The sequence below is a fragment of the Streptomyces sp. NPDC086777 genome, assembly GCF_040702065.1.
Lineage (GTDB): Bacteria > Actinomycetota > Actinomycetes > Streptomycetales > Streptomycetaceae > Streptomyces.
In genome coordinates, this window is record NZ_JBFBJI010000035.1 from 1 (window position 1) to 56,862 (window position 56,862).

The following is a 56,862-nucleotide window of genomic DNA, read 5'->3' on the forward strand; positions in this document are numbered from 1 at the left end:
GGGTCGGTGTTGCCGATCGGTCGGCCGTTGGACAACACCCGTGTCTACGTCCTGGACGGTGGCTTGTCGCCTGTTCCGCCTGGGGTGGCGGGGCGCCGCAGTGGAACGACGGCGGTGCATCGCGGCGATTCCGGCGGAGCGCCTAGCCGACGTCCTTGCCCAGCAGCGTCTCCGCCTCCGCGAGGATCTCGGTGACCCGCAGGCCGAAGGCCGCGTCGCACGGGTGCCCCCGCCCCGTGCGCGCGGCCGTGACCAGCGCGTCGGCGGCCCGGGTCAGCGCGGGAACCGCCCCCTCCGCACTCCTCGGAAGGAGCGTGACCCCCGCTTCGCCCCGCAGCTCCACATCGGCGCCGGCCGCGGCCGGCGGCGCGGTCAGGCTCAGCGTCACCGTGCTCGACGCCCCGCCCGCGTGGTCGAGGACGAGATGAACGGTGTCGGCGGGACCGTGCACGGCGGCCGCCACCCGCCGTACGTCGCCCAGCACCGGCAGCAGCACGGACAGGGCGTGCGGCCCCACGTCCCACAGCGCACCCTTCTCCCGCCGCCACGGCGAGTCGGCGAACGGGCTCTCACCGGTGAAGACCGAACCCAGCCACTGCGCCCGGGCCGTGAACCAGCCCGCCGCGGCGGCCTGTTCCCCGATCCACGCCTCCGGCGCCTGCTGGAACCGGGTGGTGAAGAACACCACGGAGGCGACCCGGGCCCGCTGGGCGGCCTCCACCACCGCCCGTCCCTCGGCGACACCGAGCGCGAGTGGCTTGTCCAGCAGCAGGTGCCGGCCGGCCGTCGCGGCCCGTACGGCCAGCTCCGCCTGGACCAGCGGCGGCAGCGCCACGGCCACCGCGTCCACGTCGCCGAGCAGCTCGTCCACGTCCTCGTACGCCCGGACGCCGTGCTCCCCGGCTAGTTCGGCGGCGGCCTCGGGGCGGCGGCCCCACACCCCGGTGAAGTCCAGCGAACCGTGCCCCGCCAGCGCGGGGGCGTACGCCGCCCGCGCCCAGGGCCCGGTGCCCAGCAGTCCGATGCGCATCTCGCGTTCCTTTCTCCGTACCCGGTTCCACATCGTCGCCCAGCCGGTCAAGCCGTCGTGCTCCGCCCCCGGTCGGCGTAGGACCGGCACCGGTCGCTGCCATGTGCCAGCCACCCGGCGATGGTCTCGGCGATCGGCTGGCCGGTGTCCATCTCGACGAACCCGAACTGGCCCGACTGGTTGCACTCCAGGAACCACCAGATGCCGTCGGCGTCCTCCGCGAAGTCGAAGGCGCCGTAGGCCAGCTCGGCGTCCTTCATATACGTGTGGACGGCCTCGGCGACTCGCGGCGGGACCTGCGTCTCCTGCCAGGGGGCTTCGGACGGCGCGAACCGGACGTCCACGTCGTCGGGGTGGGCGTCCGGGCTCACCGGCTTGCGGGCGGCCAGCAGCCGGTCGCCGACCACCGTGAGCCGGATGTCGGCCCGCTTGGCGACCCGCCGCTGCAGCAGTGTCGGGCCGAAGGCCACCGCCGCGAAGTCGGCGTCCGGCGCCACCCGGCTGGTGGGCACGGCCCGCGGCGGCTCCTGCGGATGCGCACCCGACACCGGCTTCACCACGAGGTCCGGGAACCGCTCCGCGAACTCCCGCGCCGCCTGCGGGAACGTGGTGATCAGCGTCGCGGGCACGGCGAGCCCGCTCTGCTGCGCCAGCCGCAGCTGCCACGGCTTGTGGCGGGCCCGGCGGGCCGCGTCCGGATGGTTCATCCAGCGCGCGTCGGTCCCGCGCAGCATGCCGTACAGCGCCTGCGCGGACTCCTCGGTCAGCCACGCCGACGGCTGCGCCGCGCGGGCGGCCGCCGCCCCCGGCCTGCGCACCCAGATGGAGCGCAGGCCGTTCATGCTCACCAGGCGCCCGTTCACGGACAGATGCCCGCGGCTGACGCCCTGCACGAACTCGCCCGACAGGGCCACACCACTGGTCAGATCGGCAGGATCGAGACGGACGACGGGCACTCCGGCCTCGTGCAGCCGCAGGACCACCATGTCCGCCGTCACGTCCTCGTCACTGGTCAGGATGAGCACGGTCATCGTGAGGTTCCGCGATCAGTCGTCGAAGTGCGTCTTGGAACCCGCGGTGGAGGTAGTGGTCCCCAGGGCTCTGAGCGTTGCGTGATCGGTGGCTGCGATCCGGCCATCGAGGAGAACGTTCAACTGCAGTCCGGAGTCATACGCGTACGGAGTGGTGACGTCCAACTGCACTGCGGGGCGTGCGTAGTTGAGCGCGAACGGTTGCATGGTCTCTCCCTGTTTCGTTCTTCCATGCACTTATACGATTCGAACGCGTGGTTGGTTTCCTTACTCTGCGTAATCTCAGGCCGAATTAAGAGCTTGTTAAGGGGGAACCGGCGATTCGCCCCCGCACGTGGCCGATTTCACATCCCGTCCGGCACATGACGGGGTCACATGTCCGTGAAATTCCGGGATGTCGCCAAAGCCTGTTCGGCATAGCTCCGTCCGAAGAGCACCGCGTGCACCAGTAGCGGGAACAGCTGATGCAGACCGACCCGCCGGGCCCAGCCGTCGGACAGCGGGGCCGTTTCCTGATAACTCGCCAGGATCCGGTCCAGGTACGGGCAGCCGAAGAGGTGGAGCATCGCGAGGTCGGTCTCGCGGTGCCCGCCGTGCGCGGCCGGGTCGATCAGCCGGACCCGGCCGTCGGCGCCCCACAGGACGTTGCCGCTCCACAGGTCGCCGTGCAGCCGGGCCGGCGGCTCGGGCGCCCCCGCGAGCTCCGGCAGCCGCTCGCAGACCCGCTCGATCACGGTGGCCTCGCCCGTCCGCAGGACCCCTCGGTCGGCGGCCTCGCGCAGGTACGGCAGCACCCGATGCTCGGCGTACCACTGCGGCCAGTCGGTGCCGGGCTCGTTGCGCATCGGGGCGAGACCGATCCGGGCGTCGCGCGGACCGCCCGGCGGGGCCGCCCCGAAGGCCGGGGCGCCCGCCGCGTGCAGGGCGGCCAGTGCCCGGCCGAACCGCGTCGCCGCCCCGGCGTCCGGACGTCCGGTGCGCACCAGCTCGGTCACCAGCCACCGCTCGTCGTGCCCGAGCACCTCGGGTACCGGCACCGCCCGGGCCGCGGCCAGCCAGCGCAGTCCGGCCACCTCGGCCGCCACCGCCCCGGGGCCGTCACCGGCCTTGACCACGACCGTGGGGCCGCCCGCGAGCGTCACCTCCGCCAGGCCGCCCGGCCCCGTCCGTACCCCCGAGACCGGCCGCCCGGTGAGCCGGGCGGCCACCGCGCCCGGACCCTCGCCGCCGTCGACCACGGCCACCAGGGTACGGTCCGGGCGGCATCACGAGCCCCAGGTGCCCTGGTCGACGGCGCAGTTCCACCCCGAGCCGCGCAGCGTGGACCGCACCGTGCGGGTGTGGGTGCTCAGAAGGTGCGTCCGCACCTTCACCCCGAGCGAGCCCTTCTTCCTGAGCGTCGTCGCGTACACCGACACCGTCTTCGACGTCCGATGGCCGACCTTGCCGCCCTTGGCGGTGGCGCCGCCGAAGCGGATGTTCCTGACGTCCGGCACGGTGGACGTGACCTTCTTGAAGCTCTTGGCCGTGCTCCTGTTCCCGACCCCGAAGTACAGGCCGCCGTCGGGCACCCAGCCGCTCGCGTTCACGGCGAAGCGGCTCGGACAGACGATGTCGACCGGGCAGCCGGTGCTCCTCGCCGTCTCCGCGCCGGTCCCCGCCCGCGCCGACGCGCCGGTGGCGAGCGCGAGTTGGGCGGCGGTGAGGGCGTCGGTGACGGCCAGGACCCGGAAAGACGTACGCATACGGTTCACTGCGGTGATTCCTCCCCCTGCGGTACTCATCGGACCATGGAGAAGATTCCCATCCCTCTCGCCCGGAAGCAGGCGAATTTCGAGGAGGCTGCACACAGTGAATTCCCAGTAACTCCCTTGTTGCACAAGCATTGACGCGCTCCACGCCCCCCTCTAGTTTCTGATCGGTCTTCCGAACCGTGTCCGAAATCCCGGACATCCCCCCTCGTCTGGAGCGCACATGAACGGCACCCCCCTGTCGCGCCGTCACTTCCTCGGTGCGGCCGTCACCGTCCCCCTCGCCGCCACCGGCGCTCTCGCCCTCGGCGCCGGAGCCGCCCGGGCGGCGACCGACTCGGCCTACGTGATGTGCTACTTCACCGAGTCCCCGGACATGCTGGCCGCCGACTACGGCCTGCACCTCGCCGTCAGCACCGACGGCCTCCAGTGGACCCCGCTCAACCAGAACGACCCCGTCGCCACCCCCACCGCGGGCTCCCTCGGCCTGCGCGACCCGTTCGTCCTGCGCAAGCAGGACGGCACCTTCGTGGTCCTCGCCACCGACCTCTACGGCACCGACTGGTCCTACGTCAGCCAGTACATCCACGTCTGGGACTCCACCGACCTGCGCACCTTCACCGGCTACCGGCGGATGAAGCTGCACGACATGGACACCCACGCCTGGGCCCCCGAGGCCTTCTGGGACGCGGGACGCGACACGTACGGCGTCATCTACTCCGCCGTCAACGACAGCGGCCACAACGTCATCATGATCAACTACACCGGTGACTTCGTGACCGCCGGCGACCCGCAGGTCTTCTTCGACCCCGGCTACGACGTCATCGACGGCGACCTCGCCGTCGGCGTGGGCGGCGTGAACTACCTGTACTTCAAGAAGAACTCGACGCTCGTCGGCGCCCGCTCCGCCTCACTGGACCCGGGCAGCTTCACCGAGTTCTCCACGGCCGTCTCGCACCACGGCACCGAGGCCCCGACCCTGGTCAAGTCCCTCACATCGAGCTCCACCTGGTACCTCTGGGGAGACACCTGGGACCCCAACGGCGTCTTCTACGCCTGGCAGACCAGCACCCTGTCCGCCGGCACCTGGACCGCCCTCGACCAGAAGACGTACACCCAGCCGCTCAACTCCAAGCACTGCGGTATCCAGCCCATCACCACGACGGAGTACGACAACCTCGTCGCGAAGTGGGGCACCCCCACCTGGAACCGGCTGAAGTCCTACAACTACCCGGCCAGATACGTCCGGCACAGCGACTTCGTCGGGCGGATCGACGAGTACGCCTTCGACCCGTACGCCGACGGCATGTGGACGCTGGTCCCCGGCCTCGCGGACAGCGGCGGCGTGTCCTTCCGGTCCGTGAACTACCCGGCCCGGTACCTGCGCCACTACGACTACCAGCTGCGGCTCGACGAGAACGACGGCACCACGACGTTCGCCCAGGACGCCACGTTCTACCGGACGGCAGGCCTGGCCGACGCCTCCTGGTCCTCGTTCCGCTCGTACAACTACCCGACGCGCTACCTCCGCCACTCCGACTTCGTGCTGCGCATCGACCCCGTCTCCACGAGCACGGACCGGGCCGACGCCACCTTCCACGTCGGCTACTGACACCGGGACGGGCCCGTCATGCGGCGACACGCCGACGACGGGCCCACCACCGCCCGAATGGCGGTGTGGCCGGAGGGGGGATTGGCCCAGCCGGGCGGTGTTGGGCGTGTCGTGACCACGGATGGGCCGCCTGGATGGTGCGCGCCGCGGGGCTGACTGACGGTGGTTCATGTCGGGGCCGGGTCGTTACAGCTGATGGAGTATCGGCGCCCGGCCACGGCGGAAGGACATCGAGATGCGTTCTGCCCGCATGATCCTCGCGACCACGGCCGCCACCGCGGCCCTCGCGCTCTCCGCCCCGGCGGCTCAGGCCGCGGGCTCGGGCGACCGGGACGACGGAAGCCGCGACGACTCTTCCTACAGCAGCAACGACAGCAGGTTCGACCCCGATTCCTACAAGGGCCAGGGCGACGAGGACGAGGGAGGCAAGCAGGACCAGGGAGGCAAGCAGAACCAGGGGGGCAAGCAGGACCAGGGCGGCAAGGGGAAGGACCAGGGCGGTTCGTCCTGGGGCGACGACGAGGAGAGCGACCGGCCGCACGGCGGTATGCACACCGGCGGCGGCGCCCTCGCCTCGCCCGGTGTCACGGCCGGCGGGCTGGCCGTGCTCGGCGTAGCGGCCAGCGGTGCCTACGCGCTGCGGCGCAGGAGAGTCCCCGGATCCGCGTCCTGATGGGCCCACGCCCGCGGGGGCCGTGGTGCCGTCGGCGCTCCACACTCCGACGGCACCGCGACCCCTGTGTCCCGCCCTCCCGCTGCCGTGCCCCGGAAAGGTGAACGTCGATGGCAGCTGGCTCCGCCACCCAGACCCCCGAAGCCCCCACCGCCCCCGACGGCCCCGACGACCGGAACGGTGCGGGCAGCTCCCCGCCCGGCGGACGGTTCCCCGTGTGGTGCCTCGCCGCCCTGCTCGTCGCTGTGGCGGTGATCGGCGGACACACGAGCGGCTCCGACGCGACGGGCCCCACCAGGGCCGGGAGCACGGACGCCATGCCGTCGGCCGATCCCCGCCGGACCGGCGAGGCGCTGCCCCGGTCCACGCCGATCCGCCTGCTCATCCCGAAGATCTCCGTCGACGCCCCCTTCACCGCCCTCACCATCGGTTCCACGGGCCAGCTCGAGCCCCCGCCGGCCGCCAACACCAACCTCGTCGGCTGGTACTCCAGGGGCGCGGCACCCGGTGAGGCGGGCACCTCGATCATCGCCGGGCACGTCGACACCGTGACCTCGGCGGCCGTCTTCGCCAGGCTGGACGAACTGGAGCGCGGCGACCGCTTCAGCGTGGACCGGGCCGACGGCTCGGAGGCGGACTTCGTGGTCGACGACGCCGAGACCTTCGCGAAGGACGACTTCCCCAGCGACCGCGTCTACGCGGACACCCGCCGTCCCGAGGTGCGCCTGATCACCTGCGCCGGCGACTACGACCACGACGTCAGGGACTACACGGAGAACCTGGTGGTCTTCGCCCACCTGGTCTGACCCCTGATCGGACGCCTCGTCCGACGCTGCCCCGGTACCGCTGGGTCAGCCGCCCGTGGACTCCCGCACCACCACCCGGAACGGACCGGCGAACTCCTCCCCGCCCGGCGCCGGGCCGCCCCGGTCGATGCGGGCCGCCAGCAGGGCGACCGCGCGCTCGGCCATCAGGTCGTGGTCGGGGTCGACGGTGGACAGGGAAGGGACGAGGTACGCGCTCTCGTCGACGTTGTCGAAGCCGATGACCTTGACCTGCTCCGGCACCCGGATCCCGGCGTCGGCGAGCGCGCGCAGCACGCCCATGGCGACCGTGTCCGTCACGCAGAACACCCCGTCGAAGCCGATGCCCCGCGCCGTCCGCTCGCGGACACTGCGAGCGGCCTCCCGCATGGTCAGCGACTCGGCGGTCACCACCAGTTCCGGGTCCGCCGGCAGCCCCGCGGCCGCCAGGGCCCGCAGATACCCGGCGTGCCGCAGGCTCGACACGTCGGCCTCCTCGCCCAGCCGCCCGCACACGAGGGCGATCCGACGGCAGCCCCGCTCGACGAGATGGCGGGTCGCGGCCTCGGCGGCGGCCTCGTTCGGCATCGCGACGTGGTCGACGGGCCCGCCGAAGATCCGCTCGCCGAGGATCACCACCGGGTGGTCGACGTCGAGCGCCCCGACATCTGCCGGGCCCATGCCGACCGTGCTCAGGATGAGACCGTCGTAGAGCCGGTTGCGGGACTGCGAGAGAGCGGCCAGCTCGCTCTCCCGGCGGGCGCCGGTCTGCTCGATGCTCACCCGCAGGCCGTGCCGGCCGGCCGCCGCGATGATGGAGGCGGCCAGCCGGCCGTAGTAGGGGCGGTCGATCTCGGGGACGGCCAGGCCGATGGTCCCGGTACGGCCCTTGCGCAGATTGCGGGCGGCCACGTTGACCCGGTAGCCGAGCCGGTCCATCGCCTCCAGGACCCGCTCCCGGGTGGCGGGGCGGACGTTGGGGTGCCCGTTCATCACGTTGGAGACGGTCATCGCCGACACCCCGGCCGCCTTCGCCACGTCCTGGATCGTCGCCACACTCACTCCCGCCGGCTGTCCTCGGCAAGACGATAGAGGGCGGCACCGTGGGCGGGCAGCACCGCGGTCAGGCACCGGCCGTCGTGGACGGTCCCGGTGCCGGTCCACAGCTCCCGGACGTGGTCGCGGGCGGTGGCACCGACCGACCCCAGCGGCACCTCGACGCGCCGCTCCTCGGCGGCGAGCGAGAAGACCGCGGCGTAGCGGGTGCGCCCGTCGGTGTCCCGGGCGGTCCACAGCACCAGGTCCCGCTCCCGCAGCACCTCCTGGTTGCCGGTGCTGTGCCACAGGACGTCGAGGGCCTCGTCGTTGGTGAGCAGCGCGATGGTCTCGGGTGAGGAGGTGGGCAGGTCACCGCCCATCATCAGCGGGGAGCGGGAGATCAGCCAGAGGGTGAGCAGGCTGATCTGCTCGGGGTGGGTGAGGGCGGACTGGCGGTCCGCGCCGCGCTCGGCGCGGATCCCGATGTGGCCGAGCGGCAGCATGTCGGCGTCCGCCCAGCCCCCCGCGGCAGGGCCGCATGTCGATGCTGCGCCCTGCCAGGGAGCCCAGCGGGCCATCCGCGCGAACTGCGCCTCCACGTCCTCCCAGCGGTCCCACAGGTCGTCGCAGACCCGCCACATCGTGGCGTGCTCCCGGAGGTGGTCCAGGCGGGCGAGGGACATGTCGGTGCCGGGGGAGAGGCTCAGCTCGATGGGCCGCCCGCTGCGTTCGACGGCCCGCGCGTAGGCGGCGATCTCCCGCTCGTGGTACGGGAAGAGCATGTCGTCGGCCTTGACGAAGTCCACCCCCCAGGCGGCGAACTGGGCGACCTGGGAGTCGTAGTAGGCCTGGGCGCCGGGGTGGTCGTGATCCAGGCCGTAGTTGTCGGAGTTCCAGGGGCACACGGAGTCGGTGTCGGCCACCTCCGCGGCCGTGAACTCCGTGCCGAGGACGGGCAGTTCCGCCTCGACCGCGTGCCGCGGGATGCCTCGCATGATGTGCAGCCCGAACCGCAGGCCCATGTCGTGCACCCGCGCGGCCAGCGGCCCGAACCCCGCCCCGCCCGCCGCGGAGGGGAACCTGTTGGGGGCGGGGAGCTGGCGGCCGTGCCCGTCGAGGACGAGCGGGGCGTCCGGGTTGTAGCCGTGGGCGCGGGCGGTGGGCTCGTACCACTGGATGTCGACGACGACGGTGTCCCAGCCGTGCGGGAGCAGGTGCTCGCGCAGGAACGCGGCGTTGGCGAGGACCTCCTCCTCGGTGACGGTGGTGCCGTAGCAGTCCCAGCTGTTCCAGCCCATGGGCGGCCGCAGGTGCCGGGCGGGCAGCGGGCGTGCGGGTCGGGTCATGTGCGCGCTCCTGCGGGTCAGTACCGGTCGAGGGGGGCCTGGACGGTCACGAACGAGTGGGGCGGGAGGGTGAGCCGCAGTCCGCCGGCGGTCACGGACACGCCGTCGAACGCCCGCGGGGAGACGGCCGTCGACGCCTCGGGGGTGTTGTGGGCCTGGAGCTTGTCGGCCGTGAGGATCCGGGCGGCGGGCTCGCCGAGGGTGCCGCCGCGCAGGTCGAGCGTGACCTCGGCCGGCTCCTCGGCGTCCAGGTTGCTCAGCGAGATCAGGACGGCGCCGTCCTTGACGCTGGCCGAGGCGGACACCGTCTCCAGCTCCGCGGCCCCGACCGCGCGCCGGATGCCCTCGCCGCGCAGGTGCACCGGGAGCGACGTGGCGTCCTGGTGGCCCTTGTTCATCTCGAAGACGTGGTACGTCGGGGTCAGGACCAGGGCGTCGCCGTCGGTGAGGAGCATGGCCTGGAGGACGTTGACCGTCTGGGCGATGTTGGCCATGTGCAGGCGGGCCGCGTGCCGGTGGAAGATGTCGAAGTGGGTGCTCGCCACCAGCGCGTCGCGCAGGGTGTTCTGCTGGAAGAGGAAGCCCGGGTTGGTGCCCGGTTCCACGTCCCACCAGGTGCCCCACTCGTCCAGGACCAGGCCGACGGTACGCCCCGGGTCGTAGACGTCCATGACGGTGGAGTGGCCGGCGAGGATGCGGTCGACGCGCTGGGCCGACAGCATCGTGCGGTAGTGGTCCTCGACGGTGAACCCGGTGGCGCTGCCCTTGGCCTCCCAGGGGCCGGAGAGCGTGTAGTAGTGGACGGAGAGGCCCTGGAAGAAGTTCTTCGGGGTGGCCTCGCAGCCGAAGCAGCTGATCTGCTGCATCAGGGTCTCGGTCCACTTATAGTCGGCGTCGGAGGCACCGGAGGCGATCCGGTAGAGCTTGTTGTCGCCGTGGTCGCGGCAGTAGGTGGCGTACTGGCGGGCCAGGTCGGCGGAGTACTCGGCACGCATGTTGCCGCCGCAGCCCCAGGTCTCGTTGCCGATGCCCCAGTACGTCACCCGCCAGGGCTCCTCGCGGCCGTTCTCCTTGCGCAGCCGCACCATCGGGCTGTCGCCGTCCCGGGTGAGGTACTCCACCCACTCGCTCATCTCACGGACGGTGCCGGAGCCGACGTTGCCGCTGATGTAGGGCTCGGCGCCGAGGAGCTCGCACAGGGCCATGAACTCGTGGGTGCCGAAGTGGTTGTTCTCCTCGACGTCGCCCCAGTGCGTGTTGACCATCCGGGGCCGCTGCGCGCGCGGTCCCACGCCGTCCCGCCAGTGGTACTCGTCGGCGAAACAGCCGCCCGGCCAGCGCAGGTTGGGGATGTCCAGGGCGCGCAGGGCGGCCACCACGTCGAGACGGATGCCGCCCTCGTTGGGGACGGGGGAGTCCTCGCCGACCCAGAAGCCGCCGTAGACGCAGCGGCCGAGGTGTTCGGCGAAGTGGCCGTAGAGGTGGCGGCTGATCGTCGGGCCCTCGATGTCGAGGTTGATGATCGCGGTCACGGTCGCGGTGGGCACGCGGGCACTCCTGTCCGAGTGGTTTGTCCGAGGGGCTGTTCAGGGGGGTCTGTTGAAGAAGTCTGTTCGAGATCTGGAACATGGTCCGTGAAGTCGGTTGTATCGATAAAAAGCTGCCATCGGGCCGTGATCGCGTCAAGAGCGCGGACAGCCCGGCTCCCCGTGGGCAGGGGGGCCGGGCTGCCGGAGGGCGCGAAGGGCGTCAGACCGCCGGGGACGGGAACGTCGGGTACTCCACGCCCGAGACGTGCTGCACGACCCGGACCACCTGGCAGGAGTAGCCGAACTCGTTGTCGTACCAGAGGTAGAGGATCGCGTTGTCGCCCTCCACCTTCAGCGCGCCGGCGTCCACGATCGACGCGTGGCGCGAGCCGATGAAGTCGCTGGAGACCGCGTCCGGGGCGGTGATGAAGTCGATCTGGCGCTTCAGCGGCGAGGTCAGCGACACCTCGCGGAGGTAGTCCAGGACCTCCTCACGGGAGGCCTCGCGGGCCAGCTGGAGGTTGAGGATCGCGATCGACACGTCCGGTACCGGGACCCGGATCGAGCTGCCGGTGATGCGCGCCTCGAGGTCGGGCAGCGCCTTCGCCACGGCGGAGGCGGCGCCCGTCTCGGTGATGACCATGTTCAGCGGCGCGGACCGGCCGCGGCGCTCGGACTTGTGGTAGTTGTCCAGCAGGTTCTGGTCGTTGGTGAACGAGTGCACCGTCTCCACGTGGCCGCGCAGCACCCCGTACTCGTCGGCCATGGCCTTCAGCGGCGGCACGATCGCGTTGGTGGTGCAGGAGGCGCAGGACAGGATCTGCTCGTCCGGCTTGATGGTGTCGTGGTTGACGCCGTGCACGATGTTCGGGACGTCGCCCTTGCCCGGCGCGGTCAGCACGACCTTCTCGATCCCAGGGCGCAGGTGGTTCGACAGGCCCTCGCGGTCCCGCCACTTGCCGGTGTTGTCGATGAGGATCGCGTCCCGGATGCCGTACTCCGTGTAGTCCACGGCGCTCGGGTCGTCGGCGTAGATCACCTTGATCTCGTTGCCGTTGGCGAGGATCGTGCTGCTCTCCTCGTCCACGGTGATCGTGCCCTGGAACTGGCCGTGGATGGAGTCGCGGCGCAGCAGCGAGGCGCGCTTGACGATGTCCTCGCCACCCGCGCCGCGCACCACGATGGCCCGCAGCCGCAGCCCGTTGCCCGAGCCGGCCTTCTCGATGAGGAGCCGGGCGACCAGGCGGCCGATGCGTCCGAAGCCGTACAGGACGACGTCCCGCGGCTCCCGCTGTTCGATCTTGTTGGCGCCGGTGGCCCCGGCGACCGCCTCCGCGGTGAACGCCTCGACGCTCAGGCCCCGGTCGTCGGCCTTGTGGGTCGCGGCGAGCATCCCGATGTCGATCTGGGAGGGGCCGAGGTCGAGCGCGGTGAGCGCCCGCAGGAACGGCATCGTCTCGGTGACCGACAGCTCGGCGCCGTCGATCTGACGGGCGAAGCGGTGGGTCTTGAGGATGCTGACCACCGACTTGTTCACCAGGGAGCGGCTGTGGAGGAGGACCGTCACGTCCCGCTCCCGGTGCAGCTTCCCGATGAGCGGGATCATCGACTCCGCGATCTCCTCGCGGTTCTTCCAGTTGGTGAACGAGTCGTCGTTGACAGTCACAGACCTGAATCTCTCGATCGAGCTGGGTGGCGCTCATATGCTAAACCGGCCGGTGAATGATCGATCAAGGGGGTCCGGGTGTGATGCCGGTCGCGACGTTCTGAACCCGGGGGGAAGACCGTGAGAAGCCTCCGTGCCGTGTTGCGCGGTCGCCGGCCGCTGCCGAAGGTCGGAGCGTGAGCACGTCCTCCGTCCCGCGGCCCGGGTCCGCTGCGCAGACCGGCCCCGCCCATCCCGCACCCGGCCGCAGCGCCCCGTCCGGCCCGCTGCCCGCCCTCGCCCTGTTCGCGGCCGTCCGGCTCGCCGGAGTCGCCGCCGTCGCCGTGGCGAACCACGTCATGGGGCGCCCCCTGACCGGGGACCTGGCCCATGCCTGGGACGCCCGCTGGTACCTGCACATCGCCACCCACGGCTACGGCGACCTCATCCTGATCACCCACAGGGGAGCCGTCCAGACCGACTGGGCGTTCTTCCCGCTCTACCCCGGGCTCGTCCGCGCCGTGACGACGGTCCTGCCCCTCACCCCCGGCAAGGCCGCGCTGGCCGTCGCCTGGACCGCCGCCGTGGCCGCCGCGTGGGGCATCCACCGGATCGGCGACCACCTGTACGGCCGAGCCGTCGCCGCCGCGCTCGTCGTCCTGTGGGCCGTACTGCCCCAGTCGGTCGAACTGACCATCGCGTACACCGAGTCCCTCTTCTCGGCCCTCGCGGCCTGGTCCCTGTACGGCGTCCTCAGGGGCCGCTGGCTGTGGGCCGGCTGGCTGGCCGCGCTGGCCGGGCTCGCCCGCCCCACCGGGTTCGCGGTTGCCGCCGCCGTCCTGGCCGCGGGCGCCCACGAGGCGGTGCGGCGCCGTGGCCGCGTCCCGATCGCCCTGTGGGCCGGCTGTCTGCTCGCCCCGCTCGGCTGGCTCGGCTACGTCCTGTGGGTCGGCCGGCGCACCGGCAGCCTCCTGCACGGCTACTTCCAGGTGCAGGACGCCTGGAGCTCCCGCTTCGACTTCGGCGCCGGCTCACTGCGCTTCCTCAAGGGCCTGCTGCTGCACGGCGGCGGCTTCGTCTACGCGGCGGACCTGGTGATCGTCGCCGCCGGACTGCTGCTCTTCGGGCTGCTCTGCCTGGAGCGGGCCCCACTGGCCCTGGTGGTCTTCGCGGGTGTCCTGGTGCTGGTGGTCGTGGGCGGCTCGGGCTCCTTCTCCTCCAAGCCCCGCTTCCTGCTCCCCGCCTTCCCCCTCCTGATCCCGCTCGCCCGCGCCCTGGTCGCCGGCCGGCGCGTCCGCCCCGTCCAGGCGGCTCTCGTCGTAGGCGCCCTCGCCGCGGTCTCGCTGCTGTTCGGGGCCTACGTGATGGCGGTCGCCCGCGCGCCCCTGTGACGCCCGCACACAGACCGGTGGCGCCGGTCACCAGACGTGACCGGCGCCACCGGGGAGTGCAACGGGCCGCGGCCTAGCGGGGGTCGAAGACCACGCTGGCGAAGCGGACGCTGCCGGAGGCCGAGTGGCCGGGGGCGACCCGGTGGGTGGTCCCCTTGCACTTCGCCTTGCTGTAGACGACCAGAGCCTTCTTCGTGGCGTTCTGCGGCCCGCGCGCCTCCTGCGCCATGTCGAGGCACCTGCGGTCCGGCGGGTTCTGGATGGCGTACGCCTTGCCCTTCGGCCCCACCCAGACGAACGTCCCGTCGGCGGCGGCCGCCGGTCCCACGGTGATGACGGTGAGGGCGAGCCCGCCGAGAGCGACGGCGAGCGGACGGAGGAGGCGCATGGTGAAGTCCTTCGGGAACGGCGAAAGCGATGACCGACCGGGCCCCGGGTGCACCGGGGTCCGATGCCATCACACACCGTCACCGCACCCGGATGTCCCAGCGACACGGAGACGTCCCACGTCCGGGGGACGCGCGTCGGCGTGTCGGGACGCCCGGTCCGGCCGGCCGGGGTTCACACGAACGCCACGACCAGGGCGACCACGACCGTGAGCGCCGACAGGCCGACCATCGCGGTCCGCCACACCGGCGACGGCGGCGCCGGGGGTGCCGGGTCGGGGACGTCCTCGCCCGGGCGGGGACCGTCCAGGCGGCAGGCGTCCGGCAGTTGGGCGAAGGAAGAGGTGTCACTGGGGCCCATGCCTGTTCCAACGCCTGCGACGCGCACGGGAGTCGGCGGGACCGGCGGCGTCACACCATCGGGGCAATCCGGTTCCCCGCGATTCCTTCCCGGAATTACGTGACATAAGAGTAAATTCCTCACTATTGCTCAAGGAAGATCTCACCGGCGGACGGGGCAACGGATGAGCACGGACCACCGCGGCACCGTGACGACCGGCATCGCACGGCTGCACGCGGCGCCCGTACTCGCCGGACCCGGCCGCCTCGGGCTGGTGACCAACCACACCGGTGCCCTGCCCGACCTGCGCCCGGCCGCACCCGCGCTGATCGAGGCCGGTGCGCCCCTCGTCGCCCTGTTCGGTCCCGAACACGGACTGCACGGGACCGGCCAGGCCGGCGAGAGCGAGGCCGCCCCGACCGACCCCGGCACCGGGCTGCCGGTCCACGACACCTACCGGCGCGACGGCGAGCGGCTCGACAAACTGCTGATCGACAGCGGCGTCGACGCCCTGGTGTACGACCTCCAGGACATCGGGACCCGGTGCTACACCTACGTGTGGACGATGTTCGACCTGATGGCCTCGGCGGCCCGCACCGGCATCCGGTTCGTGGTCGCCGACCGGCCCAACCCGCTCGGCGGACTCGTCAGCGAGGGCCCCCTGCTCGACCCGGCGTGGTCCAGCTTCGTCGGACGCGCCCCCATCCCCGTCCGGCACGGCCTCACCTGCGGTGAACTCGCCCGGCACCTCAACGCCTCGGCCGTACCCCGAGCCGCCGGCCGTGCGGCCGACCTGACGGTGATCGAGGCCCTCGGCTGGCGGCGCGCCCTGGACGCCGCCGCCACCGGCCTGCCCTGGATCGCCCCCTCCCCGAACATGCCGACGCCCGCCACCGCCGGGGTGTACCCCGGCACCAGCCTCTTCGAGGGCACGAACCTGTCGGAGGGCCGGGGCACCACCCAGCCATTCGAGATCGTCGGCGCTCCGTACCTGGACGCCCGGTTCGCCCCCGCCCTCGCCGAACTCGCCCTGCCCGGCGTCCACTTCCGCGACCTGCGGTTCGTGCCGGCTTTCCACAAGCACGCCGGCCGGCAGCTGCGCGGGGTCCAGCTCCACGTCACCGACCACGCGGCGTTCGCCCCCGTGCGCACCGCCGTCGCGATGCTCGCCGTGCTACGGCGGCTGTATCCGGACGACTTCGCCTGGCACACCACGGACACCGACGGCGGCGCCGGCGGCGCCGGGGGCACCGGCCACCGGCACTTCGTCGACCTGCTCTGGGGATCCGACCGGCTGCGGCGCACCGTCGACGCGGGCGACGACCCGCTGCCGCTGTGCGACCCGCCGGCCCCGCCCGGCCGGTGGGCCGGTGACGACGTGCTGCTCTACCCGTGAGACCCGCCGCTCCCGCTCCGACAGCTGCCGCCCCGCCCGGAAGGACACCCCCGTCGATGACCGATCTCACCACTCTCGCGACGACCACCCGGACCGGGATCCGCGGCTTTCGCGCGGGCGACGGACCGCGGGTCGTGGCGGCGTGGCGGCGCAGCGCGCCGGCCGATCCCGTCACCGCGGACCGCTTCCGCTCCCTGGTGCTGCTCGACCCCAACTTCGATCCGGAGGGGCTGCGGGTCGCCGTCGACGGCGAACGGGTCGTCGGCGCCGCCTACGCGGTGCGCCGCCTGACCCCGATGGCCGGCACCGACCTGGAGCCGGAACAGGGCTGGATCCCCTTCTTCTTCGTCGACCCGGACGCCCGCGGCCACGGCCTCGGCCGCCGGCTGCTCACCGAGGCCCTCGACTGGCTGCACGACCACGGCCGGACCAGGGTGGACTTCTCCTCGTACACCCCGAACTACGTCTTCCCCGGACTGGACGCCGAGGCCTACCCGGAGGCGGCGGGGCTCCTCGACTCCCTGGGTTTCCGTACCCTGTACGAGGCGGCGGCGATGGACCGCGTCCTGGTCGGCTACCGGCTCCCGGACGAGGTCGTCCTCCGGGTGGGCGAGCTGACCGCGCGGGGCTACCGGTTCGGCACCCCGGCCGACGACGACCTGGTGGACCTCCTCGCCCTCGCCGGGAGTCACTTCGGGCCGGACTGGGCGGCCACGATCCGGGCGTGCCTGACGGCGGGCACACCGCTCGACCGGATCGTCGTGGCCCGCGACCCCGGGGGCCGGATGGTCGGCTGGGCGATGCACGGCGCGTTCGACTCGGTGGACGAACGGTTCGGGCCGATCGGCGTGCTGGAGGAGATGCGCGGCACCGGACTCGGCGAGGCCCTGCTGCACCTGGTTCTGGAGCGGATGCGGGCGCTCCGCGCGCACTCCGCGTGGTTCCTGTGGACCGGTGCACAGTCCCCGGCGGGGCACCTCTACCGCAAGAGCGGCTTCACCACGACCCGGGTGTTCAGGGTGCTGCGCAGGGAGAGCGCCCGGTGACACCGCCACTGAGCCGGCGTCACTTCGCGCTCGCGCTGCCCTCGGCGCTCCTGGTCTCCGGCTGCGCGGCCCCGCACCAGGGCACCGGGCGGCCCGGCGACCCCGTCGTCCTCACCCTGCTCTCCCACTACGCGAGCGGCGAGCTGAAGAAGGCCCTCCAGGGGCCGGTGGACGAGTGGAACGCCCTGCACGACCGGGTCAAGGTGCGGACGAAGGCCGTCGAGTTCACCGACCTGCTGACCACCTTCATGGTCCGGCAGGCCGCGGGTCAGGGCACGGACATCCTGCACCCGTACTGCCTGTGGAACGGCCAGCTCGTCCGCGCCGGGGTGCTGCGGCCCGCGCCGCCCGCGTACGCCGAGGAGATCGGCCGCGGCTACGGCGCCGCCGCGGCCGGCTCCGCATCGGTGGCGGGCAGGGTCTACGGCTACCCCACCGAGATGCAGACGTACGCCCTCTACTACAACAGGCGGCTGCTGCGCGCGGCCGGTGTCGACGCTCCGCCCCGCACCTGGCCGGAGCTGGAGGAGGCCGCGTACCGGACCGCCCGGCAGGACCGGTACGGCAACACGCTGGTCCAGGGGTTCGGTCTTTCGACCTTCGACGACTCCACGACCGTCGGCCAGACCCTCGCGCTGCTCAACGCAGCCGGCGGGCGGTTCGTCTCGGCCGACGGCAGGCGCACCGCCATCGACTCCCCGGCCGGCCGCGCCGTGTTCGGCCTGGAGCGCCGCCTCGTCGACAGGGGGGCGAGCGCCCCGGGCGTCAACGTCTACCAGGCGTTCGCCTCCGGCCAGGTCGCCATGGTGATCAGCGCCGGCTGGTGGACCGCGAACCTGAAGGCCCTGATGGGCCCGGCCTACCGGGACGTCGGCGTGGCTCCCGTACCGCTCCCGGAGGCCGGTGGCAGGCGCGCCACCCTCGCCACCGGTTTCATGCTCGGCGTCAACACCGCCAGCCGCCACCCTGACGAGGCCTGGGAGTTCCTGCGCTGGCTCAACACCGAGAAGGTGGGGGGTACGACCCGGATGAGCGCCCTGCAGGCGTCCGTCGGCTCCCTGACCGGCCGCGCCGACGACATGCGCCGGCTCCTGGGCGCGGGCGGGGACGCGAACCTGCATCCGTTCCTGGACGCGCTGACGTACGCCGTACCCGAACCGAACGTGCCCGGCGCACAGCAGGCCAAGTCGCTGCTGCGCAAGAACATCGAGGCGCTGTGGACCGGTCGGCAGACGGTCGACGAGGCCCTGCGCGCCACCAGCCGCCAGGTCGACCAGGAGGTGGCGCGGTCATGGTGAACGCCACCCTGGCACCGGAGCCCACCGAACGGGCGGCGCACGGCGGGTCCACGGCCGTCGGACTCCGGGTCCAGGCCCGGAACCGGCGCCGGCAGGCCGTCGTCGCCTACCTCTTCCTGGCGCCGACGCTGCTGTTCTACGCCGTCTTCCTCGCCCTGCCGCTCGGCTTCGCGGTGCTCCTTTCCACGTCCCGCTGGGCCGGGTTCGACCTCGGCGACATCGACCCGGTGGGCCTGGACAACTTCGCCGGCCTGTTCGCCGACGGCTCGGCGTTCCTCACGCCGATCCTCACCAACACGCTGCTCTTCGCCCTCGGCACCGTGGCCCTCGCACTCGCCGGGTCCGTGCTCGTCGCCACCTGCATCGACAAGCTGCGGTTCCAGGGGCTGTGGCGCACCCTGTACTTCCTGCCGATCGTCACGACCGTCGTCGCCGTCGGCAACGTCTGGAAGTACATGTACGAGCCGGGCGGCCTCGTCAACGGCGCCCTCAACGCCGTCGGGCTCGACTCGGTGGCGTTCCTCCAGGACCCGGACACCGCACTGCCCGCGGTGGTGGTCGTCCAGGCCTGGGCCTCCGTCGGCTCGGCGATCCTCGTCCTGACCGCCGGGCTGAAGTCCGTCCCCGAGACGTACTACGAGGCCGCCGCGCTCGACGGCGCCGGGCCCTCGACCGTCTTCTGGCGGATCACGCTGCCGCTGCTGCGGCCGTCCCTGCTGTTCGTGTGCGTCACCCAGTTCCTCACCGGCCTGCAGTCCTTCGCGCTGATCATCGTGATGACCAAGGGCGGCCCCGGGGACGCCACCGACGTGGCCGCCCTGGAGATGTACCGGCAGGCCTTCTCCTACGGCGACTGGGGCACCGCGAGCGCCGCCGCCTTCGTGCTGTTCGCGGTGGTCCTCGCGGTCACGCTGGTCCAGCTCTGGCTCTTCCGGCGCAAGGGGGAGGACGCGTGATCCGCCGCCGCCTCCCGTGGCTTTCGTACCTGCTGGTGGTGACCGGCGCGGTGCTCACCGTGGTGCCGTTCGCCGACATGCTGATGACGTCCTTCAAGGGACCGGACGAGGCCGGCACCCTGCCCTACCGGTTCCTGCCGAGGGCGTTCGACCTGTCCAACTACCGGGCGGCGATCCACCAGCTGGACCTGCCGGTGCTCTTTCGCAACAGCGTCGTCGCCACCGCCACGATCACCGGTTCGGTGCTGCTCACGTCGTCGCTCGCGGGCTACGCGCTCGCCAAACTCCGCTTCCCGGGACGGGACCTCGTCTTCCGGCTCGTGCTGTCGACGATGATGTTCCCGCCGTTCCTCTTCTTCATCCCGCACTTCCTGATCCTGGTGCACTGGCCGCTGGCAGGCGGCAACGACCTGCTCGGGCGCGGCGGCGCGGGACTCACCGTCAGCATCCTGGCCCTCGCCATGCCGTTTCTCGTCAGCAGTTTCGGGATCTTCCTGACGCGCCAGTTCATGGTCTCCCTCCCGGACGAGGTCCTGGAGGCCGCGCGCATCGACGGGGCCGGCGAGTTCGCCGTGTGGTGGCGGATCGTCGTCCCGCAGACCAAGCCGGTCCTGGTCACCCTCGGCCTGCTGACCTTCGTCGACGCCTGGAACGAGTACATCTGGGCCCTGCTCGTCTCCACCGCCGACCCGGACGTGATGACCCTGCCCGTCGGCATCCAGCTCCTCCAGGACTACGTCGACCCGACCAGGACCCTGCCCATCGTCATGGCCGGACTGGTCCTGAGCGTCCTGCCGGTCCTCGTCCTCTTCCTGCTGCTGCAGAAGTACTACATCAGGGGCGTCATGCTCAGCGGCCTCAAGTGACGGCGTCCCGGCGGTGCTGCCGAGCCGCACGCCGGTGGGCCCGTCGCGGGGTCCGCTCGGAGCCCAGCCCGCCGTACCACGGTCACAGGCCGCGCCAGACATTGTCGAACGCCGCGTCCTCGATCTCCCTGCGCTGGCGTACCGCGGCCAGTTCCGTCACGGCGTCGTCCACGGCGGCCACCACCGTCACGATCGCGTCGGAGACCGAACTCGCGAGGTCCTTGGCCGCCTCGTCCCGGATCCCCACCGCGGCCGCCAGGGCGGCGAGCACGGGCTCGCCCGACGCCCAGCGCTCGTGCGCCCGCGCACGCTCGGGCGAGTCCGCTGCCTCGGTCCGCCCGGTCGGCAGCGGCAGCCAGCGCCGCCGCTGCTGGGCGACGGTCCCGTCCGCCTCCAGGGCGTCCAGGTAGGCAGCGCCCAGGCCGCGTCCCCGGCGCCACAGCCAGTCCTCGACGGACTCGTACGGCGCCTCCCGCCGCAGCGCCGCCACCGCCTCGCCGAGGAGCCGGTCGGCCGTCACACCCGTCGGTGCGGGCACGACGAGCTCGTCGTCGAGCGTGACCGCCCCGGCGTCGACGAGGTCGACCAGTTCGGCTCCCGCGAGCGCCAGCGACAGGTCACCCTGCTCGACGGGCCGCGCGGCGGCGTCGTAGACGGCGACCAGGAACAGGTCCCGGGGTGTGGTCATGACGGACTCCCCAACAGAGACGGCGAAGGCACCAGAGGCATCTGAACCACTGGAGGTACCAGGAGCACTAGAGGTACCAGAGGTATCGAGAGGTGTCAGGGACAACGGCGGCGCCACGGCATTCGATGCCCGGTCGGACGCCGCCGCGGCGGTGATCCGCGGCGCCGCCGCGGCTCCCGCACGCGCGGTAGGCTGCTGCGCGATCAGAAGGGTGACTCCGGCCGGAGGCGGGTGGACATGACAGCGCACGCGGAGCCGTCGTCCGCCGTCGGCGCGGGCGGCCGGGACAGCCGGCTGGGCCCGCTGATCATCACGCTCTTCGCGTTGTACGCGCGCGGCGGCCACAACTGGCTCTCCGTCGCCTCCGTGATACGCCTGATGGCCGACCTCGGTGTGGAGGGACAGGCCGTACGCTCCGCGGTCTCCCGGCTGAAGCGGCGCGGAGTGCTGCGCGGGGAGCGCCACGAGGGTGCCGCCGGGTACGCCGTCTCCGACCGCACGCTGGAGGTGCTGGAGGACGGTGACGTGCGGATCTTCGAGCGGAACCGGGCCGCGGCCGGCGACGGCTGGCTCGTCGTCGTGTTCTCCGTGCCGGAGTCCGAGCGCGACAAGCGGCACGCCCTGCGCACCGCCCTGACCCGCCTCGGCTTCGGCACCGCGGCCCCCGGCGTGTGGGTGGCGCCCGGCATCCTGGCCGACGAGACCCGCCGCACGCTGCAGCGCCTCGGGCTGACGCCGTACGTGGACATCTTCACCGGCGAGCACTTCGCCTTCGGTGACCTGTCGGCGAAGGTCCGCGAGTGGTGGGACCTCGACGAACTCGCCGCGCTGTACGCGGACTTCCTGGAGCGGTACCGGCCGGTGCGCGAGCGCGCGGCGGCCGGCGCGGTCCCGGCGCGGGAGGCGTTCGGGATCTACCTGCCGATGCTCACCGAGTGGCGCAGGCTCCCGTACCGCGACCCCGGACTGCCGCTTTCCCTGCTGCCACCGGGCTGGATGGGCGAAACCGCCGGCGCGCTCTTCGAGGAACTGGACCGGACCCTGCGGGAGCCCGCCCGCGCCCACGCCCTGGCGGTCATACCCGCCGGACAGCACAACCGGCCCCGGCCTACGGCCTGACCAGCCGGTCCTCCGGGATCACCGCCACGCCGAGGATCTCGATCATCGCCTCCGGCTGCCACAGCGCGGTGCAGCCGATGCCCGCCATCGCCGGGTACACCGGTCCCGCCAGCTCCCGCCACACCTTGCCGATCTCCTTGCCGTGGGCCTGGTAGTCCGGGATGTCGGTGAGGTAGATCGTCACGCTCACCAGGTCTTCCGGCTCGCCCCCGGCCGCCCGCAGCGTGGTCAGCACATTGCCGAACGCCTGACGGAACTGCTCGACGATCCCACCCGGAACGATCCTCATGCCGGCGTCCAGCGCGGTCTGACCGCCCAGGTACAGCGTGTTCCCGGCGAGGGTTCCGTGCGAGTAGCCGCTCGGGGCGGGCAGGTCGGGCGGGTTCACGGCGACGGGAGTCATCGGGCCTCCGGTTCGGTGGTGTCCGGCGCCGGCCGCACGGCCGGTCGTATTGACAATAAATGACGACCGTGAAAGATACGAGATAGAGCGCGCGGTCCGGTTCCGGACCCCGGCGAGCCCACGGAGACGGAGTCGATTCCATGGAGCCTGACCTCGGCAAGTACCGGCTCGAGGGCGACAACACGATGTACCGGCTGCCCAGCGGCATCGTCGCCCCGGTCGTCACCCGGGCCGGCCAGGAGGACGTCAACACCGCCGACTCGGGCGGCGCCCTCCGCGTGTCGGGCGTCAGTGCCCGGCACACCCCGGCGCGCCGCCTGTGGTACGGCAAGGTCAGCAACGAACCCGGCTACCGCTCGGTCTCCCACCACCACGGCGAGGCCGAGACCGGCGGTTACGTCCTGTCCGGGCGGGCCCGGATCTACTTCGGCGAGAAGTTCGAGGACTACCTCGACATGGAGGAGGGCGACTGGGTCTTCGTCCCGCCGTTCATGCCGCACGTCGAGTGCAACCTGTCCCGGACCCGGCCGCTGGTGTGGATGACCACCCGGACCCCGGAGAACATCGTGGTCAACCTGCCCGACGTGGCCGACACCGACCTGCGCGACTGGCTGAACCGATGACGGCCGCCCCGGCCGGCGACGCCGCCCCGACCTCCGCGATCGTCACGGCGGCCCTCACCCTCAAGCCCGCCCCGCCCGAGCACTTCGACCTCGCCTTCACCGCCACCACCCAGCCCTGTCCCTGGCCCAAGGCCTACGGCGGCGACCTCGTCGCCCAGGCCGCCGCCGCGGCGATGCGCTCGGTGACCGACGGCAAGACGCTGCACTCCATGCACAGCTACTTCCTGCGCCCGGCCGACATCGGCGCCGAGATCCGCTACGAGGTCGAGGTGCTGCGCGACGGCCGCGGCTACAGCACCCGCCAGGTCCGCGGCTACCAGAACGGCAAGGTCCTGTACGTCTGCCTCGCCAACTTCGCGGCGGGGGAGCCCGGTTCGTCCTTCCACGCCGACCTCGCCGCGGACGTTCCCGACCCCGAGTCCCTGCCGAGTGCGGCGGAGTACCTCGCCGAGCGCACCGGCGGCACCATGACCGACGGGTCCAAGGCCTACTGGAGCGGCGGCCGCGGCTTCGACATGCGCCACGTGCCCGGCCCCGTCTACCTCACCGTCGACGGCGCACGACTGCCCCACCAGGCCGTCTGGGTACGGCCGTTCGACCCGCTCCGCCCCGTCGAGGGACTCGGCGACGCCCAGCGCGACCTCGCCGCCCTCGCCTACGTCTGCGACTACACCGTCCTCGAACCCGTCCTGCGCGTCCTCGGTCTGGCCTGGGCCGACCCCGGCCTGGTCACCGCCAGCCTCGACCACGCCATGTGGTTCCACCGCCCCGCACCGGCCGGCGACTGGCTGCTCTACGCCCAGGAGGCGGTGGCCGCCGACGCCGGCCGCGGACTGGGCAGCGGCCGCTTCTTCACCCGCGACCACCGCCACCTGGCCACCGTGGTCCAGGAGGGCATGATCCGCCCCGCCTGAGCCGCCCGCCGTACACCACCGGCGGGCTCCCGGAAGGAACCCCGCGTTGGCTCTTCCGCTCTCACCCACCTCGCACCTGGACACCTTCGCAAGGGACCACCTGCCGCCCGCCGAACAGTGGCCCACCATCGAGTTCACCACCCCCGAACTCGCCTACCCGCAACGCCTCAACGCGGCCGGCGAACTCATCGACGCGGCCGTCGAGCGGTACGGCCCCGGCCGCCCCGCCCTGCGCACCCCGGCCGGGGAGCTGTGGACGTACGGCGAACTGCGCACCCGTGCCAACCAGGTGGCCCGGGTACTGACCGCGGACCTGGGCCTGGTGCCGGGCGGCCGCGTCCTGCTGCGGGCGCCCAACACCCCCTGGACGGTGGCCTGCTGGCTCGGCGTCCTGAAGGCGGGCGGGGTGGTGGTCACCACGATGGCCGCGCTGCGCGCCCGCGAGATCGTCCCGATCGCCGACCGCACCCGGCCGGTGCTCGCCCTCGTGGACCACCGCTTCACCGACGAGGTCCGCACCGCACTGCCCGGCCTGACGGTGGTCGAGTACGGCGGGGGCGGCGACGGCGACCTGGTGGCGCGGTGCGCCGCGAAGTCCGGCGAGTTCACGAACGTCGACACCGCCGCCGACGACGTGGCCCTCCTCGGCCCGACCTCGGGCAGCACCGGCGTCCCGAAGATCACCATGCACTTCCACCGGGACATCCTGTCCATCGACAACACCTTCGGACGGCACGTCCTGCGGCTGCGGCCGGACGACCTGGTCGCCTGCACCGCGCCGTTCGCCTTCACCTTCGGCCTCGGCATGCTCGTCGTCTTCCCGCTGCGGGCCGGCGCCTGCGCCCTCCTCACGGAGACCGCGACCCCGCCCCAGCTCGCCGACCTCGTCGAGGAACACGGCGTCACCGTCCTCGCCACCGCGCCCACCGCCTACAAGGCGATCGTGCGCGAGGGCAGAGAGGGCAGGCTCAGCCGACTGCGCACCGGCGTCTCGGCCGGTGAGCACATACCCCTCGGCACCTGGCAGGAGCTGCGCGACCGCATCGGGCTGAAGGTCATCGACGGCATCGGCGCGACCGAACTGCTGCACATCTTCATCTCGGCCGCCGACGACGACATCAGGCCCGGCGCCACCGGCCGCCCGGTGCCCGGCTACCGGGCCGCCATCCTCGGTCTCGACGGCGAAGAACTCGGCCCGGGGCAGCCGGGGCGGCTCGCCGTCATCGGCCCGGTGGGCTGCCGCTATCTGGACGACAAGCGGCAGCAGGACTACGTCGTGGGCGGCTGGAACGTCACCGGCGACATCTTCCACCGCGACGAGGACGGCTACTTCCACTACCACGCCCGCAGCGACAACATGATCGTCTCCTCCGGCTACAACATCGGCGGACCCGAGGTGGAAGCGGCCGTCGACACCCACCCGGACGTCGTCGAGTCGGCGGTGGTGGCCCGGCCCGACCCGGAGCGCGGCTCGGTGGTGTGCGCCTTCGTCGTGCTGCGCGAGGGCGTCACCGGGGACGCGGCGAAGGCCAGGGAGATCCAGGACCATGTCAAGCAGGTCCTGGCGCCCTACAAGTACCCGCGGGACGTGCGCTTCCGCGACACCCTGCCGCGCAACACCAGCGGCAAGCTCCAGCGGTTCGCTCTCCGGCGGATCATCGAGCAGGAGCAGGCCGCCGAACCCGGACCGGCCGCCGGACAGCGGCAGGCCGCCGAGCCGGTCGCCGAGCAGTGAGAGGAACTCCGGTGAAAATCGCGATCATCGGCGGTGGCCCGGGCGGGCTCTACCTCGCGGCATTGACGAAGCAGCTGGACCCCGCCCACGAGATCACCGTGTGGGAGCGCAACGCCCCCGACGACACCTTCGGCTTCGGCGTGGTCTTCTCCGACGAGACGCTCGGCGGCATCGAGAACGCCGACACCGTCTTCGCCGAGGCCATGGCCCGCCGCTTCGCCCGCTGGACGGACATCGACATCCACTACCGGGGCGAGAGCCACACCGTCGGCGGCCAGGGCTTCGCCGCGATGAGCCGCAAGGAGCTCCTGCGCCTCCTCCAGGAGCGCTGCCGCGACCTCGGCGTCGCCCTGCGCTTTTGCACCCCCGCGCCCGACGCCGCCGAACTGCGCGCCTCGCACGACCTCGTCGTCGGCGCGGACGGCGTCAACTCCGGTGTGCGCACGGCCCACGCGGACGCCTTCGGCCCCTCCCTGGACCGCCGGCACAGCAAGTACATGTGGCTGGGCACGGACCGGGTCTTCGAGGCCTTCCAGTTCTTCGTCAAGGAGACGGAGTGGGGGGTGATGCAGGTGCACGGCTACCCCTACTCCGACGCCGGCTCCACGTTCATCGTGGAGATGCACGAGGACGTCTGGCGCCGGGCGGGCTTCGACGCGGCCGAGGACACGGTGTTCGCGCCGGGCGCCTCCGACGAACAGTCGGTCGCCCGGGTCCGTGAGCTGTTCGCCGCCGAACTCGACGGGCACCGGGTGTTCGCGAACAACTCCAGGTGGCTGAACTTCACGACCGTGCGCAACGAGCGGTGGCACCACGGCAACCTGGTCCTGATCGGCGACGCGGCCCACACCGCCCACTTCTCCATCGGCTCCGGCACCAAACTGGCCATGGAGGACGCCCTGGCCCTCGCCGCCTGCCTGCACGAACACCCGGACACGGACAGCGCGTTGAGCGCCTACGAGAGCGAGCGGCGGCCGGTGGTGGAGTCCACCCAGCGGGCCGCGCAGGCCTCGCTGGAGTGGTTCGAGAACATCGGCATGTACGCCCGCCAGGAACCCACCCAGTTCTGCTTCAACCTCCTCACCCGCTCCCGCCGCATCACCTACGACAACCTGCGCACCCGCGACGCCGGGTTCGCCGACCGCGTCGACACCGCCTTCGCCACGGCACAGGGCCTGAGCGGCCGGGCCCCCGCCATGTTCCGGCCGTTCCGGCTCGGCCGACTGGAGCTGAAGAACCGCGTGATCGTCTCCCCGATGGACATGTACTGCGCCGTCGACGGGGTCCCGGGCGACTTCCACCTCGTCCACCTCGGCTCGAAGGCCATGGGCGGGGCCGGCCTGGTGATGACCGAGATGGTCTGCGTCTCGCCCGAGGGCCGGATCACCCCCGGCTGCACCGGCCTGTGGAACGACGTACAGCGCGACTCCTGGAGCCGGGTCGTGGACTTCGTGCACACGAACAGCACCGCCCGCATCGGACTCCAGCTCGGGCACTCGGGCCGCAAGGGCTCGACCCGCCTGATGTGGGAGGGCATGGACGAACCGCTCCCGGACGGCAACTGGGAGACCGTCGGCCCCTCCCCGCTGTCCTACGGCCCCGGCTCACCCGCACCCCGCGAACTCGGCCGCGCCGACCTGGACCGGATCAGGGACGAGTTCACGGCGGCGGCCCGGCGTGGCGCGGACGCCGGCTTCGACCTCCTCGAACTCCACTGCGCCCACGGCTACCTGCTCTCCTCGTTCCTCTCGCCGGTCGCCAACCACCGCACGGACGGGTTCGGCGGTCCGCTGGAGAACCGGCTGCGTTTCCCGCTGGAGGTCTTCGACGCCGTCCGCGCCGCCTGGCCCGCCGACCGCCCGGTGATCGTGCGGATCTCGGCCACCGACTGGATGCCGGACGGCAACACCGAGCACGACGCCGTCGAGATCGCGCGCGCCTTCGTCGCCCACGGCGCCGACGCCATCGACGTCTCCACCGGCCAGGTCGCCAAGGACGAGAAGCCCGCCTACGGCCGCTCCTACCAGACCCCCTTCGCCGACCGCATCCGGCACGAGGTCGCCGCCGCCACCGGAGCGGCCGTCATCGCCGTCGGTGCCATCGCCTCCTACGACGACGTCAACTCGATCCTCCTCGCCGGCCGTGCCGACCTGTGCGCCCTCGGCCGTACCCACCTGTACGACCCGCACTGGACCCTGCACGCGGCCGCCGAGCAGGAGTACGCGGGCGCGGCCGCCGAGTGGCCCGTGCAGTTCCGGGCCGGCCGCCGCAAGCCGCCCACCGCGCGCACCGACGCCGTGCGCCCCAGGCTGTCGCTGCTGCGGGCCGGGGAGGCAGGGGAGAGCGTCCACCTGCGGTGGAAGCCCGCGGGCGAGGGACTGCCGGCGGTGCGCTGAGGTCAGGCGGTGCCCGTGGCACGGCTCCTCGCCGCGGCGAGCGGCAGGGTGATGGTGAACCGGGTGTCGCCGGGCGCGCTGTCCACCTCGACTCGGCCGCCGTGGGCCTGGGCGATCGAGGCCGCGATCGCCAGTCCGAGACCGGCACCGCCCGCGGTGCCGCGGGCGCGGGCTCGGGAGGCGTCACCGCGGGTGAAGCGGTCGAAGAGGGTCGGCAGGGGGCGGGCCGGGACGCCCGGTCCGTCGTCGTGCACGTGGATCGCGCAGTGCCCGTCGGCCGCCTGCACCGTGACGGTGACCCGCGTCCCGGCGGGGGTGTTCGACCGGGCGTTCGCCACCAGGTTGGCCACGACCTCATACAGCCGGGACGGGCCGCCGGTCACCGTGGCGGGCGCGTCGGGACGAGCACGGTGGCCACCGCCATCGCCGTGCACACGGCGGCCGGGGTGAGGGAGTGGACGAGGACCGTCCGGACCCGCAGCGAACGCCCGCGCAGCCGGGTGAGGGCCCGCCCGGCGGCCGTCATCCCTCGTCGTCCGCCGGCCTGATGACGTACCCGGCGCCCCGCACGGTGTGGATCATCGGCCGGCGCTCCTTGTCGATCTTCGCGCGCAGGCCGCAGACGTACACCTCCACCAGGTTCCCGCCGCCGAACGAGCTTTCTCTGGGGGTTTCAGGACCGTGGTGTGACGTCGTACGGCACCTCCTCGTTGAGGTCGTAGGACGGGTTCTCCGGGGGTGTGGCTCTGCGGTGGATCGTTGCGATCGACTCGTGGACTAGGGGTACAAGTGCGTGCATTTCCTGTACGGATGCCTTCGGGCCTTCGGTACTGGACCGTGGTGGATGACGATCTTGAGGTCGTCGAGGACGCTGATCGCTTCCTGCTCGAGATTCGACTGGCGCGAGGGCGGGCGGAGCTGACGACGAAGGCGTACGCCGAGGGTCTTGTCCTGTTCTTGCGCTGGTGTGTGAGGACGGGCCGGGACTGGCGGACGGCGGCTCGCGAGATGGGGCTGTTCATCCTCTGGCTGAGGTGGACGCCCGGCAACGGCGGGCAGCGTCAGGTCGTGGTGCCCGGGCCCGGGAGCAAGCCGGTCCGCGGGGACACCCGGATCAACAAAGTGCTCTCCGCCGTGCGGATGTTCCTGGTCTACGCGGTCATCAACAAGGCCGTGCCGCCTTCGGTGTTGGAGCAGATCTACGAACTGAGCGACGACCACGACCTGCCCTTGGCGGCCCGCGGTGAGAGCAGTGTGATGCGCCACCGCCTTCGAGCCCACCATCGGCTTCAGGAACCCGAGACCGAGGTCGACCGAGCCAGCGATGAAGAGGTCATTGCGATGTTCCTCGCGTGCCGCTCGGCGCGCGACCGGCTGATCATGCTCCTGCTTTCCCGAGTCGGACTTCGTCCAGGCCAGGTCGCCGGCCTTCGTCGCCGTGATCCTCACCTGCTGACGGACTCGCGGTCACTGGGCTGCCACGTCGAAGGCGCCCACGTGCATGTCGTCCGGCGCCAGAACGAGAACAACGCGTGGTCGAAGTCGAAGAAGTCGTGGGTGATGCCGGTGGACTTCCTGGTCGTGCAGGCATTCGACCAGTACGCGCTGGAACGGGACGAGCTTCTGGGGTCCGACGGCAGCGACTTTCTGCTCGTCAACCTCTTCCGCCGCCCTCTGGGCGCGCCGGTCTCTGCGGACGCTATCGGGGAGCTGTGCGAGTCGTTGTCTCGGCGGGCGGGACTGGGTCGCAGGGTGGGGCCGCGGATGTGCCGCCACGCGATGGCCAGCAACGTCGTCGACGCCGGCGGCAAGTTGGACGAGGTGCAGATGCTTCTTGGGCACAAGCATCCCGAATCCGCTCGCCCCTACTTGCACCCGGCGGCATCACGGCTGCGTGTGGCAGTCAACTGCGTTCCCTCGCCGCGAGAGCCGGGCGGGGAGGGCACCCGATGACGGTTACCGCTGCTCCGCTCCGGCCCACGGAGCGCCTGGAGGAGGACGAGGACGACGGCAGGACCGCGGAATTGCGGGCCGCGGTCGATCAGCAAATTCTGGACCTGCTGGGCTGGTCGGACGAGGTCGGGATGCTGTTCTTCCCCTATGACCACCACCTCCTGGGCATGCCGAAGTGCAGGGTGAAGGGCTGCTCGCAGGCCAGTGTCGCCCGGCAACTCTGCGAGGGGTGCCGGCTTCGATGGAGACAGGCAGGCAGGCCCGCCGTGGACGAGTACGTGGAGACGGCTCGCCCCGGGACGCGTCGGACCGGAGTGGCGGACTGCTCGGTGAAGGGATGCCCCCGGCCGTTCCGGTCATGGAGAAATCCGGTCTGCTCGACCCACTTCGCCCAGCTCACCCGGCTTCAGGTCACGTTGGAGGAATTCCTCGTACGCGACGACGTTGTCCCCCTGCCGGCCTTCGGGAACTGCGAAGTCGTGGCCTGCCACCGCAAGCGAGACGGCAGATCCCCGTACTGCCATGGCCATCGTGTCCGCTGGTCCTGGGCCGTCAAACGCGGACTGAGCACACACAACGAAGCGCGGTGGCGACGAACTGCCGCGCCTGTCTCTGCAAACAACGAAGTCAGCCTGCGCGGACTGACTGCACAGGTGGTCGCGGAAATCCTCTACGGCATCCAGGCCCGTACCCGAGAGGGGCTGCACACGACGCAGCCAGTGCTGCGGACGCTCACCAACCGGCTGCGCGAGCTCGAACTACCCTCGCTGACCGCAGTGGAGCTGGACCAGGTATCCCGCGGCGAACGGGGCTTCTGCAGCAGCCTGATCACCCACGTCGGCCGCTTCGGGCTCACCCCGGAGGGCGAACGGGCCAAGGACGTGTGGAACGGCGCCATCTTCGGTCATGCCGGTCATCTGCACTTCACCGGGATCCACCAGCCATGGCTCCGCAGTGCCGCAAAAGAATGGGCGTTCTTCTCCCTGCCTCAGCGCCGCGGCAAGGCCATCGCCACGTGCCAGGAAGTCGTCAGCGCTTTCGCGCTCCTCTCCGAGAGCCTGCAACTGCAGCGCGACGACTGCGGCAACGACATCCGTGCCGTGTGCCGCAGGGACATCACCGCCTTCGCCAACCGGCTGAGCCACCTGCGTCAAACGGCCTCATCTCGGAGCGCAGAACAGTGGTCATCAGCCGCTACGTACGCGGCAATCGGGCCCGGATGCGGTCCCTGGGGCTGACCCGGCCCGGCGAGCCGCTGCACAGCCTGCCGGACGACTTCGCCCTCCTGGCCGAGGACATCCCCGACGACCCCGAGGACACCGAAGCAGGCAAAGACCTCCCGTCCGAGGTCATGCGGCAAATCTGCGAGCGCCTACCCTCTCTCGCCGGCACGAAGCGGAACGGCAACGAGAACCTGGTGGCCACAGAGCTGCTGATCGACACCGGCAGGCGGCCCACGGAGATCTGCCAACTGCGGTGGGATTGTCTCCAGCAGGACACCACTGGCCAGAACGTCCTGATTTACGACAACTACAAGTCCGGCCGCAAAGGACGGCGACTGCCGATCTCCCAGGCCACCGCGGGAGTGATCACCAGGCAGCAGGAGCTGATCCGCACCGACTTCCCCCGGACTCCCACCGCTGAGCTGATGCTCCTGCCGACACGGGTAGGCAACCCCCACGGCCGCAAGCCGATCGGGGCCGGCTGGCTGTCCGGCCGCCACCGCGAATGGATCCAGTCGCTGGCCGAGTTCCTGGTCCCCACCCGCGTCGAGATGAACGGGCAGCAGATCACCGAGATGCTGCCCTTCGATAAATCCAAGATCTTCCCCTACGCCTACCGGCACACCTACTGCCAGCGGCACGCTGACCAGGGCATCCAGCCCGACGTCCTTCAAAGTCTGATGGACCATCGCCAACTCGCCACTACTCAGCGTTACTACCGGGTCAGTGAGCAGCGCAAACGCGAGGCCGTCGACCGCGTCTCGGCGATGCAGTTCGACCGCCACGGCAACCGCATCTGGCGGCAGGCCAAGGAACTGCTGGACGACGAGTACGCCCGCCGCGCCGTCGGCGAAGTCCAGGCACCCTACGGCGTCTGCGTCGAGCCGTCCAATGTCGCGGCCGGCGGACACGCCTGCCCTGTCCGATTCCGCTGCGTCGGCTGCGACCATTTCCGCACTGACGCCTCCTACCTCCCCGATCTGGAGGCATATCTCGCCGACCTGCTGCGAAACCGGGAACGCCTGGCCGCGTTCACCTCCGCCGACGACTGGGCAAAAGTGGAAGCCGCACCCTCCGATGAGGAGATCATCAGGGTCCGTCGTCTCGTCCGGCGTGTCCGAGAGGATCTCGACGCCCTCACCGACGAGGACCGTGCGCAGATCAGGGAAGCCACCATCGTCCTGCGCCGCAGCCGACGGCGAATCATCGGCCTCGGGATGCCCCGCGTCGGACCGCCCATGCCCGACTTCCTTCCTGGAAGAACAGCATGACGAACATGAGTGACGGCAGGCGGGCCGACTCGGTCCGCCGCCGTGAGCGCGTCCTCAAAGCCCTGGACACAATGCTGCGAAGCGACGCCGACATCACCGTTTCGGCTCTCGCCCGCGCCGCGCGAGTAGACCGCACGTTCCTCTATAGGCACTGCGACCTCCTCCGACGCGTCCACGCGGCCGCGGCCGCCTCTCCACAGGAAGGACGGATCGCAGCTGTCAGCCGGGCCTCCCTCCAGACCGACCTGGCCAACGCGCTGGAACGGAACAAATGCCTTGCCACGCAGGTCCGGCAGTTGGAGAAGCGCCTCTCCGAGGCCCTCGGCGAGGCTGCCTGGGCCGAGTCGGGCCTGGGGCGCCAGCCGACACCGACCAACTTCAGCGACGCATCACCATGCTGGAACAGAACCTCGCCGACATCCAAGGTCAGCTCGATGAACGTGACGATGAACTGGAGGCTGCCCGAGCGGCCAACCGAGAACTGACTCGCGCCTTAAACCAGCGCGAGTGACCTCCAACGCCTGTGGGAGGAAGCAGGACAGCGCCCGGTGCAGGGGCCGGACACTGTCAGCGATGAAGTGTGACCGCTGGTCAGAAGGTGTGCGGCCAGGTGTCGAAGACGGTGATGTCCTCCGGCCGCTGATGAGGATCTCTGAATTCGGCCGTGGGCATTCGTTGCCCCACTCGCTCCGGCGTTCAACGGAGTGGGGAGTTGCAGCGAGCGTCGCGCGCGTTGCCGACTGGAGACGACCGCTCGCGGAGTGTGCGGGCCATGCCGGCCGGTCAAAGGCGCCTGCGGCGGCGCTGCGCTGGGCTTCGCCCACCCTGGACAGTCCGTCCCGTCCCTGGACCCAAGGCGGCGTCGTTCAGTCGGTGTGTCCGGGTTGATGGGGCTTCAGGAGTTGGGGCAGAAACGCGAGATCGTCGCCGGTGGCTGACGCGGAGGCAGGGGGGGGGCTGTCGGTGATCATGAGGTGTCGAGTCCCTGATCACCACGACGGAAGACCGTGCCTGCCCGTTCATCCGTGCTCGTCCCGGGCCTCTGGGCCAACTCACCGACGCCGCGCTGCCCATCCCAGACGACTTCTCCGGCCTGTTGAACTGCCTGGCTCAGGTGCCTAATAACCGGCGGGACCAGGGCCGAAGCCATCCGCTCGCCTTCGTCTTGTCCCTGGCAGCGTGCGCGGTGCTGGCCGGAGCGAAGTCCTTGGCCGCGATCGCGGAGCGGGCTGCCGACGCCCCGCCACACGTACTGTCCCGCTCGGTGGCCCATGCCGGAAGCCGGAGCGCAGCCCCGTCGCCCCGGCCGAGGCCACCGTGGGCCGTATGGTTCACCACGTCAGGGACATCGCGTATGCCGAGGACGCCTCTCGCGTACGCACCGGCACCGCTCCACGTGCCATGGCATCCCTGTGCAACCTGGCCGTCGGCGCTCTCCGACTGACCGACCGGACGAACATCGCCGCTCGGCTCCGCCACCACATCCGCGACGCCAGCCGTCCACTGATCGCTCTCGGCATCTTGTGATCAACCGGGACACGTCCCCCGAACAACTGAACAACGCAGCCCTGCGGGCCGAGCAGACGTGTGCCACCGCGCACTCGCTGGGGCCGACCACGAGGGTCAGGAGCGGATGAATTCCAGCAGATCCGCGTTGATCGTTGCCGCCTCGGTCGTCGGCATGCCGTGCGGGAAGCCCGGGTAGACCTTCAGCTCGCCGTTGGGCAGCAGCTTGGACGACAGCAGCGCCGAGTCGTCGATGGCCACGATCTGGTCGTCGTCGCCGTGCATGACCAGGACCGGCACCGTGATCTTCGTGAGGTCGTCGGTGAAGTCGGTCTGGGAGAACGCCACGATGCCGTCATAGTGGGCCTTGGCGCCGCCCATCATGCCCTGTCGCCACCAGTTGTCGACGATCGCCTCGTCGAACTCGCGTCCCGGACGGTTGAACCCGTAGAACGGGCCGGCCGCCAGCGCGCGGTAGAACACCGAGCGGTTCGCCGCCAGCTGCGCCTGCAGGTCGTCGAAGACCGCCTTGGGCAGTCCGCCGGGGTTGGCGTCGGTCTGGACCATCAGCGGCGGAACGGCTGCGATCAACGCGGCCTTGGCCGCCCGGTCCTGGCCGTGTCGGGCCAAGTAGTGTGCGACCTCGCCACCGCCGGTGGAGTGGCCGACGAACACGGCGTCGCGCAGGTCGAGACGGTCGACCACCGCGGCCAGGTCGTCGGCGTAGTGGTCCATGTCGTGCCCGCTGTCGGTCTGGGTGGAGCGGCCGTGGCCGCGGCGGTCGGCGGCGACCACGCGGAATCCCTGGTTGAGGAAGAACAGCAGCTGAGGGTCCCAGTCGTCCGACGAGAGCGGCCAACCGTGGCAGAAGACGATGGGCTGGCCGGAGCCCCAGTCCTTGTAGTGGATGTCGAGGCCGTCGGAGGTGGTGATGGAGGGCATGCCCGCTTCTCCCTGTCCGTTCGCAGCGATGACATGACAGACGCCGTCGATCCGCTCTGTCTTTGAGTGCGCTCGCGCGGTTCGCCGCATTGCGGTTCACCGCGACAAGCGCTTTCGAACACCTTGTCAGTCCCGTACGGCTCGGAGGGAACCAGCGCCACCCGCTGTGCACAGCACGCACAACGGGGTTCACTTCTCGCACAGTGCGCTGCGCGTGCCGGCACCTAGCATGTGATCCGCGTGGAACACCGCAGTGACCGTCGGCCTCGAAAACCCGTCTGGGCACTCGGTGTTGTGCCCCATCTGGATGTGGCGACCTCGCAGCCGTCCACGCCACGAGGAGTGCGGGGTGTACGAGACGGCAGCTCACATGTCGACGAACCGCTGCAGATCGGGATTCTCTACCGGTGCGCGCTGCGCTCCGGCCCCACCAAGGAGTGATGACCCTCATGACTGTTGCGGGTATGAAAGGCTTTCGCCTGGCGACGCAGGATCTGCTCCTCGTCGCCGGCACTCTCGACGACGCCGACTGGAACCGGCCCAGCGGTGCCGAGGGCTGGAGTGTCAAGGACGTGTTCTCGCACGCTGGACAGCTCATCTCGCTGCTGGTGTCTGCCGTACAGGGGACGTTGCGGTATCCGGATCCGCCGCTCGGGATCGAGCGGCTCAACGAGGTGCTGGTCGGAGCCGCCAGGGAGCAGACGCCCGCTGAGATCGTCGACTTCCTCCGAGTCCAGTCGGAGCTTGCCTTCCCCGTGTTCGACAGCCTCCAGGACGAGCCGCTGGCATCGTCCACCGCGCAGTTGCTCGACCTCGGCGTATACGAGCTGCACGCCATCCCGGACATGTTCTCCTTCGACTTCGCGACCCACCTGCACTTCGACCTGCTCGGTCCCCGCGGGCCACTGGACGCCGATGTGCCGCCCATGGACGAGGACCGGATGGAGCCCTCCGTCCACTGGCTGCTGGGCGGCATCCCGAAGATGCAGCGCGACCTCCACCGCTCGCTCCTCGCGCCGTTGGCACTCGTTCTGACGGGCCCGGCGTCGACCCGTGTCGTCCTTCACCGCGTCGGGGACACGATCCTCGTCGAGGACCCCGCCACCGCACCCGCCCCGGCGGCTCAGGTGACGTCGTCCACGTTCGATTTCCTCGCCTGGTCGACCACCCGTATCCCCTGGCGTGAGGGGACCGAGGTGACCGGCGATACCTCTGTCGCCGCCGCTTTCCTCGACGAGCTGAACCTGATCTGACGCCTGGGCTCCGGCTTTGCGGTGTCGCGCACGACGGCCCGTGGGTCCGCTGACGGTCCGTTCAGCGCTCTCGCCATTCGCTGGGGGACATGCCGTATTCGGCTCGGAATGCGCGACTGAAGCTGGACAGGTCGGAGAAACCGTGGCGTCGTGCGACAGCACCGACGGCCACGGCGGCGTCGTCGGCGAGTGCCTGCCTGCACGCTTCGAGGCGGCGGGTGCGGATCCAGTCCGCGAGACTGATGCCGCTTGCGGCAAGCACCTTGTACAGATAGCGCACCGAGATGTGGTGCGCGGCTGCGATCTGCTCGGCGGACAGGCCGGGGTCGTGGAGGTGCCGGCGGGCGTATTCAAGGATGCGCATCTGCAGGGTGGCGGCCATGGGCTCGGCCGCTAACTCGTCGGCCCGCAGATGGGTCGCGATCACGGCGCGAATGAGTTCGATGCTCGGGTGACCGACGAGGTCGGCGTTGACCGCGGTGGTCAGGGCGGGATCGGCGGCCAGTCGGCGCAGATAGTCGTGGGTCAGCGAGGTCACCGGGTGCCCAGGGCCCAGCTTGACCGCGCACGCCGCGCGGATCATGTCGTGCGGCATCGCCAGCGCCGAATGCGGTATTCGGAAGAAGTTGCCGGTCATGCCGGTGTCGTTCAGCAGTGTGTAGGGGGACGTGGAGTCGTACATGACCAGTTCGCCGGGCCGGAGCACCGCTTCCCGGTCGCGTTGGACGACCATGCTCGCCCCGGAGAGCTGCACGTTGATGAAAATGCTCGGTTCCATCGAGTCACGGGCCAAGGCGGTAGTGCGCTCCACCCGCAGGGCGGTGGTACGCCCCGCGCAGACGGTCAGGTCGCCCAGGTCCGTGACGACGCCATGCGCGGCCACCGACCGTCGGTGCCCGGGCCAGTGCAGTTCGATCGGCACCATCGTCGCGCAGAGCGCCTCGTGGACGAACTCGGCACGATCACGCTCTTCGACCTCATCGGTGTTCAGAATGACGGGCATCACGCCGGCCTTTCGACCCTCACGCCGGAAACGTACAGGAACTGACCAGGGACGGCGCCGAACTCCCGCCTCTTCACCGGCCGTTGTGACTGACCGGGGCACCCAGGCTGAGCCGGCCCGACGCCCGGCTCTCGATGGCAGGTCCGGCCGCTCAGGATCCCGGGACGAGCAGCCGTCGTGGATGAGCACCGCCCCGAGACGGCGCCATAGCAGACCGGCCCGGACCTGCCAGGAGTCACCGGCCACCGGCTGGGCCGTCGTCCGGTCCGCGCTGCACGGCGAACGACTCGATGTAGGCCAGCGCTCCGTACAGCGCGTCACGCAGAGGCGTGGAGTCGCCGGCCGCCTGGTCCAGCAGTGCGCCGCCCTGGAACGCGGCGGCGAGCAGGTGGGCGAGTGCGGCCGGGTCGGCCTCCGGGCGCAGTTCGCCGCGCTCACGCATCTTGCTCAGGCCGCGCGCGAACAGCGCCTGCCACCGCTCGAAGCCGTCGGCCACCGCGTCCCGGTGGGAGGGTTCGGTCTTGACGACCTCGGCGGCCAGGGAGCCGAACGTGCAGCCGCCGCGCACCATGTCCTGCGAGGCGATGTAGGAGTCGGCCCACCGGTACAGGGCGGCGAAGCTGTCCAGTTCGCCCAGCTCGGGCGCCTGGTGGCGGGCGACGATGGTGTCGGCCTGCCAGGCGAGCACCGCGCGGACCAGGGCCTCTTTGGTGGGGAAGTGGCGCGTCAGCTGCGAGCCGCTGACCCCGGCGGCCTCCCGGATCTGCTCGTTGTTGGTGTTCTGAGCGCCGTGTTCGTAGATCAGCTCGGCGGCCGCCCTGACGATGCGTTCGCGCGTGGCCAGGCCCTTGGCGGTCAGCTTGCGACCCGGCGCTTCGCTGGTGGTGGTCATGGCCACAACCATACCGCAAAAAAGGGCTTGACAACCCTTTCTGTGAGGTGTTCTCTGGGGGCAGGTCAAAAAAGGGCTTCCAAGCCCATTCTGCTGAGGGAGGCGGACGGGATGTCCACACAGGTGGCACCGCAAGCGGTCGCGACGACCGAGCACAACGCCCCGGCCCCGGCCGTCGCCGAGTCCGGTCATCCGCGCCGCTGGAGCATCATGGCGGTGCTGGGTGCCGTCGCCTTCATGGCGCAGCTCGACTTCTTCGTCGTCAACGTCGCCCTCGACGGAATCGGGCGTTCGTTCCCGGGCGCGGGCGTCGCGAGTGTGTCGTGGGTGCTGTCGGCCTACGCGATCGTCTTCGCGGCCGCGCTGGTGCCCGCGGGCCGGATCGCGGACCAGTGGGGGCGGCGGAAGATGCTGCTGTCCGGAGTGGCGCTGTTCACCCTCACCTCGGCAGTAGCGGCTGCCGCACCGAGTCTCGGGGTGCTGGTCGCGGCCCGCGCTCTCCAGGCCGTGGGCGCGGCGATGATCGTGCCGACCTCGCTCGGCCTGCTTTATCCGAGCTTTCCCAGGCGCCAGCACACTCTGGTGGTCGGCCTGTGGGCGGGTGTGGGTGCGATCGCGGCATCGGCGGGCCCGCCCGTCGGCGGTCTGCTCGTCACCCTCGACTGGCGGTGGATCTTCCTGATCAACGTTCCCGTCGGCATCGCCACCCTCGTCGCCGGTGCGCTGCTGCTGCCCGAGGTGCGCCAGCCCAGGGGTGCCGCCCTGCCGGATGCGGTCTCCGCCCTCGCACTGCTGCTGGCCGTGAGCCTGCTGGTGCTCGCCACCGTCCAGGGACCCGGGTGGGGCTGGACGGACATCCGCACCCTGGCCCTGTTCGCCGCAGCCACCCTGGCCGCCGCCGCGACCGTCGAACGCACGCTACGCGCCAAGGCGCCCGTGATCGAGAGGCAGCTGTTCGCCGGCAGGCCGTTCACCGCCGCCAGCGTGGCCCTGTTCCTGTTCTCCGCCGGCTTCGCGATCGTCCTGCTCAGCACCGCCCTGTTCATGCAGGAGGTCTGGCACTTCAGCCCGCTGCGCGCAGGTGTCTCCATCGTCCCGGCGCCCCTGGCCTCGATCGCCTTCGCGATGAACGCCGGACCCCTCCAGCGCCGCTTCGGACGCACCGCCCCCGCCGTGACCGGCACGCTGGCCATGGCACTCGCCGCCGGCTACTGGCTCGCGGCCGTGCACACCACCCCCGACTACTGGGGCGGCATGTTCCCGGGCCTGATCCTGGTCGGCCTGGCCGGCGGTCTGGCCCAGGCACCGCTGTTCGCCGCCGCCGGCACCCTGGCACCCGAACGCGCCACCACCGGCAGCGCCGTACTCAACATGAGCCGGCAGATCGGCAGCGCCGTGGGCGTCGCCCTGCTCGTCGCCCTCACCCCCCAGGCCACCACCACCGGGTTCGACCACGCCTGGGCCGTCCAGGCCGGCACCGGACTCGCCGCGGCTGCCGCGCTGCTCGCCCTCCGGCCCCGCCGCACGCCCTGACCACGGGGCCGCGGCCACTCGGGCGGGCCCGCGATCACAGCCTCCTGCAAGACGGGCATCGCACCACGTCACTCATCTTCTGCGACACCCACGCGAAGGTCTGACGCTGGAGTTCCCGCCAGCTCCCCTCTCAAGAAACGGAGATCACCATCATGGAACGCAACCTCCTCGTGATCGGGGCCACCGGCAAGACCGGCGGTCACACCACCGAACTCCTGCTCCAGCGCGGGCACCGCGTCCGCGCGCTCGTCCGGGGCCTTGACGGGCGTGCCGAACGGCTCGCAGCCCTCGGCGCGGACGTCGTGGAAGGCGACGTCCTCGACCTGGACTCCCTGGCGGAGGCGACCAAGGGGATCGACGCCCTGTACTTCACCTATCCGATCCGCCCCGGCCTGATGGACGCCACCGCGAACGTGGCCCAGGCGGCGGAGGAGAACGGAGTCCAGGCGATCGTGAACATGTCGCAGATCTCCGCCCGCCGCGACACCGCCAGCAACGCGGCCCGCCAGCACTGGGTCGCAGAACGCGTCCTGGACCGCTTCCCGGTCCCGGTCACCCACATCCGTCCGACCTTCTTCGCGCAGTGGCTGATCGACACCTGGGCCGACGGCACCGGCGAACTACGCCTGCCGTTCGCCGACGGACGCCACGCCCCCATCGCCGAAAGCGACCAGGCCAAGGTGATCGCGGCCATCCTGGAGGACCCCGCCCCGCACGCCGGCCAGATCTACCCGCTGTACGGAGCCGAGGAGCTCAACCACTACGAGATCGCCGAGAAGATGTCGCACGCGCTGGACCGGAAGGTCACCTACGTGCCCATCGAACTCGACGAGTTCGCCGCCATCCTGCACGGCCGCGGCGCGCCGGACCACCTGATCCAGCACCTGCTCGCCGTGGCAGTCGACTACCGCAACGGCGTCTTCGCCGGCACCAACGACCTCGTGAAGACGATCGGCGGCAGCGACCCCCTCGACGTCGAGGGCTTCATCGCCCAGAACCGCGCGGCCTTCGACCTGCCCACCACCATCTGAACACCGGAGAAGACAATGAGTATCTGGTTCGTCACCGGCTCGTCCCGGGGCTTCGGCCTGGAGATCACCCGTGCCGCCCTCGCGGCCGGCCACCAGGTGGTCGCCACCGCCAGGAAGCCCGACACCGTCCGCGAGCAGTTCCCCGACGCCGGCGACGCGCTGCTCGCCGTGGCGCTGGACGTGACCGACCCGCAGAGCATCCAGGCGGCCGTCGACGCGGCCATCGAGCGGTTCGGACGGATCGACGTCCTGGTCAACAACGCCGGCACCGGACTGCTCGCCGCCGTCGAGGAGTCTGACGACGCCGCGGTCCGCGCGCTGTTCGAGACCAACGTGTTCGGCCCGCTCGCCGTGCAACGCGCCGTCCTGCCGGTACTGCGGCGTCAGCGCTCGGGCCACGTGATCAACATCAGCTCCATCGTGGGCTTCGCCACCGCGCCGGGCTGGGGCATCTACGCCTCCACGAAGTTCGCCGTCGAGGGCTTCACCGAGACCCTCCACACCGAACTGGCCCCCCTCGGCATCCACGTCACCCTCGTGGAACCGGGCTTCTTCCGCACCGACTTCCTCGACCCCGCCAGCCTGCACACCGGCCCCGACACCATCGACGACTACGCGCCCACCGTCGGCGCGATGCGCTCGGCCGCCGCGAGCCTCAACCACGCCCAGCCCGGCGACCCCGCCAAGGCCGCACAAGCCATCGTCGAGATGGCCGACACCCCCGAGCCGCCCCTGCGCCTCCCGCTCGGAGGCGACACCCTGCACGCCTTCGACGCCAAGCTGGACGCCTTCCGCAAGGACATGGACGCCTGGCGGCACGTGGCCCTCGCCACCGACCACGACTAGAACGCCACCTGTCGACTCTGCCACCCCCTTGACGGGCAACTCCCCTATACCAGAAGGAAAAATCAATGCCAAGCCACCTGTTCGACTCGGCCGAGACGCGGCACGTCGACACCCCGCACGGAGCGCTCGCCTACCGTGAGGTCGGGCCGGCCACCGCAGCGCCCCTGCTGCTCCTGACCCGCTTTCGCGGCACACTCGACCACTGGGACCCCGCCCTGCTCGACGTGCTCGCGGCCCACCGTCGCGTGATCGTCTTCGACAGCGCCGGTGTCGGATACTCCGGCGGAGAGCCGGCCGACACCGTTCGCGGCATGACCGAGGTCGCAGTGGCCTTCCTGGACGCCCTCGGACTGCAGAAGGTGGACCTGCTGGGCTGGTCCATGGGCGGTTTCGTCGCACTCGACCTGGCCCTTGAACACCCTGAGCGGGTCCGCAAGCTCGTCGTCGCGGGCAGCGGTCCCGGCGGCGTGCCGGGCAACCCGGGCCCGGACCCGAGGGTCCCCGAGCACGCCCTGCGTGAGAAGAACGACGACGAGGACTTCCTCTTCCTCTTCTACCCTGAGACCGAGACCGGCCGGAGCGCGGGACTGGACTCCCTGCGCCGCATCGACCGGCGCCTGGCCCACTCCGGGCAGGACGTGCCGGCGCCTGTGCGCGAAGCCCAGATGAACGCCATCGTCCGGTGGAACAGCGGCATCGACTCCGCCTGGAGCCGCCTCGACGACCTCGCGGTGCCGGCCCTGTTCGCCAACGGCGCCCACGACGCGATGGAACACGTGTACCAGACGTACGCCATGGCCCAGGCCGTCCCCAACTCCAAGACCGTCATCTACGGAGACGCCGGTCACGCGTTCCTCTTCCAGCACCCCGAGGACTTCGGCGGCGAAGTCCTGCGCTTCATCGAGTGACCCGGCCGGTACACAAGATCCCGTGCCCGTTCGCTTGCGGGGCCGCAGCAGAACGTGGCCCCGCAAGCTCAGCAGGCGTACGTGGATCGCGCGCCGGACGCCGGCGCCAAGCTGCACGTGATCCAGGCGGCACCGCCCGCACACTGCGACGCGGCACGCCACCTGGTGCACCAGGCCTTCGCGGCAGGCCTGGACCGGGTGTTCCTGCTGTCGGCGACGGCGGCGACGCTCGGCGGACTGATCGTCCTGATCCTGGTACGACCGCAGCCCCGGACAGCCACGGCACACGGCGACGGCGACGGCGCCCCGGCCGTACCCGCACCGGACCGTTCCCCGAGCCCGGCCGCCGCCGATCCTGGTGGGCACACGGCATGACGTGTTCGACCGAGGATCCTGCCGGGCCGCCCGCAGACACGGGCGGCCCGGCAGGATCCTGGTGTTACCACTACATGTGTTGCACCTGCTGGCGTCCACCAAACAGACGCTGAGCTGCGCAAGACCGGACGAGTCTGCCTCGCGCTACGGGTGCTGCCCCAGAGAAGCCATGGTTTCACACGTGGTCCAGGATCTGCCTCCCGCTGAGCACCCGGCGGGGGCGGTCCATCAGGAACCGCAACTGGTCGAACTCCTTCGCGATGAGCGGGATCGGGGAAGGGCCTGGTCACGTGGTCGTCGGCACCGGTGGTGAGCCCGTCGAGCGGGTGCTCCACCGTGTCCCGGGCGGTCGGCATCAGCACGGGCAGCCTGGCGTTCTCGTACCGCAGCCGGCGCGGCACCTGGATCTCGTCCAGGTCGGGAAGCATGCCGTCGAGCACGACGGCGTGCGGTCCAAGGACGCGGGCGGTGCGCAGTGCGCCGTACCCGTCGCGCGCCACGAACGGCTGCCGGCCCGCGGCGCCGACGGCGACCGAGAGCAGTTCGGTGAGCTCGGGCTCGTCGTCGACGATCAGCACCCGGATCGCGCCCGGCGCCGGTGTGGGGGTGACAGACATGGCCGGCTGCTCTCGCGACGGCCTGTACGCGACCTGTGGAGGGCGCCGAACTGGTGCCGAGGACCCCGCGAAAGGGCCCCGGACGCGTGACACCCCCCATAGGAGCCAGATCACATCCTATCGAGCATCGTAGGAACGGAACGTCCTGAACTGCCCAGAACGCACCTATAGCCGGTCATTTCGGTCATTGATTCCTAAGTCGGGTAGTACGTCACATCATTGCCAGCCGCTCCGGCGGCCGCTAACCATTGCTCTCGTCGCCGGGAGACGGGCGACGGGCCGAGCGGAACCCCCGCCGGACCCGCCCACTCCCGCCGGTAGTACGGGCTCCGCCCACCGCCGCCGCACACCGCGGCCGGCGCCGACGCCGTCCCCCACCGGAGAGTTGCTCACACATGACCACGATCAACCGCACCCGCATCGCCCGCCTGCGCACCCTCGGCCTGACCGGCCTGGTCACGACCGGTGCCGCGGCCGCCGCCCTCACCCTGATGCCGGCGAACGCACAGGCTGCCGAGATGACGCAGGCGCACACCAAGACCGCGGTCACGGCCATTTCCGGCGACAGCAGCCGCGCCACCGCCCAGAAGGGCGGCTACGCCAACAACCTCGACGGCTGGATCAAGCAGTCCCTGCAGATCATGAAGTCCAAGGGCATCCCGGGCAGCTACGACGGCCTCAAGCGCAACATCATGCGCGAGTCCGGCGGCAACCCGGGCGCGCAGAACAACTGGGACGTCAACGCCAAGAAGGGCACCCCCTCCAAGGGCCTGCTCCAGGTCATCGACCCCACCTTCAACGCCTACCACGTGTCCGGCACGGCCCGCAGCGTCACCGACCCGGTGGCCAACATCACCGCCGCCGCCAACTACGCCGCGCACCGCTACGGCTCCATCGACAACGTCAACTCCGCGTACTGACCCGGCCGTCGTGCCGTAGCAGGAACGCGTCGACGAGGGCGTCGGCGAAGCCCTCGTCCACCGGACCGGCCGAGACCGGAACGCGGTAGCGGAGGGGACCCACCGGCTGGTCCCCCTCGGCGTCTGCCCAGGCCGGTGGACAGCCGGCCCGCCTTCCCCGTCGAGGACGGCATGGAGATCGGCTGCCGACTCCGACGGCATGGGCCCCTACGGTTCGCGGTGCTCGTGCGCTGCCTGCTCCAGGGCGGCGGCCTCCGCCTCGGCGATGCGGGTCTCCTCCTCGACGTCGATCGAGCGGGTCAGCCACCAGTACAGCAGCGCCGACACCGGCAACCCGACGAACAGCGAGATGTCGGCGCCGTCGAGGGCCTTCGCGGCGGGACCGACATAGAGCGTGCCGACCGAGAAGAACGGGATCATGACGGCGAACCCGACCAGGTACGAGACGATCCCCTGCCAGCCCCAGCGGCCGTAGATGCCGTTCGGCTTGAAGATCTCGGCGATCGCGTAGTGGCCCCGGCGCACCACGTAGTAGTCCATCAGGTTCACGGACGTCCACGGGATGAACAGGTAGAGCACCAGCAGCAGGAAGTTGTTGAAGTTCGTCAGGAAGTTCGACGTCGCCGCCAGCGCGCCGATCAGGGAGAGCGCCGCGGTCACCACGAGGGTGACCAGCCGCACGCCCAGGGTCGGTCGCACCCGTTTGAACGAGTCGATGGCGCTGATCAGCGTCAGCGAGCCGCCGTACATGTTCAGCGCGGTGACCGAGATCAGGCCCAGCGCGGAGAACAGCAGCACGATCGCGCCGAAGCCGTCGAAGACCTTGTCGCCCGCGGCGTTGATCGACGGGATCGTGTCGAAGCCGGCGCCCGCCCAGCCGGCCAGCAGCGTCCCGAGCACCATCAGCCAGATGCCGCCGAGCGCCGAGCCGAAGTAGGTCCAGTAGAACGTCTTGCGGACGGTGACGTCCGGCGGCAGGTAGCGCGAGTAGTCCGAGACGTAGATGGCCCAGCTGATCTGGTAGCCGGCGACCACGCCGAACTGCGCCAGGAACGGGGTGGCCTTGAAGGCGCCGAGGTCGAAGGAGCCCGCCGGGTAGTGCAGCGTGACCAGGACCCCCACGGTGAAGATCCCGAAGACGACCAGGAACGTGTAGGTCAGGAACCGCTCCGCCTTGTGGATGACGTCGTACCCCACCAGCGCCACGACCAGCCCGATCACCGTGACCACGGCCACCCAGAGCTTCACCCCGCCGTGGATCGTGGTGTTCAGGGCCTGACCGGCCAGGATGGTGTTGAACACGTTGAAGCCCGCGTACTGCACGTACGCGAACAGCCACACCAGCAGCGCCCCGACATAGCCGAACTGCGGGCGGGACTGGATCATCTGCGGCAGTCCCAGCTGCGGCCCCTGCGCCGAGTGGAACGCCATGAAGAACGTGCCGATCAGCGTGCCCGCGACGATCGCCAGCAGCGACCAGATCAGATTGCCGCCCTCCGTGATGCTGATCAGCCCCACGGCCAGGGTGGCGATCTGCGCGTTGGACATGAACCACAGCGGACCCAGATGCCAGAGCTTGCCGTGCCGCTCGTCCAGCGGCACGTAGTCGATGGACCGGACCTCCAGACCGCTCACCCGCGGTTCCGCCGATGTGCTCATGGCACCTCCCAGGGGCCAGGTCCGTCACTCTGACCTCATTCTTCCCCCGGACCGGTACGGATGAGGCATGCGGAATTCACGTTCCGTACAGCGGAAGGTCCGTCTGCGTGAGGCGCTGTCGCCCAGCTCACGGCAAGGCCTTGTTGCCCTCCTCACAATCCGCCCCGAACCGGTCCCTTCGTGGCGGCCGTCATGTCGCAGGACGGACATTTTGTCTACGTTCGCAGCTCTGTGTCCTTCCGACCCGAACTGCGAAGGTTCCCGCCATGCTCAACCGAACCCTGTCCGTCGTGGCCACGGTGGTGGCCCTGTTCGCCGGAGCCGCACCGGCGGCCATGGCGGCCGAGGCCGGCTCCGGCACCACCGCCTTCCGGGCCGCCGTGCGTGCGCCGGACACGGCGCGGGTGACCGCCGCCGTGCTCGACCTCGACCGCACCGGCCGGGAACCCGCCGTCTACGGCGACGACACGCCGTACGACACGGCGAGCATCGTCAAGGTCGACATCCTCGCCGCCATGCTCCTGCACGCACGCGACCACCGGCGCGAGCTCACCGCGCGGGAGAACGCCGAGGCGCAGGTGATGATCCGCAACAGCGACAACACCGCTGCCACCGCGCTGTGGCGGGCCATCGGCGAGGCCCCCGGCCTGGCATCGGCCAACAAGCGGCTCGGGCTCATCTCCACGCAGGGCGGCCCCGGCGGCTTCTGGGGGCTCACCCGGACCACCGCGACCGATCAGATACGCCTGCTCGGCGCAGTCTTCGGCACCGGCCCCACCCCCCTGGACACGGCGTCCCGCAACCGCATCGGCACCCTGATGACCGAGATCTCCACCGGCCAGACCTGGGGCGTCTCCGCCGCCGCCGACTCGGGGTGGGCGCTGAAGAACGGCTGGCTCATGCGCACCACGACCGGCCGGTGGGACATCAACAGCATCGGCCGCATCACGACCGGCGGCCACCACTACCTCGTCGCGGTCCTCTCCAACGGGAACGCGTCCATGCCGGACGGCGTGAACCTGGTGGAGCGAGCCGTCCGCACCGCAGTCTCCGAGACGGCGGCCCGCTGACCCCGCTGACCCCCTTGGCCCACCGCAACCCGCCCGCCGCCCGAAATGCACCTAACGTGCTGGAGAGGTGACGTAGGCCGGCGACGGGAGGCACGGTGGCGGGTGCGGACGGGCCGGCGGCCGGGCGGGGCCGCGCACGCCGGGCCCGCCGCGCGGCAGCGGACGGCCGGACCCCGCGCGCGATCCGGACCCCGCACGCGAACCGGGCCCGCGGCCCGCGCACCCGCGCCTCCGCCGGCGCGGTCGTCGAGCCCGCCCTGCGGATCGCCGCCGCCTACGCCTGGCGGCTCATCGTGGTCGGCATCTTCGTCTACGGCGTCTTCGTCGTCCTCGGCCGCTTCCAGCTGATCGCCGTAGCCGTCTTCCTGGCCCTCGTCATCACCTCGGTGCTGCGCCCCCCCGCCGACCTGCTGGCGCGGTGGCTCCCCAGGCCGCTGGCCGTGGCGGTGAGCCTGGTCGGCAGCATCTGCCTGTTCTTCGGCCTGCTGGCCCTCGTGGGCGACGCGGTCGCCCAGGAGTCGGCGACCCTGGCCGACGAGTTCCGCGGCGGCATCCACCGCATCGAGGTCTGGCTGCAGCGCCCGCCCTTCCGGCTCGGCCCGGGCGCCCTGTCGCGCCTCCAGCAGCAGATCGTCGACTACATCCAGGCCCACCGCTCCAACCTGGCGAGCCGGGCGCTCAGCGGCTTCGGCACCCTCGTCGAACTGGTCACCGGCGGCGCGCTCGCGCTCTTCACCTCCGTCTTCTTCATCCACTCCGGCGAACGCCTGTGGGCGTGGACGAGCAGCGAACTGCTGCCCGAAGGCGCCCGCGGCGCCTGGGACCGGGCGGGGCACGCGGCCTGGCGGACGTTCGCCGGGTACACCCGCGGCATCATCATCGTGGCCGCCGTCAACGCCGTCCTCGTCGGCGTCGCCCTGTTCGTCCTGCGGGTGCCGCTCGCGCTGCCGCTCACCCTGCTGGAGTTCTTCGCCGCGTTCGTCCCACTGGTCGGCTCACCGGTCGCGCTGAGCGTGGCCACGGTGGTGGCGCTGGCCGGGCGGGGCCCGATCACCGCCGCCGCGGTCCTCGTGCTCATCGTCGTCATCGGCCAGCTGGAGGGGCATGTGCTGCATCCGCTGGTGATGAGCTGGGCGGTGCGGCTGCACCCCCTCGTCGTCGCCGTGTCCGTCATCGCGGGCAGCATCGTCGCGGGGGTGATCGGCGCCGTCGTGGCCGTGCCGTTCATCTCCGTCGTCTGGGCGGTGGTGCGGGCCCTGCGCCCGGTACGGCCGCCCTGACCCGGTGCCGGGGGCTCAGCCGTCCTTGGCGGGGCGGCGACCGCGCTTCGCCGCGCGCCGGGGACGACCGGACGGCGCGGCGGGTCCGGCGGGCCCGGTATCGGCGGGGCCGGACGCGGCAGCGGTGGTGGCCGGGGTTCCGGCCGCGGTGGGCACGGCGGCGGTGGCGGCCGTGCCGGAGGGCGCCGCGGGACCGGGTGCCGGCATGCCGTCCTCCCACGCCTCGTGCGCCCCGAACGGATCGGCCGGCCCGTCCGCGAGCAGCGCCGCCAGGCCGGGCGTCGCGCGGGCCCTGACGGCCGCGAACGCCAGCGTGTCGGCGTCGGACTCGCCGCTGCGCCAGGTGACGGTGCCCGGGAGCATGACGAGGGAGGTCGTGCCGGACTCTCCGGCGGCCGGTCGCAGCTGGACCCGGATGCCGTGCCGGTCGGCGAGCCTGCCCACCACGAACAGGCCCATGTACTGGTAGACGTCGGCGTCGGCGGTCGGCGGGTTCGCCAGCTTGTGGTTGATGAGCGCGAAGTCCTCGGGCCGCAGGCCGATGCCCTGGTCGTGGATCTCGACCATGATCCGGGTGTCCGGCAGCCGGGTCGCCGTGACCCGGACCGTCGAGCGCGGCGAGGAGAACGAGGTGGCGTTCTCCAGCAGTTCCGCGAGCAGATGCACCAGGTCGGTGACGGCACGGCCGTGGATCTCGGCCTCCGGGATGCCCGTGAACTCGATCCGCTCGTACTGCTCCACCTCGGAGGCCGCGGCCCGGACGACGTCGACCAGCGGGAGCGGGTGGTCCCACTGCTGGGTGGGGCGCTCGCCGCCCAGGACCAGCAGGTTCTCGCCGTTGCGGCGCACCCGCGTGGCCAGGTGGTCGAGCTTGAACAGGTTCGCCAGCTGCTCGGGGTCGGCCTCGCGTTCCTCCAGGTCGGTGATCAGGGCGAGCTGGCGCTCGATCAGCGACTGGTTGCGGCGGGACAGGTTGGTGAAGATCGTGTTGACGTTGCCACGCAGCAGGGCCTGTTCGGCGGCCAGCCGGACCGCCTCGCGGTGGACGTGGTCGAAGGCGCGGGCGACCTCGCCTATCTCGTCGGTGGTGGTGATCGGGATCGGCGCGACCTTGGTGTCCACCTGTCCGGGCACGGCCTGCGACAGCTGGGTGATCACCGCGGGCAGCCGCCGCTCGGCGATCTCGATCGCCGAGGCGCTGAGTCTGCGCATGCCGCGGCTCATCGAGCGGGCCACCCAGGCGGCGAGGAGAACGGCCGCGACCACGGCGCCGAGCGCGACGGAACCGTTGGTGATCGCGTCCCGCCTGGCGTCGGAGGCGACGCTCCGGGCTCCGGCGAGGGCGGTGTCGGTGAGATGTACCTCGATGCCCCGGTAGGCGTCGAAGGCGAGCGCGGACGCGGCGAAGAAGGACTCGGGCGTGATGCCCTCGGCGGCCAGCTGGTCGGTCGTCTTCCCGGCGGCGATCTCGGTGATCATCTTCGACAGGGCCGGCGGGGTCACGAAGGCCTGCCCGGCCGCCTTGGCCCTCTGGGCGGCCTCGGCCGTCTGCTGCGCCCCCTTCTTCCGCGCGTCCGCCAGCGCCGCCCGCAGCCGGGTCATGTCCCCGGCGGTACCGGCGCCCGCGTACTCCTGGAGGCCCACCTGCTCCAGGTAGGCGTAGGAGCTGAACGAGCCGAGCTGGTTCTGCAGTTCGCCCGCGCCGAGCGTGTCGCGGTCCTCGACCAGCAGGTGCGTGCCGATACTGCGGACCAGCGACTCCGCCGCCTGGGTGAGGGAGATGGCATACAGGGTGCGCCCGAAGCTCGCCTGGTTGTTGCTGCCGAAGCCCAGTTCGTTCGAGAGCTCCATCAGGGGGTGCTGGACGGCGTGGTAGCTCTCCTCCGTCTGCACCCCGGACGACCTGGCCGTGAACGCGTCGGCCCGCACCGCCGCCAGCTGTTTCTCGCCGGCCCGTACCAGCTCGATCCGCCGGGTGAGGCCCGCGGTCCTCGGCGCGCGGGCCACCGCCGCGTCGAACGCCTTCGCGTCGGCGTCGGTGACCTTGCGGGCCGTCACCACGGCGGGCGCGTCCCGGTTGCCCTGCAGGAGGGGGATGACCGACACGTCGCGCTCGTTGATCGCGTCACTGGCGTAGGCGTTCGCCGCCTGCACCAGCTCCGCCACGTGCACCGCGTCGTTGGCGTCCCGCAGTGTGTCGATCGAGTTCTTCACCCGGACGCCGCCGAGGCCGAGGGCGACGAGCACGGGGATGAACAGGATGGCCTGGAGGCGTCTCGCGACGCGCCAATTGCCGGTCAGAGGTCTGGACTTGGACAAGATCGTCCCATTTCACAACAGGGATGGCGTGCAGGGCTGAGCGCAGCCCGACGTTCTGTGGCCAAGTTCTAACACCCAGCGACCGGAATCGACCGGTGTTTTGGTGAAGCGGTTTCTCCGAAATGGTACAAAGCTCAATCAAAACCATCGATGGTCAACGCACGGACCATGGGGTGGGCGGCCTGCAGGTCACGTTCTTTCGCGGGACTGGTCAGAGAGCGCTTGCCAAATCGCCGTGCGGGGACCACGGCGCGCGACCAAGGCATGCGACGAGGTCCCCTCGCGAGGGCCTTCGGGCGTCACCCACGGCGGTGACCCCGGAGGCGGGATCCGCGGTCCGGTCGAGCCGCCCGTCACTCCGGCGGCGTCGGCGTGTCCGGTGAGCGGTACATCGCCTGCACGTCCAGCTCCAGCTGCACCGTCGGCCCCACCACCGCGATGCCTCGGGCCAGCATCGACCGCCAGTTGAGGGTGTAGTCCTCCCGGTGCAGCTCTGCCGTGGCGAGCGCGGCGCAGCGCAGTTCCTCGCCGTAGCCGCCGTTGACCGTGCCCAAGTAGGTGGTGTCGAGCGAGACCGAGCGGCTGACGCCGTGCATCGTCAGGGTCCCGAGGAGCGTCCACCTGCTGCCGCCCCGGTAGGCGAACCGCGTGCCGGCGAAGTCGATGTACGGATAGCGCTCGACGTCCAGGAAGTCCCCGGAGCGAAGGTGGTTGTCGCGGGTCGTGTTCCCGGTGTTGATGCTGGATGCGTCGATGCGCACCCGGACCGTCGACAGGGTCATGTCCGGGGCGACGGCGACCGAACCGTCGAAACGCTCGAACCGGCCGTGGACATGTGCCATGCCGACGTGCTTGGCGATGAAGCGGATCGCGGTGTGCGGCGGATCGAAGACCCAGCCGCCGGTCGGCGGCAGTGGCAGCTGCCGGGCCGGCTGCAGCGCATTGGCGTCAAACCGACGTTACGGTCCGACGTGCTCGTGTCAGTTCTGTACCCACCAAAATAGGGAGCGGATTATGGTGAGGGCAACTGGCCGCCATGGCCGTGAACGACACCTTCTCGTGATCGGTACAGCACTTCTGACTGTGCTGATCTTTCTTATTTTTACGCCACTCACACTACTGGCTCCAGGCCACTTCCGTAGTGGCGACTGGGAGAGGGTGAGCAACATCGCAGGCGCCTACGGAGGCCGTCGCTACGGTCTTCGGTACTCTGGCGCTTGCTGGGGTCGCGGCCTCTCTGGTGCTTCAGGCACGGGATACGGTGGTCAATCGGGAGCTAATGCACCGCTCTATGCACAGCGATTCGCTATCCGAGGCCCTAGGCGATCCAGCGCTGCGTGCCTGGTGGGGGCAAATCACCGGTAACGACGAACAGGACAGGTGGCACCTTTACGCCAACCTCATCTTTTCGTTCTGACGCTCGATGTTCGAGATAGGAATGATCGATGAAAACGAGTTGAGGGTCCTTTCATCTCAGATCTTCACTGCTCCGGCGGGACGCAGGTACTGGGCCCATGCTCGAGGCCACTATCAAAATGAACACGTATCCGAACGAGACAGGAAGTTCCTCCAGACCCTAGATAGAGAATACGTTGCCCGAACCAATAACCTCAGCTGAATAATAAGGGCGAGTTTCCTGCACTTCCTCTTTTATGGGTGGCTCTCACCGGACCAGGTAATCGGTACGCCGATCATCGTTTTCGCGACCAGCGCGGGGCGACTCGCTGGCGAGCAGGCCAAACGACCTGTACAGCCTGGCTGTGATCTGGGAGGAGGCAGGGGGTCAGGAGGGACCGGAACCCTCGCCAGACGAGCCGCCCACCGACGCCTACTACTTGCTGGCCCTTATGCTTTTGCGGGCGAAGGGACATGGAACGGCGGCACTCACCTGGTTCCACACGTTCCGTCTCCTCCTAGCTAACCAGGCACTCGTACGGGGACCCCGCTTTGGACCGTTTTCAGCAGCCGTTCCCTACTGACGAACCCGGTGGCGTGCAGCCGCCCGTGCGGGGCCGGGAAGAGGAGTTGGACTTCATCGGTGCGCGGTTCGACGCGCTGGCTCAGGGCCGCGGCGGCATCCTGTGTGTGGAAGGCGCGCCCGGCAGCGGCAAGACCCGTCTCCTGTCGGAGGCGCAGGCCGTCGCGGTGCGCCGTGGGCTGAGGGTGTTCCGCGGAGGCGCGGATCCCGACGGCCAGTTCGTTCCGCTGGGCCCGCTGTTGGACGGTCTGCTCACGGGCCCGGAGCCGTTGTTCGACATGGACAAGCTGCGTGACCTCGCAGCGGCGCCCGAGCAGCGGTTCTGGCTGTTGCAGGAGTTGCAGGACCGGCTGGAACAGGCGGCGCTCAACACGCCGCTGATCATCGTCCTGGACGACGTCCAGTGGCTGGACGACGTGACACTCCTCGCGCTGCGTACGCTGTCAGCCCGCCTGTCCTCCCACGCCATCCTGTGGCTGGTGGCTGTCCGCAGCGGCACGAGGACAACCGGCGTGCGCACGACGTTGGACCAGCTGGATCAGGCCGGTGCCCATCGACTCCGCCTCGGACCGCTGGCCGACGCTGCGGTCGCCCAGATCACCGAGGACGTGCTGGGAGCGTCGCCGGATCCGGCGACGCTGAGTGCCGCCCGCCGGGCGGAGGGCGTGCCCCTGCTCCTGGTGGAACTGCTCCGTGGCATGCGTGACGAGCGATCGGTGATTGTCGAGCACGACGTGGCGCGGTTGACGGGCGGACGCCTTCCCGACCGTTTCCAGACCTCCGTGCGACAGCGTCTCGACCAGCTCTCCGAACCGACCCGGGAGATCGTGCAGACTGCGTCCGCCATCGGCCGCACGGTCACCGTCGACCTCCTGGCCGAGCTGCTCGACAAGCCGACAGCGACGCTGATCGCGCCGGTGGAGGAGGCCCTCGACTCTCATCTGCTCGTCGAACGGAACGACCGGTTGCTGTTCCGCCACGACCTGATCCGCGAGGCCGTCGAGGGCAGCCTGCCTGTGTCCGTACGCCGGGCTCTGCGGTGCCATGCCGCGGAAGTCCTGCTGGCACGCGGAGCACCGGTCACCGAGGCAGCCGCCCTGCTTCTGGGCAGTGCGGGGCCAGGTAATCGCAGAGCCGTGGAGCTGCTGAGAGCCGCCGCGGCGGAACTCTCGACGTCCGCACCGTCGTCAGCGGTGGAACTCAGCCGACAGGCGCTGGAACTCACCGCGGAGCAAGCCCCCGAGCGGCCGGCCATCATCGCCGAGACGATGCTGCTGCTCTGGCAGGCCGGACAGCCGGCGGAGGCCCAGGGGCTGGCCGCCGCAATCCCGCCTGGCAGCATGGAACCGGAGGCCGAGGCGCAGGTGCGGCTCGGCCTGGCGCGGGTGTCCGGCCAGTACGACTTCACGGAGGCGGCCCGGCAGGCCGAGGCCGGAGCCGCTCTTCCCGGTGTCCCGGCCTCGCTGCGGGCACAGTTGCTTGCGCTGCGGGCCCTCGACCTGTCGATGGTGGGAGACTTCGAGGCGACCGCCCACGCTGTGTCCGATGCCCTGCAGGCCGCGGCCGAGGCTCAGGACAAGGCCGCCGAGGCCACTGCAGTCGCCGTCGACTCGGTCGTGCGGTTCTACCGGATGGACTGGAGTGCCGCCTTCGAGTGCGCGGACCGGGCTTCGGCTCTGGCCGCCGAAGTGGGATTCGCCCATTCGCTGTGGGTTCCGGAGGCTCTGTGGACGGCGTTCCTGCTGAGCGCGGCGGGCCGCTCCGCCGAGGCACTCGCCGAGTCCGAGGCCGGTGTGCGCGAGACTCAGCGACAGGGCCAGGCCGCGGCCATGGGCTTGTGGATCATGAACAGATCCCGGGTGCTGCTGGACGCGGGGCGACTGGAGGACGCGCGGGCCGAGGCCGAGGCCGCGTCCGCGCTGGCCGCCGAACTGGGCATGGGTAACTTCGCCGACGCCACCCTCCTGTACACGCTGATACGTGTCGCCCTGCACACGAACGACCTCAAGGCGGCGAGTGCGTACGCGGCCGACGTGAGGCGGATGCTCAACGACCCGGCGATCCTGGTGCGCAACGTCGGCTCGTGGCTACTGGCACTGGTGGCGGACGCTGAAGATGATCCTGGCCGGGCCATGACTCTGCTCGACGAGTCCGTCGGGACGTTCGACCGGGAGGGCCCGTCCCTGGCCAGCCCGGACGATCCGGCCGACGCTCCCGTCTTTGTCCGCATGGCTTTGCGGGCCGGCGCACTGGAACGTGCCGCGACAGTGGTCGCCGTGGCGGAGCGGCGGGCAGTCCTCAACCCGCAGTTCCCGATCCTGGCAGCGGCAGCCGCGCATGCCCGGGGGCTGCTCGACAACGACCTCGTTCTCCTCCTTCGCGCCGTCGAGTTGTACGAGGGCCTCCCTCGGCTGATTCCGCGGGCCTCGGCGCTTGAGGACACTGGGCGCAAGCTGGCCGCACGGCGCGTCGTCTACGCCGTTCCTCACCTCGACCAGGCACTCGACCTCTACACCCAGGCCGGGGCGGAGCGGGACGCCGCACGCGTCCGCCGTCGCCTGCGGGCCTTGGGGGCACCCAGGCGGCGACCAACGTCCAAGGGGTCCGTCACCGTGTGGCCGGAGCTGACCGCCTCGGAGGTCGCGGTGATCCGACTGGTGGCTCAAGGCCTGACGAACCGGCAAGCCGCGGAGCGTCTCGCGATCTCACCGCACACCGTGAGCTCGCACCTGCGGCACGCCTTCACCAAGCTCGGCATCACCTCCCGGGTCGAACTCACCCGCCTGGCAGCCGCCCGCGAACACACAGAGTGACTGCTTCGTATCCCACACCCTCCCCCCGCCATCAGCCGGACCCGTGTGATGCGCACGTGCACGGTCCATTGACAGAATCCCCACTTCGGGGAAGTGATGTGCTGCGGACAGCAGCGGTCAATTGTCCGCATGGGCCGGGCCCGGCTCCGGCAGGTGAGTACGGGCCGGAAGGGGCGTATGTGGTGGGGTCAGGCGGATTGCTGACCCGTAGTGGTCTGCGCGGCCGAGAGGCCGAACTCGAAGAACTTCAAGCACTGATCGCCACGGTGGCCCGCACCGGAGGTGGCGGGTTGGCCCTGATCCGGGGAGAACCAGGCATCGGCAAGACCACGCTGCTCGCCGAGGCCGTCGCCATGGCCAAGGCAGCGGGATTCTCCGTCGGCCTCGGCAAGGCCGATGAGCTGCATCGCATAGTGCCACTCTCGTCGTTGGCGGCCTGCGTCCTGCAGGGCGACCAGCCGCTGCTGTCCGGGGACGCCTTCGCCGATCTCGAATGGAACCAGGATCAGCGGATCTGGCTGGTGGAGCGGCTCGCCGAGGCGATCGAAGCCAGAGCCAACGGTGCTCCGGTGTTCATCGGCCTGGACGACGTGCAGTGGGCCGACCCGCTCAGCCGGTTTGCCCTGAAGCAGCTTCCGGTACGCCTGCGGACCTCGCCGGTTCTGTGGGTGCTGGCCGGGCGACTGGACCCCGCCGGGCCGACGGAAGAGATTCTTGCGGCAGCTGCCGACGGGCTTCCGACGGTCACGGTGCCCTTGGGACCACTATCCGTCGCGGCCATCCGCCAACTCGCCGACGACACCCTGGGGGCAGCCGTTGACGAACGGGTACGGGACCTGCTCGACGGGGCCGGCGGGAATCCGTTTCTCGCGGTCGAGATGCTCGCGGGACTAGGGTCCGCAGAGACCTCGGGTGATCTCGTGCCCTCGACGCTCGTGGTGGGTGTGCGTGGCAGGCTCCGATCCCTGCAGCCCGGCACGCTGCGTTTCCTCCAGATGGGAGCCGTGCTGGGACGTCGGTTCGGCTTTTACGACGCCGCCGCGCTGTGCGGCCAGCCGCCCGCCACGTTGATCTCGGCGCTGGAGGAGGCGGTGCGTGCCGGGCTTCTGCGCGACGAGGGCGACCAGCTGGTCTTCCGGCATGATCTGCTGCGCCAGGCCGTCTACGTCGACATCACACCGTCAGCCCGGAGGGCCCTGCACCGAGAGGCTGCCGGCCACCTCGTCGCCGCCGGCCGCCGGCCGGTCGACGCGGTGCCGCACATCCTCAGGGGCGCCCTGCCCGGAGACGAGGAGGCCGTGGCGCTGCTGCGACAAGCCGCCGAGGACGTGTTGCCGGTCACGCCGGGACTCGCGGCCGACCTGATGACGCGTGCCTTGGACCTGGTGCCGTCCGCACGACCGCTGATGTTCGAGGTGGGTGAGCAGGCGATCCTCTGTCTGACTCGAGCCGGCA

Annotated in this window: 50 protein-coding genes and 4 pseudogenes (1 of these 54 only partly in view); 31 read left to right on the plus strand and 23 right to left on the minus strand. The window is 70.8% G+C overall.

What is annotated here, in order from left to right:
* Nucleotides 1-142 precede the first annotated feature (142 nt).
* The 5 genes from AB0472_RS35370 to AB0472_RS35390 form a co-directional block, all read right to left on the minus strand.
* Nucleotides 143-1,030 (minus strand): Gfo/Idh/MocA family oxidoreductase, encoded by an 888-nt coding sequence (locus AB0472_RS35370; protein WP_366362721.1) that lies wholly within the window; start codon nt 1,028-1,030, stop codon nt 143-145.
* A 47-nt stretch (nt 1,031-1,077) separates the two neighbouring features.
* Nucleotides 1,078-2,061, minus strand: coding sequence for an ATP-grasp ribosomal peptide maturase (gene tgmB / locus AB0472_RS35375; RefSeq protein WP_366362723.1), 984 nt, complete (start codon nt 2,059-2,061; stop codon nt 1,078-1,080).
* Nucleotides 2,062-2,076: 15 nt separating this feature from the next.
* A complete protein-coding gene (tgmA, locus tag AB0472_RS35380; RefSeq protein WP_133024031.1) occupies nt 2,077-2,268 on the minus strand; it encodes a putative ATP-grasp-modified RiPP in 192 nt (63 codons plus the stop codon).
* Between the two features lie 164 nt (nt 2,269-2,432).
* Nucleotides 2,433-3,299: a fructosamine kinase family protein gene (locus AB0472_RS35385; protein WP_366362861.1), complete on the minus strand. Its 867-nt coding sequence runs from the start codon at nt 3,297-3,299 to the stop codon at nt 2,433-2,435.
* A 27-nt stretch (nt 3,300-3,326) separates the two neighbouring features.
* On the minus strand, nt 3,327-3,806 hold the full coding sequence (locus tag AB0472_RS35390; protein WP_366362725.1) for a hypothetical protein: 480 nt from the start codon (nt 3,804-3,806) through the stop codon (nt 3,327-3,329).
* Between the two features lie 229 nt (nt 3,807-4,035).
* On the opposite strand from AB0472_RS35390, the gene AB0472_RS35395 reads away from it, so the two are divergent.
* The 3 genes from AB0472_RS35395 (at nt 4,036) to AB0472_RS35405 (ending at nt 6,903) form a co-directional block, all read left to right on the plus strand.
* Nucleotides 4,036-5,424 (plus strand): glycoside hydrolase family 43 protein, encoded by a 1,389-nt coding sequence (locus AB0472_RS35395; protein ID WP_366362727.1) that lies wholly within the window; start codon nt 4,036-4,038, stop codon nt 5,422-5,424.
* A gap of 235 nt (nt 5,425-5,659) precedes the next feature.
* Nucleotides 5,660-6,097: a hypothetical protein gene (locus AB0472_RS35400; protein ID WP_366362729.1), complete on the plus strand. Its 438-nt coding sequence runs from the start codon at nt 5,660-5,662 to the stop codon at nt 6,095-6,097.
* Nucleotides 6,098-6,207: 110 nt separating this feature from the next.
* A complete protein-coding gene (locus tag AB0472_RS35405) occupies nt 6,208-6,903 on the plus strand; it encodes a class F sortase (RefSeq protein ID WP_366362731.1) in 696 nt (231 codons plus the stop codon).
* A gap of 45 nt (nt 6,904-6,948) precedes the next feature.
* Here AB0472_RS35405 and AB0472_RS35410 read toward each other — a convergent pair whose 3' ends face one another.
* The 4 genes from AB0472_RS35410 to AB0472_RS35425 all read right to left on the minus strand — a co-directional run bounded on the left by AB0472_RS35410 (nt 6,949) and on the right by AB0472_RS35425 (nt 12,479).
* A complete protein-coding gene (locus AB0472_RS35410; RefSeq protein WP_366362733.1) occupies nt 6,949-7,956 on the minus strand; it encodes a LacI family DNA-binding transcriptional regulator in 1,008 nt (335 codons plus the stop codon).
* 2 nt (nt 7,957-7,958) lie between these two features.
* Complete coding sequence (locus AB0472_RS35415; protein WP_366362735.1) at nt 7,959-9,284, minus strand: glycoside hydrolase family 27 protein; 1,326 nt, start codon at nt 9,282-9,284, stop codon at nt 7,959-7,961.
* Nucleotides 9,285-9,301: 17 nt separating this feature from the next.
* Nucleotides 9,302-10,831, minus strand: coding sequence for an alpha-L-arabinofuranosidase C-terminal domain-containing protein (locus tag AB0472_RS35420; protein ID WP_366362737.1), 1,530 nt, complete (start codon nt 10,829-10,831; stop codon nt 9,302-9,304).
* Nucleotides 10,832-11,033: 202 nt separating this feature from the next.
* Nucleotides 11,034-12,479, minus strand: a complete 1,446-nt coding sequence (locus tag AB0472_RS35425) for a glyceraldehyde-3-phosphate dehydrogenase (protein WP_366362739.1) — start codon at nt 12,477-12,479, stop codon at nt 11,034-11,036.
* Nucleotides 12,480-12,655: 176 nt separating this feature from the next.
* Here AB0472_RS35425 and AB0472_RS35430 point away from each other — a divergent pair, with 176 nt between their 5' ends.
* Nucleotides 12,656-13,849, plus strand: a complete 1,194-nt coding sequence (locus tag AB0472_RS35430; RefSeq protein ID WP_366362741.1) for a hypothetical protein — start codon at nt 12,656-12,658, stop codon at nt 13,847-13,849.
* Nucleotides 13,850-13,922: 73 nt separating this feature from the next.
* On the opposite strand, the gene AB0472_RS35435 is transcribed toward AB0472_RS35430, so the two are convergent.
* Both AB0472_RS35435 and AB0472_RS35440 read right to left on the minus strand, forming a co-directional pair.
* The gene (locus AB0472_RS35435) at nt 13,923-14,237 is read right to left on the minus strand and encodes a hypothetical protein (RefSeq protein WP_366362743.1); all 315 of its coding nucleotides are present in this window, start codon (nt 14,235-14,237) and stop codon (nt 13,923-13,925) included.
* Nucleotides 14,238-14,410: 173 nt separating this feature from the next.
* Nucleotides 14,411-14,596 carry a hypothetical protein gene (locus AB0472_RS35440; RefSeq protein WP_366362745.1) on the minus strand — a complete coding sequence of 62 codons (186 nt, stop codon included), beginning with the start codon at nt 14,594-14,596 and terminating at the stop codon, nt 14,411-14,413.
* A gap of 163 nt (nt 14,597-14,759) precedes the next feature.
* Between AB0472_RS35440 and AB0472_RS35445 the strand changes: the two genes are divergently transcribed.
* Genes AB0472_RS35445 through AB0472_RS35465 form a run of 5 tightly spaced genes read left to right on the plus strand, consistent with a single transcriptional unit; the run spans nt 14,760 to nt 20,137 of the window.
* The gene (locus tag AB0472_RS35445; RefSeq protein ID WP_366362747.1) at nt 14,760-15,971 is read left to right on the plus strand and encodes a DUF1343 domain-containing protein; all 1,212 of its coding nucleotides are present in this window, start codon (nt 14,760-14,762) and stop codon (nt 15,969-15,971) included.
* 56 nt (nt 15,972-16,027) lie between these two features.
* Entirely contained in the window at nt 16,028-17,017 is a 990-nt protein-coding gene (locus tag AB0472_RS35450; protein WP_366362749.1) for a GNAT family N-acetyltransferase, read from the plus strand.
* A complete protein-coding gene (locus AB0472_RS35455; RefSeq protein WP_366362751.1) occupies nt 17,014-18,315 on the plus strand; it encodes an extracellular solute-binding protein in 1,302 nt (433 codons plus the stop codon). The genes AB0472_RS35450 and AB0472_RS35455 overlap by 4 nt, the downstream gene beginning before the upstream one ends.
* Nucleotides 18,309-19,271 (plus strand): sugar ABC transporter permease, encoded by a 963-nt coding sequence (locus AB0472_RS35460; RefSeq protein ID WP_366362753.1) that lies wholly within the window; start codon nt 18,309-18,311, stop codon nt 19,269-19,271. The genes AB0472_RS35455 and AB0472_RS35460 overlap by 7 nt, the downstream gene beginning before the upstream one ends.
* Nucleotides 19,268-20,137 carry a carbohydrate ABC transporter permease gene (locus AB0472_RS35465; RefSeq protein ID WP_366362755.1) on the plus strand — a complete coding sequence of 290 codons (870 nt, stop codon included), beginning with the start codon at nt 19,268-19,270 and terminating at the stop codon, nt 20,135-20,137. Before AB0472_RS35460 ends, AB0472_RS35465 begins: the two co-directional genes overlap by 4 nt.
* Before the next feature lie 82 nt (nt 20,138-20,219).
* On the opposite strand, the gene AB0472_RS35470 is transcribed toward AB0472_RS35465, so the two are convergent.
* Complete coding sequence (locus tag AB0472_RS35470; protein WP_366362757.1) at nt 20,220-20,825, minus strand: GPP34 family phosphoprotein; 606 nt, start codon at nt 20,823-20,825, stop codon at nt 20,220-20,222.
* A 237-nt stretch (nt 20,826-21,062) separates the two neighbouring features.
* On the opposite strand from AB0472_RS35470, the gene AB0472_RS35475 reads away from it, so the two are divergent.
* The gene (locus AB0472_RS35475; protein WP_366362759.1) at nt 21,063-21,944 is read left to right on the plus strand and encodes a PaaX family transcriptional regulator C-terminal domain-containing protein; all 882 of its coding nucleotides are present in this window, start codon (nt 21,063-21,065) and stop codon (nt 21,942-21,944) included.
* Here AB0472_RS35475 and AB0472_RS35480 read toward each other — a convergent pair.
* The gene (locus AB0472_RS35480; protein WP_366362761.1) at nt 21,934-22,347 is read right to left on the minus strand and encodes a RidA family protein; all 414 of its coding nucleotides are present in this window, start codon (nt 22,345-22,347) and stop codon (nt 21,934-21,936) included. The genes AB0472_RS35475 and AB0472_RS35480 overlap by 11 nt on opposite strands.
* Before the next feature lie 140 nt (nt 22,348-22,487).
* Between AB0472_RS35480 and AB0472_RS35485 the strand changes: the two genes are divergently transcribed.
* Genes AB0472_RS35485 through AB0472_RS35500 form a run of 4 tightly spaced genes read left to right on the plus strand, consistent with a single transcriptional unit; the run spans nt 22,488 to nt 28,015 of the window.
* On the plus strand, nt 22,488-22,970 hold the full coding sequence (locus AB0472_RS35485) for a cupin domain-containing protein (RefSeq protein ID WP_366362763.1): 483 nt from the start codon (nt 22,488-22,490) through the stop codon (nt 22,968-22,970).
* Complete coding sequence (locus tag AB0472_RS35490; RefSeq protein ID WP_366362765.1) at nt 22,967-23,884, plus strand: acyl-CoA thioesterase domain-containing protein; 918 nt, start codon at nt 22,967-22,969, stop codon at nt 23,882-23,884. Before AB0472_RS35485 ends, AB0472_RS35490 begins: the two co-directional genes overlap by 4 nt.
* A 46-nt stretch (nt 23,885-23,930) precedes the next feature.
* Nucleotides 23,931-25,619 (plus strand): AMP-binding protein, encoded by a 1,689-nt coding sequence (locus AB0472_RS35495; protein ID WP_366362767.1) that lies wholly within the window; start codon nt 23,931-23,933, stop codon nt 25,617-25,619.
* Nucleotides 25,620-25,630: 11 nt separating this feature from the next.
* On the plus strand, nt 25,631-28,015 hold the full coding sequence (locus AB0472_RS35500; protein WP_366362769.1) for a bifunctional salicylyl-CoA 5-hydroxylase/oxidoreductase: 2,385 nt from the start codon (nt 25,631-25,633) through the stop codon (nt 28,013-28,015).
* A 2-nt stretch (nt 28,016-28,017) separates the two neighbouring features.
* Here the strand turns inward: AB0472_RS35500 and AB0472_RS35505 are convergent, their stop codons facing one another.
* The 3 genes and pseudogenes from AB0472_RS35505 to AB0472_RS35515 form a co-directional block, all read right to left on the minus strand.
* The gene (locus tag AB0472_RS35505; RefSeq protein ID WP_366362771.1) at nt 28,018-28,449 is read right to left on the minus strand and encodes an ATP-binding protein; all 432 of its coding nucleotides are present in this window, start codon (nt 28,447-28,449) and stop codon (nt 28,018-28,020) included.
* Nucleotides 28,395-28,541, minus strand: coding sequence for a hypothetical protein (locus AB0472_RS35510; RefSeq protein WP_366362773.1), 147 nt, complete (start codon nt 28,539-28,541; stop codon nt 28,395-28,397). Before AB0472_RS35510 ends, AB0472_RS35505 begins: the two co-directional genes overlap by 55 nt.
* Nucleotides 28,538-28,669 (minus strand): annotated as a pseudogene (locus tag AB0472_RS35515) (winged helix-turn-helix domain-containing protein); the annotation flags it as partial. The gene AB0472_RS35510 and the pseudogene AB0472_RS35515, both read right to left, overlap by 4 nt.
* A 183-nt stretch (nt 28,670-28,852) precedes the next feature.
* Here AB0472_RS35515 and AB0472_RS35520 point away from each other — a divergent pair.
* The 5 genes from AB0472_RS35520 (at nt 28,853) to AB0472_RS35540 (ending at nt 33,906) form a co-directional block, all read left to right on the plus strand.
* A complete protein-coding gene (locus AB0472_RS35520; RefSeq protein ID WP_366362775.1) occupies nt 28,853-29,968 on the plus strand; it encodes a tyrosine-type recombinase/integrase in 1,116 nt (371 codons plus the stop codon).
* On the plus strand, nt 29,965-31,206 hold the full coding sequence (locus AB0472_RS35525) for a hypothetical protein (protein ID WP_366362777.1): 1,242 nt from the start codon (nt 29,965-29,967) through the stop codon (nt 31,204-31,206). Before AB0472_RS35520 ends, AB0472_RS35525 begins: the two co-directional genes overlap by 4 nt.
* Nucleotides 31,149-32,462, plus strand: a complete 1,314-nt coding sequence (locus AB0472_RS35530; RefSeq protein WP_366362779.1) for a site-specific integrase — start codon at nt 31,149-31,151, stop codon at nt 32,460-32,462. The genes AB0472_RS35525 and AB0472_RS35530 overlap by 58 nt, the downstream gene beginning before the upstream one ends.
* Nucleotides 32,459-32,947 carry a DUF6262 family protein gene (locus AB0472_RS35535; RefSeq protein ID WP_366362781.1) on the plus strand — a complete coding sequence of 163 codons (489 nt, stop codon included), beginning with the start codon at nt 32,459-32,461 and terminating at the stop codon, nt 32,945-32,947. Before AB0472_RS35530 ends, AB0472_RS35535 begins: the two co-directional genes overlap by 4 nt.
* A 629-nt stretch (nt 32,948-33,576) precedes the next feature.
* On the plus strand, nt 33,577-33,906 hold the full coding sequence (locus tag AB0472_RS35540) for a transposase family protein (protein ID WP_366362863.1): 330 nt from the start codon (nt 33,577-33,579) through the stop codon (nt 33,904-33,906).
* A 179-nt stretch (nt 33,907-34,085) separates the two neighbouring features.
* On the opposite strand, the gene AB0472_RS35545 is transcribed toward AB0472_RS35540, so the two are convergent.
* A complete protein-coding gene (locus AB0472_RS35545; RefSeq protein ID WP_366362783.1) occupies nt 34,086-34,910 on the minus strand; it encodes an alpha/beta hydrolase in 825 nt (274 codons plus the stop codon).
* 464 nt (nt 34,911-35,374) lie between these two features.
* On the opposite strand from AB0472_RS35545, the gene AB0472_RS35550 reads away from it, so the two are divergent.
* Complete coding sequence (locus tag AB0472_RS35550) at nt 35,375-36,163, plus strand: maleylpyruvate isomerase N-terminal domain-containing protein (RefSeq protein WP_366362785.1); 789 nt, start codon at nt 35,375-35,377, stop codon at nt 36,161-36,163.
* A gap of 61 nt (nt 36,164-36,224) precedes the next feature.
* Here AB0472_RS35550 and AB0472_RS35555 read toward each other — a convergent pair whose 3' ends face one another.
* Nucleotides 36,225-37,166 (minus strand): helix-turn-helix domain-containing protein, encoded by a 942-nt coding sequence (locus tag AB0472_RS35555; protein ID WP_366362787.1) that lies wholly within the window; start codon nt 37,164-37,166, stop codon nt 36,225-36,227.
* Nucleotides 37,167-37,401: 235 nt separating this feature from the next.
* A complete protein-coding gene (locus AB0472_RS35560; RefSeq protein WP_366362789.1) occupies nt 37,402-38,058 on the minus strand; it encodes a TetR/AcrR family transcriptional regulator in 657 nt (218 codons plus the stop codon).
* Nucleotides 38,059-38,169: 111 nt separating this feature from the next.
* Here AB0472_RS35560 and AB0472_RS35565 point away from each other — a divergent pair, with 111 nt between their 5' ends.
* The 5 genes from AB0472_RS35565 to AB0472_RS35585 all read left to right on the plus strand — a co-directional run bounded on the left by AB0472_RS35565 (nt 38,170) and on the right by AB0472_RS35585 (nt 42,751).
* Complete coding sequence (locus AB0472_RS35565; RefSeq protein WP_366362791.1) at nt 38,170-39,591, plus strand: MFS transporter; 1,422 nt, start codon at nt 38,170-38,172, stop codon at nt 39,589-39,591.
* A 152-nt stretch (nt 39,592-39,743) separates the two neighbouring features.
* Nucleotides 39,744-40,622 carry an NmrA family NAD(P)-binding protein gene (locus tag AB0472_RS35570; RefSeq protein WP_366362793.1) on the plus strand — a complete coding sequence of 293 codons (879 nt, stop codon included), beginning with the start codon at nt 39,744-39,746 and terminating at the stop codon, nt 40,620-40,622.
* Between the two features lie 15 nt (nt 40,623-40,637).
* Complete coding sequence (locus AB0472_RS35575) at nt 40,638-41,468, plus strand: oxidoreductase (RefSeq protein ID WP_366362795.1); 831 nt, start codon at nt 40,638-40,640, stop codon at nt 41,466-41,468.
* Between the two features lie 65 nt (nt 41,469-41,533).
* Nucleotides 41,534-42,376: an alpha/beta hydrolase gene (locus AB0472_RS35580; RefSeq protein WP_366362797.1), complete on the plus strand. Its 843-nt coding sequence runs from the start codon at nt 41,534-41,536 to the stop codon at nt 42,374-42,376.
* Nucleotides 42,377-42,457: 81 nt separating this feature from the next.
* The gene (locus tag AB0472_RS35585) at nt 42,458-42,751 is read left to right on the plus strand and encodes a hypothetical protein (protein ID WP_366362867.1); all 294 of its coding nucleotides are present in this window, start codon (nt 42,458-42,460) and stop codon (nt 42,749-42,751) included.
* Nucleotides 42,752-43,080: 329 nt separating this feature from the next.
* On the opposite strand, the pseudogene AB0472_RS35590 reads toward AB0472_RS35585, so the two are convergent.
* Nucleotides 43,081-43,368: pseudogene (locus AB0472_RS35590) on the minus strand (response regulator); the annotation flags it as partial.
* Between the two features lie 395 nt (nt 43,369-43,763).
* On the opposite strand from AB0472_RS35590, the gene AB0472_RS35595 reads away from it, so the two are divergent.
* Nucleotides 43,764-44,288: a transglycosylase SLT domain-containing protein gene (locus tag AB0472_RS35595; RefSeq protein ID WP_366362799.1), complete on the plus strand. Its 525-nt coding sequence runs from the start codon at nt 43,764-43,766 to the stop codon at nt 44,286-44,288.
* 207 nt (nt 44,289-44,495) lie between these two features.
* Here AB0472_RS35595 and AB0472_RS35600 read toward each other — a convergent pair whose 3' ends face one another.
* Entirely contained in the window at nt 44,496-45,947 is a 1,452-nt protein-coding gene (locus tag AB0472_RS35600) for a cytosine permease (RefSeq protein WP_366362801.1), read from the minus strand.
* A 266-nt stretch (nt 45,948-46,213) separates the two neighbouring features.
* On the opposite strand from AB0472_RS35600, the gene AB0472_RS35605 reads away from it, so the two are divergent.
* Together AB0472_RS35605 and AB0472_RS35610 are read left to right on the plus strand one after the other, a co-directional pair.
* Nucleotides 46,214-47,017 carry a serine hydrolase gene (locus AB0472_RS35605; RefSeq protein WP_366362803.1) on the plus strand — a complete coding sequence of 268 codons (804 nt, stop codon included), beginning with the start codon at nt 46,214-46,216 and terminating at the stop codon, nt 47,015-47,017.
* Between the two features lie 95 nt (nt 47,018-47,112).
* Nucleotides 47,113-48,297 (plus strand): AI-2E family transporter, encoded by a 1,185-nt coding sequence (locus tag AB0472_RS35610; RefSeq protein ID WP_366362805.1) that lies wholly within the window; start codon nt 47,113-47,115, stop codon nt 48,295-48,297.
* Nucleotides 48,298-48,312: 15 nt separating this feature from the next.
* Here AB0472_RS35610 and AB0472_RS35615 read toward each other — a convergent pair whose 3' ends face one another.
* Both AB0472_RS35615 and AB0472_RS35620 read right to left on the minus strand, forming a co-directional pair.
* Nucleotides 48,313-50,616 (minus strand): nitrate- and nitrite sensing domain-containing protein, encoded by a 2,304-nt coding sequence (locus AB0472_RS35615; RefSeq protein WP_366362807.1) that lies wholly within the window; start codon nt 50,614-50,616, stop codon nt 48,313-48,315.
* 353 nt (nt 50,617-50,969) lie between these two features.
* A pseudogene (locus AB0472_RS35620) lies at nt 50,970-51,554 on the minus strand (YceI family protein); the annotation flags it as partial.
* Between the two features lie 260 nt (nt 51,555-51,814).
* Here AB0472_RS35620 and AB0472_RS35625 point away from each other — a divergent pair.
* The 3 genes and pseudogenes from AB0472_RS35625 to AB0472_RS35635 all read left to right on the plus strand — a co-directional run.
* Nucleotides 51,815-52,234, plus strand: a pseudogene (locus AB0472_RS35625) (DUF6082 family protein); the annotation flags it as partial.
* Between the two features lie 374 nt (nt 52,235-52,608).
* Nucleotides 52,609-55,407 (plus strand): AAA family ATPase, encoded by a 2,799-nt coding sequence (locus AB0472_RS35630; RefSeq protein ID WP_366362809.1) that lies wholly within the window; start codon nt 52,609-52,611, stop codon nt 55,405-55,407.
* Nucleotides 55,408-55,604: 197 nt separating this feature from the next.
* Nucleotides 55,605-56,862, plus strand: the 5' end (the start) of a protein-coding gene (locus AB0472_RS35635; protein ID WP_366362811.1) for an AAA family ATPase. Its footprint extends 1,487 nt past the window's final position; 1,258 of the gene's 2,745 nt are visible here — the first part of the coding sequence; it begins with the start codon at nt 55,605-55,607; its stop codon lies beyond the right edge, outside the window.

Bases quoted from the DNA above. Each gene is read 5' to 3' on its own strand.
- AB0472_RS35370 (WP_366362721.1), bottom strand. From the start codon at position 1,030: ATGCGCATCGGACTGCTGGGCACCGGGCCCTGGGCGCGGGCGGCGTAC.
- tgmB (WP_366362723.1), bottom strand. From the start codon at position 2,061: ATGACCGTGCTCATCCTGACCAGTGACGAGGACGTGACGGCGGACATG.
- tgmA (WP_133024031.1), bottom strand. From the start codon at position 2,268: ATGCAACCGTTCGCGCTCAACTACGCACGCCCCGCAGTGCAGTTGGAC.
- AB0472_RS35390 (WP_366362725.1), bottom strand. From the start codon at position 3,806: ATGCGTACGTCTTTCCGGGTCCTGGCCGTCACCGACGCCCTCACCGCC.
- AB0472_RS35395 (WP_366362727.1), top strand. From the start codon at position 4,036: ATGAACGGCACCCCCCTGTCGCGCCGTCACTTCCTCGGTGCGGCCGTC.
- AB0472_RS35400 (WP_366362729.1), top strand. From the start codon at position 5,660: ATGCGTTCTGCCCGCATGATCCTCGCGACCACGGCCGCCACCGCGGCC.
- AB0472_RS35405 (WP_366362731.1), top strand. From the start codon at position 6,208: ATGGCAGCTGGCTCCGCCACCCAGACCCCCGAAGCCCCCACCGCCCCC.
- AB0472_RS35415 (WP_366362735.1), bottom strand. From the start codon at position 9,284: ATGACCCGACCCGCACGCCCGCTGCCCGCCCGGCACCTGCGGCCGCCC.
- AB0472_RS35435 (WP_366362743.1), bottom strand. From the start codon at position 14,237: ATGCGCCTCCTCCGTCCGCTCGCCGTCGCTCTCGGCGGGCTCGCCCTC.
- AB0472_RS35440 (WP_366362745.1), bottom strand. From the start codon at position 14,596: ATGGGCCCCAGTGACACCTCTTCCTTCGCCCAACTGCCGGACGCCTGC.
- AB0472_RS35445 (WP_366362747.1), top strand. From the start codon at position 14,760: ATGAGCACGGACCACCGCGGCACCGTGACGACCGGCATCGCACGGCTG.
- AB0472_RS35450 (WP_366362749.1), top strand. From the start codon at position 16,028: ATGACCGATCTCACCACTCTCGCGACGACCACCCGGACCGGGATCCGC.
- AB0472_RS35460 (WP_366362753.1), top strand. From the start codon at position 18,309: ATGGTGAACGCCACCCTGGCACCGGAGCCCACCGAACGGGCGGCGCAC.
- AB0472_RS35470 (WP_366362757.1), bottom strand. From the start codon at position 20,825: ATGACCACACCCCGGGACCTGTTCCTGGTCGCCGTCTACGACGCCGCC.
- AB0472_RS35475 (WP_366362759.1), top strand. From the start codon at position 21,063: ATGACAGCGCACGCGGAGCCGTCGTCCGCCGTCGGCGCGGGCGGCCGG.
- AB0472_RS35480 (WP_366362761.1), bottom strand. From the start codon at position 22,347: ATGACTCCCGTCGCCGTGAACCCGCCCGACCTGCCCGCCCCGAGCGGC.
- AB0472_RS35485 (WP_366362763.1), top strand. From the start codon at position 22,488: ATGGAGCCTGACCTCGGCAAGTACCGGCTCGAGGGCGACAACACGATG.
- AB0472_RS35490 (WP_366362765.1), top strand. From the start codon at position 22,967: ATGACGGCCGCCCCGGCCGGCGACGCCGCCCCGACCTCCGCGATCGTC.
- AB0472_RS35510 (WP_366362773.1), bottom strand. From the start codon at position 28,541: ATGACGGCCGCCGGGCGGGCCCTCACCCGGCTGCGCGGGCGTTCGCTG.
- AB0472_RS35525 (WP_366362777.1), top strand. From the start codon at position 29,965: ATGACGGTTACCGCTGCTCCGCTCCGGCCCACGGAGCGCCTGGAGGAG.
- AB0472_RS35535 (WP_366362781.1), top strand. From the start codon at position 32,459: ATGACGAACATGAGTGACGGCAGGCGGGCCGACTCGGTCCGCCGCCGT.
- AB0472_RS35545 (WP_366362783.1), bottom strand. From the start codon at position 34,910: ATGCCCTCCATCACCACCTCCGACGGCCTCGACATCCACTACAAGGAC.
- AB0472_RS35550 (WP_366362785.1), top strand. From the start codon at position 35,375: ATGAAAGGCTTTCGCCTGGCGACGCAGGATCTGCTCCTCGTCGCCGGC.
- AB0472_RS35555 (WP_366362787.1), bottom strand. From the start codon at position 37,166: ATGCCCGTCATTCTGAACACCGATGAGGTCGAAGAGCGTGATCGTGCC.
- AB0472_RS35560 (WP_366362789.1), bottom strand. From the start codon at position 38,058: ATGACCACCACCAGCGAAGCGCCGGGTCGCAAGCTGACCGCCAAGGGC.
- AB0472_RS35565 (WP_366362791.1), top strand. From the start codon at position 38,170: ATGTCCACACAGGTGGCACCGCAAGCGGTCGCGACGACCGAGCACAAC.
- AB0472_RS35570 (WP_366362793.1), top strand. From the start codon at position 39,744: ATGGAACGCAACCTCCTCGTGATCGGGGCCACCGGCAAGACCGGCGGT.
- AB0472_RS35575 (WP_366362795.1), top strand. From the start codon at position 40,638: ATGAGTATCTGGTTCGTCACCGGCTCGTCCCGGGGCTTCGGCCTGGAG.
- AB0472_RS35580 (WP_366362797.1), top strand. From the start codon at position 41,534: ATGCCAAGCCACCTGTTCGACTCGGCCGAGACGCGGCACGTCGACACC.
- AB0472_RS35595 (WP_366362799.1), top strand. From the start codon at position 43,764: ATGACCACGATCAACCGCACCCGCATCGCCCGCCTGCGCACCCTCGGC.
- AB0472_RS35600 (WP_366362801.1), bottom strand. From the start codon at position 45,947: ATGAGCACATCGGCGGAACCGCGGGTGAGCGGTCTGGAGGTCCGGTCC.
- AB0472_RS35605 (WP_366362803.1), top strand. From the start codon at position 46,214: ATGCTCAACCGAACCCTGTCCGTCGTGGCCACGGTGGTGGCCCTGTTC.